General features: G+C 52.2%; 38 protein-coding genes and 6 pseudogenes (1 of these 44 running past the window's edge). 24 read left to right on the top strand and 20 right to left on the bottom strand.

Going from position 1 to position 57,671, the window contains the following annotated elements; genetic code table 11:
- Positions 1-24, bottom strand: the 5' end (the start) of a protein-coding gene (melA, locus tag CUC55_RS04780) for an alpha-glucosidase/alpha-galactosidase (RefSeq protein WP_103087185.1). Its footprint begins 1,443 nt before the window's first position; 24 of the gene's 1,467 nt are visible here — the first part of the coding sequence; the start codon lies at positions 22-24; its stop codon lies beyond the left edge, outside the window.
- A gap of 187 nt (positions 25-211) precedes the next feature.
- On the opposite strand from melA, the gene CUC55_RS04775 reads away from it, so the two are divergent.
- Complete coding sequence (locus tag CUC55_RS04775; protein WP_067652929.1) at positions 212-1,105, top strand: AraC family transcriptional regulator; 894 nt, start codon at positions 212-214, stop codon at positions 1,103-1,105.
- 1,193 nt (positions 1,106-2,298) lie between these two features.
- Here the strand turns inward: CUC55_RS04775 and CUC55_RS23550 are convergent.
- Entirely contained in the window at positions 2,299-3,339 is a 1,041-nt protein-coding gene (locus CUC55_RS23550; RefSeq protein ID WP_425352748.1) for a glycosyltransferase family 2 protein, read from the bottom strand.
- Positions 3,340-4,701: 1,362 nt separating this feature from the next.
- Positions 4,702-5,877 carry a polysaccharide biosynthesis/export family protein gene (locus CUC55_RS04755; RefSeq protein ID WP_425352742.1) on the bottom strand — a complete coding sequence of 392 codons (1,176 nt, stop codon included), beginning with the start codon at positions 5,875-5,877 and terminating at the stop codon, positions 4,702-4,704.
- A gap of 301 nt (positions 5,878-6,178) precedes the next feature.
- Here CUC55_RS04755 and CUC55_RS04750 point away from each other — a divergent pair, with 301 nt between their 5' ends.
- The 8 genes from CUC55_RS04750 to CUC55_RS04695 all read left to right on the top strand — a co-directional run bounded on the left by CUC55_RS04750 (position 6,179) and on the right by CUC55_RS04695 (position 27,167).
- The gene (locus tag CUC55_RS04750) at positions 6,179-13,645 is read left to right on the top strand and encodes a type I polyketide synthase (protein ID WP_103087118.1); all 7,467 of its coding nucleotides are present in this window, start codon (positions 6,179-6,181) and stop codon (positions 13,643-13,645) included.
- A complete protein-coding gene (locus CUC55_RS04745) occupies positions 13,638-15,038 on the top strand; it encodes an aminotransferase class I/II-fold pyridoxal phosphate-dependent enzyme (protein WP_067652916.1) in 1,401 nt (466 codons plus the stop codon). The genes CUC55_RS04750 and CUC55_RS04745 overlap by 8 nt, the downstream gene beginning before the upstream one ends.
- Positions 15,039-15,065: 27 nt before the next feature.
- Positions 15,066-15,854, top strand: coding sequence for an SDR family NAD(P)-dependent oxidoreductase (locus CUC55_RS04740; protein ID WP_067652914.1), 789 nt, complete (start codon positions 15,066-15,068; stop codon positions 15,852-15,854).
- A 14-nt stretch (positions 15,855-15,868) separates the two neighbouring features.
- Positions 15,869-17,461: an LTA synthase family protein gene (locus CUC55_RS04735; RefSeq protein WP_170063825.1), complete on the top strand. Its 1,593-nt coding sequence runs from the start codon at positions 15,869-15,871 to the stop codon at positions 17,459-17,461.
- Positions 17,458-18,741 carry a capsule biosynthesis protein gene (locus CUC55_RS04730; protein WP_103087117.1) on the top strand — a complete coding sequence of 428 codons (1,284 nt, stop codon included), beginning with the start codon at positions 17,458-17,460 and terminating at the stop codon, positions 18,739-18,741. Before CUC55_RS04735 ends, CUC55_RS04730 begins: the two co-directional genes overlap by 4 nt.
- 3,357 nt (positions 18,742-22,098) lie before the next feature.
- Entirely contained in the window at positions 22,099-22,752 is a 654-nt protein-coding gene (locus CUC55_RS04710; protein WP_103087114.1) for an ABC transporter ATP-binding protein, read from the top strand.
- Positions 22,753-24,456: 1,704 nt separating this feature from the next.
- A complete protein-coding gene (locus tag CUC55_RS04700) occupies positions 24,457-24,984 on the top strand; it encodes an ABC transporter permease (protein ID WP_425352741.1) in 528 nt (175 codons plus the stop codon).
- Between the two features lie 5 nt (positions 24,985-24,989).
- Positions 24,990-27,167 (top strand): glycosyltransferase family 2 protein, encoded by a 2,178-nt coding sequence (locus CUC55_RS04695; protein ID WP_103087112.1) that lies wholly within the window; start codon positions 24,990-24,992, stop codon positions 27,165-27,167.
- Between the two features lie 47 nt (positions 27,168-27,214).
- Here CUC55_RS04695 and CUC55_RS04690 read toward each other — a convergent pair.
- The 3 genes and pseudogenes from CUC55_RS04690 to CUC55_RS04680 all read right to left on the bottom strand — a co-directional run.
- Positions 27,215-27,352, bottom strand: a pseudogene (locus CUC55_RS04690) (integrase core domain-containing protein); the annotation flags it as partial.
- A 219-nt stretch (positions 27,353-27,571) separates the two neighbouring features.
- The gene (locus tag CUC55_RS04685; protein ID WP_103087111.1) at positions 27,572-28,279 is read right to left on the bottom strand and encodes a methyltransferase domain-containing protein; all 708 of its coding nucleotides are present in this window, start codon (positions 28,277-28,279) and stop codon (positions 27,572-27,574) included.
- 44 nt (positions 28,280-28,323) lie between these two features.
- Positions 28,324-28,812, bottom strand: coding sequence for a class I SAM-dependent methyltransferase (locus CUC55_RS04680; RefSeq protein ID WP_425352747.1), 489 nt, complete (start codon positions 28,810-28,812; stop codon positions 28,324-28,326).
- A 539-nt stretch (positions 28,813-29,351) separates the two neighbouring features.
- On the opposite strand from CUC55_RS04680, the gene rfbC reads away from it, so the two are divergent.
- The 4 genes from rfbC to rfbA all read left to right on the top strand — a co-directional run bounded on the left by rfbC (position 29,352) and on the right by rfbA (position 32,785).
- Positions 29,352-29,906 carry a dTDP-4-dehydrorhamnose 3,5-epimerase gene (gene rfbC, locus CUC55_RS04675; protein ID WP_103087109.1) on the top strand — a complete coding sequence of 185 codons (555 nt, stop codon included), beginning with the start codon at positions 29,352-29,354 and terminating at the stop codon, positions 29,904-29,906.
- A gap of 31 nt (positions 29,907-29,937) precedes the next feature.
- Positions 29,938-30,999: a dTDP-glucose 4,6-dehydratase gene (gene rfbB, locus CUC55_RS04670; protein ID WP_103087108.1), complete on the top strand. Its 1,062-nt coding sequence runs from the start codon at positions 29,938-29,940 to the stop codon at positions 30,997-30,999.
- Positions 30,996-31,922, top strand: a complete 927-nt coding sequence (gene rfbD, locus CUC55_RS04665) for a dTDP-4-dehydrorhamnose reductase (protein WP_103087107.1) — start codon at positions 30,996-30,998, stop codon at positions 31,920-31,922. The genes rfbB and rfbD overlap by 4 nt, the downstream gene beginning before the upstream one ends.
- Positions 31,919-32,785 (top strand): glucose-1-phosphate thymidylyltransferase RfbA, encoded by an 867-nt coding sequence (gene rfbA / locus CUC55_RS04660; protein ID WP_103087106.1) that lies wholly within the window; start codon positions 31,919-31,921, stop codon positions 32,783-32,785. Before rfbD ends, rfbA begins: the two co-directional genes overlap by 4 nt.
- Before the next feature lie 121 nt (positions 32,786-32,906).
- Here the strand turns inward: rfbA and CUC55_RS04655 are convergent.
- From CUC55_RS04655 to CUC55_RS04630, 7 genes and pseudogenes are all read right to left on the bottom strand, one after another.
- Positions 32,907-33,386 (bottom strand): annotated as a pseudogene (locus CUC55_RS04655) (transposase); the annotation flags it as partial.
- A gap of 30 nt (positions 33,387-33,416) precedes the next feature.
- Positions 33,417-33,617, bottom strand: a pseudogene (locus CUC55_RS23545) (transposase); the annotation flags it as partial.
- 267 nt (positions 33,618-33,884) lie between these two features.
- Positions 33,885-34,922: a GSCFA domain-containing protein gene (locus CUC55_RS04650; protein WP_157940915.1), complete on the bottom strand. Its 1,038-nt coding sequence runs from the start codon at positions 34,920-34,922 to the stop codon at positions 33,885-33,887.
- A 2-nt stretch (positions 34,923-34,924) separates the two neighbouring features.
- The gene (locus CUC55_RS04645) at positions 34,925-36,514 is read right to left on the bottom strand and encodes a glycosyltransferase (protein WP_483415126.1); all 1,590 of its coding nucleotides are present in this window, start codon (positions 36,512-36,514) and stop codon (positions 34,925-34,927) included.
- A 49-nt stretch (positions 36,515-36,563) separates the two neighbouring features.
- Entirely contained in the window at positions 36,564-37,697 is a 1,134-nt protein-coding gene (locus CUC55_RS04640; RefSeq protein ID WP_425352745.1) for a glycosyltransferase family 4 protein, read from the bottom strand.
- Positions 37,698-38,142: 445 nt separating this feature from the next.
- Positions 38,143-39,612, bottom strand: coding sequence for a class I SAM-dependent methyltransferase (locus CUC55_RS04635; protein WP_425352744.1), 1,470 nt, complete (start codon positions 39,610-39,612; stop codon positions 38,143-38,145).
- A 489-nt stretch (positions 39,613-40,101) separates the two neighbouring features.
- Positions 40,102-41,333, bottom strand: a pseudogene (locus tag CUC55_RS04630) (MobA/MobL family protein); the annotation flags it as partial.
- Between the two features lie 40 nt (positions 41,334-41,373).
- On the opposite strand from CUC55_RS04630, the gene CUC55_RS04625 reads away from it, so the two are divergent.
- The 4 genes from CUC55_RS04625 (at position 41,374) to CUC55_RS04610 (ending at position 44,742) form a co-directional block, all read left to right on the top strand.
- Positions 41,374-41,961 (top strand): cytochrome b, encoded by a 588-nt coding sequence (locus CUC55_RS04625; protein WP_157940913.1) that lies wholly within the window; start codon positions 41,374-41,376, stop codon positions 41,959-41,961.
- 73 nt (positions 41,962-42,034) lie between these two features.
- The gene (locus CUC55_RS04620; protein ID WP_067652870.1) at positions 42,035-42,988 is read left to right on the top strand and encodes a nucleotidyltransferase and HEPN domain-containing protein; all 954 of its coding nucleotides are present in this window, start codon (positions 42,035-42,037) and stop codon (positions 42,986-42,988) included.
- A 187-nt stretch (positions 42,989-43,175) separates the two neighbouring features.
- Positions 43,176-43,502, top strand: a complete 327-nt coding sequence (locus CUC55_RS04615) for a hypothetical protein (protein WP_067652868.1) — start codon at positions 43,176-43,178, stop codon at positions 43,500-43,502.
- Between the two features lie 346 nt (positions 43,503-43,848).
- On the top strand, positions 43,849-44,742 hold the full coding sequence (locus CUC55_RS04610; RefSeq protein WP_067652866.1) for a DMT family transporter: 894 nt from the start codon (positions 43,849-43,851) through the stop codon (positions 44,740-44,742).
- Between the two features lie 94 nt (positions 44,743-44,836).
- Here CUC55_RS04610 and CUC55_RS04605 read toward each other — a convergent pair whose 3' ends face one another.
- From CUC55_RS04605 to CUC55_RS04575, 7 genes and pseudogenes are all read right to left on the bottom strand, one after another.
- Positions 44,837-45,046, bottom strand: coding sequence for a hypothetical protein (locus tag CUC55_RS04605; RefSeq protein WP_082760331.1), 210 nt, complete (start codon positions 45,044-45,046; stop codon positions 44,837-44,839).
- 1,050 nt (positions 45,047-46,096) lie between these two features.
- Entirely contained in the window at positions 46,097-46,867 is a 771-nt protein-coding gene (locus CUC55_RS04600; RefSeq protein ID WP_103087101.1) for an SDR family NAD(P)-dependent oxidoreductase, read from the bottom strand.
- On the bottom strand, positions 46,864-47,859 hold the full coding sequence (locus CUC55_RS04595) for an ABC transporter permease (RefSeq protein WP_103087100.1): 996 nt from the start codon (positions 47,857-47,859) through the stop codon (positions 46,864-46,866). The genes CUC55_RS04600 and CUC55_RS04595 overlap by 4 nt, the downstream gene beginning before the upstream one ends.
- A gap of 66 nt (positions 47,860-47,925) precedes the next feature.
- Positions 47,926-48,966 (bottom strand): sugar ABC transporter substrate-binding protein, encoded by a 1,041-nt coding sequence (locus tag CUC55_RS04590; RefSeq protein WP_103087099.1) that lies wholly within the window; start codon positions 48,964-48,966, stop codon positions 47,926-47,928.
- 39 nt (positions 48,967-49,005) lie between these two features.
- Positions 49,006-49,770 carry an ATP-binding cassette domain-containing protein gene (locus tag CUC55_RS04585; protein ID WP_103087180.1) on the bottom strand — a complete coding sequence of 255 codons (765 nt, stop codon included), beginning with the start codon at positions 49,768-49,770 and terminating at the stop codon, positions 49,006-49,008.
- Between the two features lie 27 nt (positions 49,771-49,797).
- Positions 49,798-50,907, bottom strand: a pseudogene (locus CUC55_RS04580) (ROK family transcriptional regulator); the annotation flags it as partial.
- 176 nt (positions 50,908-51,083) lie between these two features.
- The gene (locus CUC55_RS04575) at positions 51,084-52,163 is read right to left on the bottom strand and encodes a D-TA family PLP-dependent enzyme (RefSeq protein ID WP_067652854.1); all 1,080 of its coding nucleotides are present in this window, start codon (positions 52,161-52,163) and stop codon (positions 51,084-51,086) included.
- Between the two features lie 183 nt (positions 52,164-52,346).
- Here CUC55_RS04575 and CUC55_RS04570 point away from each other — a divergent pair, with 183 nt between their 5' ends.
- The 7 genes and pseudogenes from CUC55_RS04570 to CUC55_RS04535 all read left to right on the top strand — a co-directional run.
- Positions 52,347-53,186: a transporter substrate-binding protein gene (locus CUC55_RS04570; protein ID WP_067652852.1), complete on the top strand. Its 840-nt coding sequence runs from the start codon at positions 52,347-52,349 to the stop codon at positions 53,184-53,186.
- A 72-nt stretch (positions 53,187-53,258) separates the two neighbouring features.
- Positions 53,259-53,921: an amino acid ABC transporter permease gene (locus CUC55_RS04565; RefSeq protein WP_067652850.1), complete on the top strand. Its 663-nt coding sequence runs from the start codon at positions 53,259-53,261 to the stop codon at positions 53,919-53,921.
- Positions 53,922-53,925: 4 nt separating this feature from the next.
- A complete protein-coding gene (locus CUC55_RS04560) occupies positions 53,926-54,591 on the top strand; it encodes an amino acid ABC transporter permease (RefSeq protein WP_103087098.1) in 666 nt (221 codons plus the stop codon).
- Between the two features lie 11 nt (positions 54,592-54,602).
- Entirely contained in the window at positions 54,603-55,373 is a 771-nt protein-coding gene (locus CUC55_RS04555) for an amino acid ABC transporter ATP-binding protein (RefSeq protein WP_103087097.1), read from the top strand.
- Positions 55,374-55,391: 18 nt separating this feature from the next.
- Positions 55,392-55,781, top strand: a complete 390-nt coding sequence (locus CUC55_RS04550) for a RidA family protein (protein WP_103087096.1) — start codon at positions 55,392-55,394, stop codon at positions 55,779-55,781.
- Between the two features lie 19 nt (positions 55,782-55,800).
- Positions 55,801-56,607, top strand: a complete 807-nt coding sequence (locus tag CUC55_RS04545) for an IclR family transcriptional regulator (protein ID WP_103087095.1) — start codon at positions 55,801-55,803, stop codon at positions 56,605-56,607.
- A gap of 283 nt (positions 56,608-56,890) precedes the next feature.
- Positions 56,891-57,595: pseudogene (locus CUC55_RS04535) on the top strand (transposase); the annotation flags it as partial.
- Positions 57,596-57,671 lie beyond the last annotated feature (76 nt).

The following is a 57,671-nucleotide window of genomic DNA, read 5'->3' as shown; positions in this document are numbered from 1 at the left end:
AATGATAGCGATTTNGAAACTCATGTTGGCACCTTCGTTTGCGAAAAGAATGCGAAAGTAGGGTAGGGAATTCAATCACGAGAAAATGGAGAAAAANTCGGGAACTCGCCGAATAATATGGATTCTCCTTCGGTATACTCCCCTTGATCCTCTCCTTGAGGCGGGATTATGCTGATAAAAATCGCAAGGGCCAGAGAAGGATTATGCTTTTATGGGTAATTTTGTGCTGCAGGATTTGATCGATCAAGGACCTGTTATGCGGACTGTTTCGTTGCCCCGTGGCAGGCAAACATTGCACACGATGCCCACCAGCAGCGGCTATGAAATCCGCCAGGGTGGCGGCTATGACTGGGATGGTAGAAGGCGCGGGCAGACACCTTTTACTGTCCTGCAATATTGCATAAGTGGTCAAGGAAACCTGCGATATGAGAACAGCACCTACCGCATTGGACCTGGTGAGACCCTGCTTCTGCTCATGCCCCACAACCATCGCTACTGGCTGGAGGAAGATGGGCGATGGGAGTTCTTCTGGATATCCATGAACGGGCAAGAAGCGTTGCGCATCCACCAGGCAGTTCTCTCCGTAACCGGTCCAGTCATCAGGTTGAAGCCAGAAACAATCGATCATCTTGCCTCATGCTGTTCAAGGCTGGTCAACGGCGCTGAAACCCCAGGCAGTGCTTCTGCCGCTGCCTATGAAGCCGCGATGGTGCTTTACGATGACGTCTTCGGCTCCCATCCTTCTTTCGGCGGCGAGTACCGCACGATGCAACAGGTGCTGAGTCACATCGACAGCCATCTGGACAAAAACCTGTCAGTCAATGAGCTCGCAGCCGTGGCGGGTCTTAGCCGTGCACATTTTTCCCGCATTTTTGCTGCAAATGAGGGCGTGCCGCCTGCTGAATGTGTTCTGCAAAAGCGGCTACGACGGGCGGCAAAACTTCTCACCACGGCGGCAAACATGCCCATCAAGGAGGTGTCTGTACTATGTGGATTCGAAGACCCTAATTATTTCTCGAAGGTTTTTCGACGGCTATACGGCATCAACCCGAGTGAATTTAGAAGCACAGGCATGTATTCCAGCGTGCGCGCTTCAAAGTCATAGATTTTGGTTTTGGGCCCGCCTGCGACGAGCACAGGGGACCACGTCCAGGTAACTGAGCTGGGCAACGCCTTACAATCGCAATAGTCGCTCAATTTCATGCTCATCCGCTGCTGATTGCATGGCTGCGACTTTGGCCCGCGTTGCCGCAGCCGCCTTTGCTCTTAGATCTGTGTCATCTATCAATTCGATTATACTCTCCGTCCAGGCCGCGGCTTCGTAAGGCAGGAGTATCTCGGGAGCATTCTCCCGCCCTCCATATGCCCTGGATATGGAGAATACGCCTGCGGCGCCAAACCTGGTTACATCGATCCGCTTCGTTGGTGACCTGCAGTCGTTGACGAGCGACGGTGTAAGCGGAACGAGCATGATGTCGATCGAGCGTTTTGAAGACTCTTCCAGGTACTCGCTCCAACCGACCGGTGATCGAACAACAACACGCTCCATATTCCTCCAAATTTTAGCTGCATGTTTGCCAGCAAAAACTTCAAATCTTGCTTGGGGGCGCTGTGCGAGTATCGCTTTAATAATCGGATGAAGGAAAAGATGCTCTGAATAATGAACACCTGTCGCATGGTACGCGATGCAAATGTTGCCTTCGTCTTCTCTTGGCTCTGTCACCTCCCATAGCCGAGCAGGGGGGNCTGGAGGTACAACGATGGGCGCGACCTGCAGCATTGTGTTGCCGAGCGTCGGTGTTGACACCCAAATCGCGTCAAGAAGGGCGTTTAGCCGTCTGAGAGGGTAGAGGGCCCTATAATACAGAAAAAGACGGTAAGACAGGGCCGCATCATCGCCCGTGATGATCGCGGGTATACTGTCATCCAGAAACAGCACGACGCCTGCAATGCTACCCTGATTAATCTCTATCCATTTCAAANCGCTGGTAGAGGCATAGCGGCATATGATGATGAGTGCGCCGTCCGGATTTAGCGTGGAAAGGTCGCAGTCTCTGATATCCACCAAGATGTAAGGAAGTTGGGGCCTATCTGCAAATCGTCCTTCAAAATAGTAGTCTGCGGTCGGGTTGGGATGGCGGCCAAACAAATAAATCCGGCGAACTGGTTTGCGTGAGGCATTCCCCGCTCCTTTGCGAAGGCTAGGATGGGGGAGCAGCTTTGTAAGATAGTTACGCCAGGATGAAGGTACCATTAGTTCTCGTTCGATCGCCATAAGGCTTAGCAACAGCAGTTGACTTAAAAGGAAGGTGCTTTTTGCCCCGGTTCAAGGGCACTGGCATTGCGCCAGATGTCTGGTGTTCTGACATCAAGACTTCGGGGTAAGACGTCGAGCACATGATCACCAGCTGCAAGGGAGAAATTCGGGTTGTATTGGGGATCGTTTAAAAGGACCTCGCTCCACTCTTCATGCATATACTGTTCCTCCGCAGCAAAGCGCCTTTGTTTTTCAGGCGTATCGTCTGCGAGACGCGAAACCGATTCAAGGTGCGTCAGACGCGCATGAGGTGTCCAGATTATTTTTTNCCCGGAGACACCGAGCTTCAGGCAGTAATCAACATCATTGAAGGCCACGGATAGCTTGCCCTCGTTCATTCCGCCGACGTTCATCCACAGGTATTTTCGGGTCAACAGACATGCGGCGGTAACGGCGCTGATCTCACGCCTTTGAGAAATAAGCCCGCAGTCTTCATCACCATCAGGGTCGCGGAAATGAAAGCTGTGGCGTGCAACCGATCCTGCTCCCAGTGTCACCCCTGCGTGCTGTACGAAACCATCACGAAACAGGAGGAGGGGACCACAGGCGCCGACACGCCCATCATAAAGTTCTACGATCATCCGGTCCAGCCATTCGGGGTGCAATGGGTCGACATCGTTGTTCAGTAATAGAATGTGGTCATGTTCTGCCGCGTTCACACCGATGTTGCAGGCTTTCGCGAAGTTGAACGGGCCCGGAAGTGGAATGCGCCGAATGAGGCCAGCGTTCTCATATCGGGCAAATAGCTGCAACGTATCCGGCTGGCAACTGTCATTGTCGATCACAATAACGTCCAGACCATCGTTTCTTGTTTTTTCAAACAGTCCGGCAAGGCAAACAGAGAGGAGATCTGCCCGATCGCGGGTTGGAATAATGACGCTGACCTTGGACGGTGCAGCAGGAGACGCAGCTGAGAAANTTTTGGCAGGCTGCCTCCGGTCTCGTCGGTGAAGCAAGGGGGCAGGCAAGTGACCAATCTTACCATAGTGTGACGCAGCCAACAGCAAAGTGGCCGCATCCATGCTTTCGAAATCGGGTATATCAGCCAAAGCCTTTACACGGATGGCCGCACCATCTGGTGCAAGCCATCCCGATTGAGCCAAGGGCGGGTTCCATGCGGGTTTAAAAAATGGGTCGACACGTTTTCCGTCCGTATCAATTCTGTCTTCGTCACAATAAACAGCGACTATGCCAGGGTCGTGGACGAGGGGCTTAACAAGCCGCTCGACGGCGTCGGCACTCAGTTCCATTCCAGCAGTCAGGCGGATCCAGAAGCAATTTGGGTTTNGAAGTATGAAATCGCCGTCGCCGGGACCGACGGGAACTTCTTGAATGTCAGGATATGTCTGAGCTGCAAGTGAATCGCGTGTTTTCGCCACCATCCCTGGATCGCCAATGATGGAGACGACGACGTTCGGCCTTTCCAGCCAGTTGCTGAAGTCGGGCATTTTTCCGGAGATATCATTGACCTGGCGCCAATTTTGGTAGGATGGCTCGTTTAAACTGTCGCAAAGACGAACAATCCGAAACTGGAAACCTCTGATATTTCGTCGCTGAAGGAGACGAAGAGCTTGCCACATCGTTTTCGGCGAGTGGCACGCAAGGCGCATTACCATCTCAAGATAGTTCATCGGTCGCGCAGAGAACGTTACACGACTGTCAACGCTGTCGGGCAGATGTAAGGAAATGGCTTCGAGATCGACTGGCATCCAGCCGAAGAACGTCCCACGCCCCTGCTCATCTAGCAGAACAGATCTGGTGACTACCTCAGGAATGCGATTTTTCCTGTGAAGTTTCACAAGACAAGCGCGTTTTTTCCCGGTCCCTGCAGCATCAATTTTGATGGAAACCGGCATGTCGCCAAGGGCATAAGGTGTTTTGGAGTTATTTGCGGTCAACGAAATGTCTGGTTCTTTCATTTCATGCCACATGTTTGTTTGTCGTTTCCCACCTGATTATCAACATCTGGCAACCGCAAAGCTTTAACGCCAAGACTGGGGAACGACAGTCACATCACCACTCGCTCCCGAAATAAANTCTCGATTTNGTCAATTAGGATGTGCTTTTGACTTTGCTAGACAATATGGACGGGTGATGACTTGAGAGCCGTATTGTTGCTGTTGTACGACGCAGGCGCTGAGAGTGTACCTGCGCACGCTATCGCATGGAGAGCCTACATGACGCCAGCAATTAATGTGGGGATGAACATGGGCTACATGCGCTACCGTGAGCGCGATGGTGTGAGACACTTTTACCTCACTGACGCTGGGTACAACAAGATGGGGATCCCGCCGTTTCCGGCATGGGCCTTTCATTCGTATATGGATGAAANCCTGTCCGCCCCGAGACCAGACGCTGAATAGCGGGATGATTCTCTTGGTCAGTCACTTAAAGTTTTTGTAAACGCCAGCGCCTCCTGACACTATGCCAATAGGCTGCCCGACGATTGTAACAAATCGGGTGAAATCGACAGATGGATGACGAGACGCATATATGACGTCTCTCGCCTTGATATCAAANTTCTGACCCGTCAGCATGCTGCCAGCCTTGGTCATGTCGAAACGATAGACGATTGGGTAGCGTCCCAGTTTATCCGGACGCATACCCCTGCCCACCAGTTGGTTGAAACGCTGCGCTCCTAGGAGATCCATGACGATGTCGGGTTCTTCATAACGGAATACGAAATAGCCCTTCATGTCGCTGGTGTCAGCCGATCCCCCGCCTGCCAAAGCGACGGCTTCCAGCAAATTCAGGTCATTGGCGCCGAATTCAATTCGGCTATTGCTTTTTACGGAGCCGAGTACAGTGAAGGTCCGCGGTTCACGTGTCACGAAAATCTGGTCGCCAGGCTGGAGATAGACATTCTCACGCGGATTTTGGAGAAGAGTTTTTAACAAAACCGTCCCGGTCTTGCCCTGTCGGGTCAGCGTCACGTAACTCTCATAGGGTTGAGCGCTCGGGCCTCCTGCCTTTGCAATAACTTCCATGATTGTCTCTGCAACCAGATTCAATGGGACTACAGCAGGGCTATTGACCGCACCCGAGACTGTGACATTGCGGGACGCCGTCGCAGCGCTGTTAATGATGACATCAGGTTCAACGGCCTTGCTTTTCAAGGATGCAAGAATGGTCTGGCGAGCTTGTTCCAATGTTTNGCCAGCGAAAGTAACCAGACCAACATAGGGTATAGCGGCCTTTCCGTCTGGCTGAACGACGATGTCCAATGTCGTCTGCTTGGAGTCGCCGGTAGAAAACAACCCGTCCGACCCTGCTTCGAATATGGTGATTTNCAGCTGATCGCCGATACCAATGACGGGACGCTTAACGGAGCCGCCAATCCCAAATCTGCTTTGCAGTAACTTTCCGTCAAAGGCAGAAATGAGCGTAGCCGAATTCACGTCGATGTCGACAATGTCGAAGACAACGTTCTGCCGCTGCCCAGTTTGATTGATCGACTGCCTGGACTGTTCCACAACATCTGATGCGAGGGGGCCGTCACCAGGCAAATTGTTGCACGAGGTAAGGCCCAGCCCAATCATTAAAAAACCAGCCTTCTTCACAGTCACTCCGTCACGCAAATTCGCACGCACCCATCAAGTAGCAACAAAGTGTTAAAGATGACTGGCACGCATACCGACAGTCCATAAAAAANCTTTTCTGCAACCAGAATATTTGACATGAGACTATCTTGGTCGCAGGAGTATTCGATGTTCGGGTGATTTGCTAACATTTTCTCTGTTCGGACCAACAGCTTTTTGTTGAACCGGAACCTGTGGTGGCGATTAAGATACACATGTGGATCGCGTGATCGTCATTTGAGCAAGATTGGTCACGCTGTTAAAGATTGAATAGTGGTAACGCATGACGGTTGAGATTCTGGGGCGCGCTTGTGTGGCGCCATCCGCAAAAAATGTTGAGGAGCTTTTCGAGCTTCTGCGCCAGGAAGTCTGTGCCGTCAGCGCTATACCGAACGAGCGTTGGGCCAAGGCGCGTTTCTGGCATCCGTCGCGCGGCATCCCGGGCAAGTCATATACGTTCTCTGCGGGCGTTCTGGCAGATGTTTACGATTTTGATCCAGCTGTTTTTGGCATCTCGGCACGTGAAGCATCCTATATGGATCCGCAGCAACGGCTACTTCTTCAGACTGTGTGGCGTGCGCTGGAAGATGCATCCGTTTCACAGTCCGATCTGCAAAGAGAACGTGTCGGTGTCTATATCGGCGCGTCTTCGCTCGACAATGGCAATCTCCAGGTTGAAGATCCAGCGTCTGGCGGCCCGCATTTCATGACGGGCAACACGCTATCCATCATCTCCAACAGAATTTCACATATCCTCGGACTAAATGGTCCGAGTATGACGATCGATACAGCTTGTTCGTCATCGCTAGTTGCGCTGCATCAGGCTGAGCGTGCTTTATGTGACGGTGAAATCGATACGGCGATTGTCGGCGGCGTCAATCTGTTGCTCCACCCCTTCTCATTTATCGGCTTTTCGCAAGCCCGCATGCTGTCCTCGGAAGGACTTTGCCGCGCTTACGGTGAAAACGGCGAAGGTTACGTGCGCGCAGAAGGCGCGGGCGCTGTTGTCCTGCGCCGCACAGACCGCACCTTGAGCGATGCAAGCAGAAGCCGTGCCACACTGGTAGCGTCGGGAATGAATTCTTCTGGTCGCACGAACGGTATTTCCCTGCCATCGCGCGAAGCGCAAGCACAGCTTTTGCGCTCCATATATAATGACAAAGGGATAGATCCGGACGCTCTTGCTTTTATCGAAGGTCATGGAACCGGCACGAAGGTTGGCGATCCCGCCGAGCTTTGGGCTATTGGCTCGGTTCTGGGTAAGGTTCGGTCGCAGCCGCTGCTCATTGGTTCAATCAAGTCCAATATCGGTCATGCAGAACCTGCATCAGGTGTCCTAGGACTGATTAAAGCAGTTTTGTCTCTAGAAAATAACTATTTGCCAGCATCTCTTCATGCCGAAAACCTCAATGAAAATGTTGATTTCGTTGATCTGAACGTTGAAGTCAATCGGTCGGGACAGGCGCTCGCGCGAACCGGCGCTCGACGTCTTGCTGGCGTCAATTCATTCGGGTTTGGTGGCACCAACGTTCACGTCGTCATCTCGGACCCAGCGTCAGTTGAAAAGGCAAATGTCGCAAATGACGGCGGAACGTTCACTCTGTCTGCGCACACGCAGTCCGCTCTTCACAAGTTGCTGGAAGAATATGACGCCCGATTTGCGGTATCGTCCGATGCAGAAAAAGCAGATATTATTTCTGCAACACGCAATCGCTCAATGCTGAAACACAGGTTCGTCGCGGCCGGTAACAGTGCCGATGACATCGCCAACGCCGTGTCGTCCTATCTGTATGATGGGCGCGAGGCCCACTCGCAGATGGGCGAAGTTCCAGGCAAAGCAGTCAAAACGGCATTCGTCTATGCCGGGAATGGCTCGCAGTGGGCTGGAATGGGCGTTGATGCCTATCGCGAGAACAGCGAGTTCAAAAGTAGGTTTGATCATTTTAGCCACTTGTTCGCTGAGCGCGCTGGGATCGACATCGCTACGCTTCTTTTNGCAGATGACCTTGATCAGCATTTGCGGGATACGCGCGTCGCGCAGCCTTTGCTTTTTGCGGTGCAGGCAGCGCTGACCGATTGCTTGGTCAGCTTTGGAGTAAAACCCGATCTCGTCTTCGGTCACTCCGTAGGTGAAGTCGCGGCCGCTTATGCCGCCGGTATCCTAAGTGCCGAAGATGCGACGACTGTTGTATCAATTCGATCCAAGCATCAGCATGCTTTGGCTGGCATGGGCACGATGGCGGCAGTGGTGATGTCGGAGGCGGCAGCCGTGACCTTTGCGCAGCGTCACGGCCTGCATAATATCATGGTCGCAGCCACAAATGCCCATAATTCGGTGACGATTTCCGGTCCGGTCGAGGAGATCAAAGGCTTCAAGGCCGCCGCGCAGGCGACGCGCAATGCCGTGCACATTCTCGATATAAATTACCCGTTCCACCATCCCGTGATCGACGGAGAACGAGATGCCTTTCTTCAGGAAATCCCGTCGCTTACGCCTCAGGGCGGACACACGACATTCATTTCCACAGTCACCGGTGCGGAGATCGGTGGAGAGCAACTGGATGCCAGGTATTGGTGGCGCAACGTTCGAGAACCCATTGCATTCGAGACGGCTGTAAATGTAGCGCTCGAAGCCGGGTGTAATGTCTTCATGGAGATTTCTCCGCGTCCGATTCTGTCGGCCTACGTCACCGAAACCGCCAAACAGCTTTCAGCCTCGGCCGTAGTTTTGCCGACGCTTGCTCGTCCGGGGCTGGCAGATGGTATCGATCCGGTTGAACGGTCGGCGCTTCGCGGTATTTCCCATGGGATAAAGGTTGCGGAAGTCGACGGGCGCTCACGAGGCATCACCGGCATCGATTTGCCGCCATTGCCGTTCGAGAACGCAACCTATCGAGCGAATATGACGTCGGACGCTATCAATGTGTTCGGTCGTGATGGCGCCGATGGCCCATACACCTTGCTGGGATGGCGCACCGATCCAAATGCGTCTGTGTGGAAAANCCATATCGACGCACTACTCTTTCCTGATCTGGCCGGGCATGTCGTGGATGGGAAATCCATCATGCCGGGAAGTGCATTCATCGAAATCGCCGTGCAAGCGGCGAGGGGTTATTATGGCACGCCAGAGGTGGAAATTACCAATCTGGAGATTTTCAGACCGCTCGAACTGCGTGATAACCGGATGGCAGAGCTTCTGACCCGGATATCCCCGGAAACCGGGATGATTGAGATCGCGTCTCGCGAATATATGAGTGAAGACGGGTGGACGATCCATGCGACAGCACGCAGTCGACGTTCCGTGGGCCTTTCCCGTAAGGCTGAACTCAATGTCGTTCCACTTGGCAAGGCAGACGCAATTCTCGCTGCGGAAGCTTATGAAACGGCGCGACGATTTGGTCTGGACTACGCACCGTGCTTCCAGCTTCTGGAGCGAGCCGAGGTTTTTGGTGACCGGCATATCTTGGTCAATCTGCGGCCAGCAGCTTCCCCGGTGCATCCATACCTCACCTACGGCATGGACCCGGTATCGACCGATGCCGCCTTCCACGGACTGGTCGCACTGTTCGGCACCCTGACAGGCGAAATTGATGGCGCGCCTTATATTCCAGTGCGGTTTGGAACGGTCCGAACGGCGTCCTCCGGTCAGCCAATCGTCAGTGCCATCATCCAGATACAGAGGTTCAGCGCAAACAGCTTGAAGGCGCGTATCGAACTCTTGGCTGAAGACGGCACACTTGTTACCGCATTGGACGATTGCCGCTTCCGTCGTACCTGGCTGCGTCAGCACAGCACGCTCGATACGGTCGCTTTCCATTATGAGGCCGTTGCAAGACAGCAGATTTCGTCTGACACGTCGTCCCAAGCGGTTGCTGCCTTGCCTGCGAGCCTTTTCGCCAAAGTGACCCAGGCGCCGGCGGATGAGGCAACGCTGCTTCTGGACGCGGCTGTTCAACGCGCTTGTCACGATATCGCTCTTTTCTTAGCGGGCAAAGACCAGACAGTTTTCTTGTCATCGCTGCCGGGTGATACCGAATTCCAATGTTTCCTTTCCAGCAGCTTGTACACTCTGGAAGATGCTGCAATTGCACAATTCGTCGATACGGGTTGGACCATCCAGGCTGATAGCGGCCTGCCACCACTCAACGATCTGTTGAACGAAATCTACCATCGTTTCCCAGAACGCGTTGCCGAAACCGTGTTGATCAACAACGCTTATCGAGAATCGCTCAAGCGCCTGGCAAAAGGCTCGCATTCCGAGCCGGTCCAGTCGTTGTCCTTCCTCAGTGACGCGACCCTCGACCATGTGCGCCACCACACAGCGCTCGGACGGCGTCGCGAAANGCTGGTGATCGATGCGGTGCATGCTGCTCTGGCGGATGTTCTGCCGGGTGATGGCTTCACGATTGTCGAAGCCGGTGCCGTCTCCACGGCGTTCAGCAACCGCCTCGCGGATATTGCTGCCCTCAAGGCCGCTCGTCTCGTCATCGTCGAACCCTCCGACCATCTGCGGCGCACGCTTGAAATCGGGTTTGAACGCAATCCGTCTGTCGACTGCCTCGCCCCNGATGACGTGTCGCAACTGGATCGGGCGGATGTTGTCGTCAGCGCCAGCGGTTCTCTCTACGGGCACTTCCGTCAGAATAGCGGCTTGAAAGACGTTTTGCGCACCGCCGCATCCAGTGCCGGTCGCGTCGCGATCGCAGAAACCTCATCGTCGGCTCTGTCCGATTTCGTTTTCGGCCTCACGGAAAACTGGTTTTCCGGCAGCACGACCGCAGAATTCCCGACCGGCCTGTTTGCATCCACCACCCAGTGGGAAGACCTTCTCAAAGAGTGTGGGTTTCGTACGCCTACTGTCGCGCAGTCTGACTCTGTCGAGGGTGGATTGCTGCTGGTACAGGCTGCGACATTCACCAAAGCTGCTACAGGCCATGTCGGCGCCTCCTCTTTCGCATCGGTGTTCGAGGTAACACACAGCGAAGGCGATAGCCCTGTCCTGTCCGGTGGTTTCTCAAAACCTCTGCTCTGCCCGCCCGACGAAGCGCGCGCAGCATTCGACCAGCTGTTTGCAGCAAGCCTTTCCTATCCGCTTGCTGTCATATTTGCTCTTCCCACAGGAGACCCTAATGCGGCAGGCCTTCAGGATGCCGTTTTAACACTGAGCGCCTTTGCGGAAGCAGCACGCGCTCATTTGCGTAGACAAGGCAGTGCGCGTGTCCGTTTGGTCGTCGTCGCGGCTGGCGGATCGCCTGCCGCATCCGATCAGTCCGATCCCGATGCAAGTGGCTTGTGGACATTCGTCAGAGTGCTGCAAANCGAATATGAAGAACTCGATATCTTCCTGTTGGATGCGGCGCTTTCTCCGTCGCAGACGTCGGACGCTGTCATGTCTCTGCTGGCCTACGGTGGTCCTGAGCGGGAGTGGGTATGCAGCGCAAGGACCGGTCTGTTGTCGGTGGTCCGCGCTGTGCCAAGCTATGTTTCCGATGCTGCCAGGAAAACGGCAATGTTTGAAGCGGCGACCATTCAGCAACAAACCAGCGGGCGCGTCGATAGCATCGTCTGGACCCAAGACAAGGTTCCTGTTCCCGGCGCAGATGAAATCGTCGTCAAAGTCGCTGCAACCGGGCTGAACTTCCGCGACGTAATGTGGTCGATGGGTCTCCTGCCTGAAGAGGCGCTGGAAGATGGTTTNGCCGGTGCCACTATCGGAATGGAAATGGCTGGCACGGTCGTGGCTATTGGCTCGGCCGTGACCGATCTTTCCATCGGCGATGACGTGATGGGTATTGGTCCCAAGGCCTTCTCTACACATATGGTCGTTGCCCGTGACGGCGTTACTAAGGTGCCGCATGGTATCGATCTTGCCGCAGCGGCCACGGTTCCCGTCGCTTTTCTGACGGCATATTACGCGATGGTGGAACTGGGTCGTGTCCGCCAGGGTGAGACGATCCTGATCCATGGTGCAGCCGGCGGCGTTGGTCTCGCCGCGTTGCAGATTGCCAAGCTCAAAGGCGCCAAAGTCATTGCAACGGCCGGTACCGTGGAGAAGCGCCGGTTCCTTACGTTGCTTGGTGCGGACCATGTGTTCGATTCACGCTCGCTTGCTTTCGTGGGCGACGTCCTGCGTGTGACGGACGGGGAGGGTGTTGAGCTTGTGCTGAATTCTCTCTTTGCCGAGGCGATGGAGCGCAGTTTCGAACTCGTCAAGCCATTCGGTCGTTTTCTGGAACTCGGCAAACGCGACTACTATTCGGACCGTAAGCTCGCGCTGCGGCCATTTCGCCGTAACATCTCCTATTTCGGGATCGATGCCGACCAGTTGCTTGTCAAAGCCCCTGACCTGACACGTCGTATTTTTGCCGAAATCGGGACATTGTTTTCGGAACGAAAACTCACGCCGTTGCCCTATCGCGCCTTCAATTATGATGAGACGGGTGCTGCGTTCCGTCTGATGCAGAATGCAGGTCACATCGGCAAGATCGTTGTGCGCCCGCCTGTTCAGGGCCAGGATCATGTGCAGCTGTTCTCTAATGAGGTGCTCAAGCTGTCGTCCGGTGTTTATCTTGTCGTCGGCGGTATCGGCGGGTTCGGTCTCGAAACAGCAAAATGGCTCGTCAGCCGTGGTGCCAACCATGTCGCGCTCTGCACGCGCGGTGGTGTCGCAGATCGTGAAACGTTGGATGCCATTGCCGCCTGGAAACCATCCGGCATTAAGGCCACCGTTCACGCATGTGATGTGACCGTTGAAGCGTCGTTAAATTCATTACTGACAGAGTTGCGGTCATACGGTCCTCTCAAAGGCGTCGTTCATGCTGCCATGGTGCTGAATGACGGACTGATTTCCAACCTCGACCGCGAGAAAAATCGCGCCGTGATCGAGGTCAAGGCAATTGGCGCCAGCAATCTTGATCGTATGACGCGCTCGGACGAGCTTGACCTCTTTCTTCTCTTCTCGTCAGCGACAACGATGATCGGCAATCCCGGTCAGGGCAACTACGTCGCTGCAAACGGTTATCTCGAAGGTCTGGCGCGCGGACGTCGGCGTGCCGGGCTGCCTGCACTTGCTATTGGATTTGGCGCGATCGGCGATGTCGGCTTTTTGACGCGCAACACCAATGTCAGCGATATCCTGTCTCGCCGTCTCGGAAAAACAGCCCTCAAGGCGCGCGGCGCCCTTGGCTTTGTCGAACGCGTCATTGTGAATGATACGGGCGCGGTCGATCAGGCTGCGGTCATGATCGCGGAATTGGACTGGACCAGCGCCTCGGCACTGCCGATTACATCGCAACCGCTCTTTTCCGCCATTCCACGCAACGCCGCAGGCGGGACCTCCGGCGGCGACGGTGATCAGATCGACCTGGCCGCGCTGGTGGCTGGCAAGTCGGATGAAGAAGCGCATGCCATTTTGCATGGCTTCCTCGCAGGAGAAATTGCGGCGATCCTCAAAGTTGCGGAAGATAGTGTCAAAGCCGAAAAGGTGTTGAAGGACATCGGTCTGGACAGTCTCATGGCGATGGAACTGGGCGTTGGTTTCCAACAGAAAACAGGCATCGATATCCCGCTGTCAGGCATGGGGGACGGTGCGACCGTTGGTGACATCGTACAAAAGCTGTATGAAAAAGTGACCGCCAATGATAATTCCGATGACGCAGACGATGCTGTGACCGGCACATCGCTGATGGAACAGCTCACCGATAAACATACGGCGGCAGTCTCGGACAGGAAGATCGGTCACAATGGTTGACAACAAAGATCAAAACGATCGGCTTGATGAGACGTCTGAGTCTGCCTTTGTCGGTGTGCTACGCGAGCGTCAGAGCGCGACGGGTCAGAACCGCATGGCACGCATCAACCGACGCTCGCCCGAGCGCGTAAAGCTGCCGAAGCGCTTCGATGAACTGCCGGAATACAAGAAAATCATCGCGCAAAAAGCGATCAGCGATCTCGCGGGTGTCGATAACCCGTTTTACCGGTCCCACCAGGGTGCCGCAGGTGCGACCACCCGGATAGATGGTCGGGAGCTTATCAACTTCGCATCCTATGACTATATTAGTGCAAATACACATCCTGAAGTCCTGAAGGCAGCCACGGTCGCCATCAGTGCTTACGGAATTTCCGCATCTGCCAGCCGCCTTGTTGCGGGCGAGCGGCCCTTGCATGCCATTCTCGAGCAGAAGCTCGCGTCCGTCTATGGCACAGAGGCTGCTGTATGTTTTGTGAGCGGATACCTTACCAATTCCACCATTATCAGTTGCGTCGTCGGTCCAAAAGACCTCGTCATCCACGACGAGCTGATCCACAACAGCGTTCTGTCAGGCGTCAAACTCTCAGGTGCGTCACGTCGTTTCTTCCGGCATAACGATCCTGCAGATCTAGAGAAAATCCTGTCCAGTATCGAAGGAGATTTCGACCGCATTCTCGTGATCGTCGAAGGTGTGTATTCGATGGATGGTGATATCGCCAATCTTCCGGAATTGGTCCGCTTGAGGTCAAAATTTGGCTTCTGGCTGATGGTAGATGAAGCTCACGCGCTTGGAGTTCTGGGTGAGACGGGCCGAGGCACGTTCGAGCATTTTGGCATAGACTCTTCCAGCGTCGATATCTGGATGGGTACCTTGTCTAAAACGGCTTCTAGTTGCGGCGGCTATATTGCCGGAAGTCTTCCACTGATCGAGATATTGAAGGCGCAGGCTGGTGGCTTCGTTTACAGTGTTGGACTTGCCCCGGCATTGGCAAGTGCGGCGCATGCAAGCCTTCTAGTTCTGGAAAACGAACCGGAACGCGTGGCGTCACTCCGTCGAAACGGTAAATTTTTTCTCCAGCTTGCCCAGCAGGCGGGCCTCGATACCGGGCCTAGCGAAGGCTACTCTGTGGTACCGGTGATCGTGGGTGATTCCCTGCGCGCCGTACAACTGTCGAACGATCTTCTGAAAGCGGGTATCAACGCGCTGCCCATCATCTATCCTGCTGTGCAGGAAGGCATGGCCCGCCTTCGGTTTTTCTTGACGAGCGACCACACGCCCGAGCAGATTGCGCAGGCTGTAAAACTGACGGATGAAATATTGCAGGATTTGACGCAACGAAATGTCGGTTTAAGTTCTCTCGATATGCAGCAGGTCGCAAAGCTCTTCATGTAGGGACGCGACAGCTTTGGAAACGAATTTATGGCTCACCTCATCATAACAGGCGGATCAAGCGGGATAGGGCTTGAAGTCGCCCGTATATATCTTGCCAAAGGGTATCGAGTTTCCTTGATGGCACGCAGGGCCGATATTCTGCAAGACGCCCGCGAGGAGCTACTCAAGGCCAATACGGCAACTCAGGATGCTATCCTTCTTGTTACCGTCGATGTCTGCAACGAGACTGAAATGCGTGCAGCCGTTATCGCTGCGGAAGCCGCACATGGACCATGTGATGTGTTGGTCACTTCGGCTGGCCGAGTCGAGCCACAGTTTTTCGACGCACAGTCTTCGGACATTTTTGACGCCCAGCTGGCTGTAAATTTCTTTGGCACTGTCTACGCCGTTAGAGCCGTCCTTGCCGGAATGAGACAAAGGCGAGGCGGGCGTATCATGCTGATATCGTCCGGTGCAGCCCTCATTGGGATTCCGGCCTATAGCGCTTACTGCGCGTCGAAGTCGGCGCTCACAGGTTTTGCAGAAGCGTTGAGGCTCGAAGCCCAGAGTTATGGTGTGTCGGTCTCAATCTGCTACCCGCCGGATACATTGACGCCACAATATGAGCGTGAAATCGGCCTTCGTCCGCCAGCGGCCCAGGTCCTGATGGGGGCAGTGCGTCCCTGGAAGCCGCAGGCGGTGGCGCAATTGCTGGTGGATGGTACGGAAAGAGGAAAACGACAGGTCCATTTTGGCCTCACGTTGAAACTTTTATCGTGTTTTTCGGCCTTCATAAAGCCGGTCATGTTCTGGCGGCTTGCGCGCCTGACACCTTAGTTTAACAGGGCTTCATGGATATGTTTATACATGATGATCATCCGATCACGCTGACAGCCGCCTCATTCATCGTCGCTGCGCTTGTCGTTTATTTGACAGATCCATTTGCAATGCCACAGTCGGCAAGACGGCAAAGTCGCCTGCCGCATGGCTGGGGACGGGTGCTGGTCGAGCATGTCATGCGGCTGCCGATCATTCTTTTCGTGTTCTCGATCTTTTTNGCCATCTCCTGGCGGCCACTCTATTGCTGCCTAGGTACGATCAGTTTTTTNGTGATCTTCACGGGCATTTCGCGCGCGAAATACATCTTCATTCGCGAACCGCTGGTGTTTTCAGATATTGCACTGGTGGTGGACGTTTTCAAATACAAGTCGATCTTTTATGCCACCAATCTCAATATCGTGTTTTGGATCATCGCACTCGGTTATGTCTTTGGCGTAACAGCGCTTTTCATGGTTTTTGAACCAGCCATCATTCCGGAGAGCTACACGCCACTTTGGATCATGGTTGGCATCCTTGTTCCAACTTTGTCTGTTCTGCTACTGTTTGTAAAACCTGTCGGACATCTGGCGGCCACGGTTTCGCAGCGGCTCTTGACGACACTCAACGTGAAATCCAATACAACCCGCTTCGGGACGTTCTCCTCCGTCAGCTATCATTTCATGATGTGGCTTGGTATGAAACGCGACGCTATCATCGAGGAGATCGCCCAAGGCTTGCAAAGCGTCATCCACGACATGCTCGGTGAGCCGAACCACGACGCGCCGTTGTTGATTGTCTGGCAATCCGAGTCCTTCATGGATCTCAGAAATTCGGGCGATCAGGATATTGAGTTGCCGACCATCGATTTATTAAAGGAGCGTGCGGCGCAATGGGGGCGTATGACCACGGTGTTTGAGGGTGGTTACACGCTTCGTACCGAATTCGCCGTCCTGAGCGGTCTTCAGCCTGCCGACGTACACGCCGATGCCAGCTACCCCTATCTTAGGGCGTCCCATTATGCCGACGTCGTCTGGCCAAACAAATTACGCAAGGCCGGTTGGCTCACCCATTTCATACACCCCTATGACCGGACATTTTTTCTGCGGCACAAAGCCATGCCGATACTCGGCTTCAGCGAAATGACGATGCTGGATGATTTCGATCATGTCCTGGAGAGAGATGGCGCCTATGTTTCCGATATGCGTCTGACCCAGAAAGTTTNGCATATTGCAGACAAGGTCGACAAAAGGCAATCCGCGTTGCTTTTTGTAGCGTCCATGGCAAATCACGGACCGTGGGAGCCAGGTCGATGCGAGGAGCTGACCGACCCGGTCGATATCTATAAAGAGCTCCTGCGCAAAGCGGACGAGGCCTTGGCTTATCTGATAGATGAACTGGACAAGTACGACCGTCCTGTATGGCTTGCGTTCTATGGTGATCATGCCCCGCTGCTGAAACGCTACGCCGACCCTTTCCCAGATCCAAGAACGGATTATTTTATCGTTCCATTGGCAAAAGCCAAGCAAGAACAGCACAAGTCTACGCCCTCACGCATTGAAGCGCCATGGACCCTGTTCGAAACACTCCTGTGGCATGCCCATCTCTATAAGGAGCGGTTTAAATGAGCAGCGAAAGGGCATTCCTATTTCTACAAGGCCCTTCCTCGCCTCTATTTGCAAAGATTGCACAGCATCTCACCCGCGCAGGCCGGGCGTGCTATCGCATCAATCTCAACGTCGGAGACCAGATTTTTTGGCGGCGTGGCGGGGCATCCAATTACCGCGGCAGCCTCGAAAAGTGGGGCAGCTATATCCGGTCGTTCATGGACGATCGTAACATCGGCACCATCATCCTGCTTGGCGAAGAGCGTCCCTACCATAAGGAGGCAGTGCGCGCGGCCAAGGAACGTGGTCTCGAAGTCGTCGTTATCGAGATGGGCTATCTGAGGCCTGACTGGGTGACCGTTGAACTGGATGGCATGTCATCCAATTCTCGGTTTCCGAACGATCCGGACGTGATCTTCAAAGCAGCCGCAGATTTACCCGAGCCGGACTGGACGCGGAAATATTCGCACACGTTCCTAAGCGAGGCGCTGGCTGATCTGACCTATTATCTGCCGTCTGTCTTTCTGGGATTTCTCTATCCACGATACAGATTTCACGGGATATTTCACCCGCTGGCGGAATATGCTGGATGGATAGTTCGCTTGGCCACTCAAANGAGCAGGGAGAGAGACGCAGGTAGAAAAGTGAGAGACCTGGTAAGCAGTTTGCACCCTCGCTTTGTATATCCGTTACAGCTCGAGACAGATTATCAACTACGCGCCCACTCGCGCTTTAAGAGCCAGCGGGATGCGATTTCTGAAGTTATAACATCTTTCGCAAGACATGCGAACACCTCACACCGCTTGATCATCAAACTGCATCCGTTGGACAATGGGCTTATTTCGTGGAGGAAGCTTATCGAAGAGCTCAGCCTTAAATGTGAGATAANGGATCGAGTAACTTACATCGAGGGTGGTGATCTGGCAGTTTNGATGAAGGATGCGACGGGTATTGTCACTGTGAATTCATCCGCTGCGCTACCTGGGTTGATGTATGGTGTTCCTACTAAAGTTCTCGGGGGAGCGATCTATGATGTTCCTGGCTTGAGTGACCAAAAGACGTTGGATGAGTTCTGGAATGCGCCGGACAAGCCAAATGGCGTGCTCGTTTCAGCTTTTGTTCGTTTGTTGGCAGCTGCGGTGCAGGTGCGGGGCAATTTCTACTCCCGGAAAGGTGCCGACGCTGGTGCAAAAGCAATAGCGGATAGGGTACTAAATCGGAATGTGAATTTNCCTGCTCCATTGAAGCCAAGCCCTAACCGGACAAAATTTCCCAAAGCTGTTGGTGGTTTATTCCCGTAGCGTTTGTCTAGCAAACCAGCTACACGGCAATCCAATTATGGCTGACAAATTACGTCGTTGATCAATAGGACTATGCTGCCTTTAATCAGTTGAACTTCCCACAGATGACATTCGAGGATTAATTTTGAGAGATATCTGGTTACACTCTGAACAACTGGCTCTCCTGAAGAAAAAGGTATGGAAAGTCTCGCTGCGGCTTTTAAATCGGTTCACTGCAAAAGGCCAATCGCTGCGTGTTGCGCAGATGGATGAGTCATTTGCTGAATATGAAGACCGTCTTCCGACCTCGCAAAATGCGGTTGATGCTATTCCGGGTTGGACATCGGCCTTTCCGCCAGAAAGCGGTGTCNGAGGTGGGAGCACTCCGCTATTTGTTGATGGACGGATTAAGGACGCTCTGGCGGCATATGGTTCGATAGAGGGGAAACGGGTACTCGAAGTTGGACCGCTAGAAGGTATGCACACCTACATTTTGAATCAGCAAAGACCTGCAAGGATCGATGCGATTGAGGCGAATAAATCGTGCTATTTCCGTTGCCTCGTGACAAANGAGATACTCAATATCGATAAGGCCGCGTTCCATCTTGGGGATATAAAGGAGTGGCTGACGACCTACGATCAGCGATACGATTTCGGGCTTGCATCAGGTGTTCTATATCATATGCCAGACCCGGGCGAATTCTTACGCCTTTTGGCTTTACGGGTTGATGCAGTATTTATCTGGACGCACTATTTTCACGAGGAAGAAATGCCCAGAGCAGATGTACGCCGCGCACCTTTTAGTGGGCGCGTTGAGGTGCGTGATGTGGCCGGCATGGAGATGCGTTATTTCGAGCGGAGTTACCAAAGTGCGCAAGAGAATGCGTCATTTTGTGGGGGAATGAAGGATCGCCACTACTGGTTGGAAAAGAACGAAATAATTGAGCTAATACGGCACATCGGTTACAATTCTGTCACCATTCAAGCTGAGGATCCGACCNATCCTGGGGGNCCGTGTTTTTCCTTGCTAGCGCGCCGCGTGTAGTTCCGCGTTCTTCATAAAGGACCAGCAGTGCTATTCAATCTCGAGTTTGATCGCGGCGATATTGTTGAAGGGTATATGATCCCAGATGGGTTCTCCGAGACCGCGTCTATTGTGGTAACCAAGGACGACGGAACCGAATTGTTTCTCCCTTGCATCCACGAGCGGTTGGCCGTCAAGCAGTCCGGCCGACATGAAACAGGTTTGGTGGGCTTTGTAATCGATAAANCGATGATCGAGGATATAGAAAGTCAAAGTCGACTGACCATTAGAGACGCGAAAACCGGCTTACTTATCTACAGACGGGTCGCGGACGATGTACGTAACATGAAGCTGTTACGTCTTGATATGAGTATAGTACCGCAACCTAAGCTGGATTCGTACTGTGGAGAGCTCTTCCAATACGCCATATCAGCCGTAGAACGTTTCGGCCATGAGACGACATTGCAGGCTTTCCACCTGAATGCCGTGGAATCTATATTCATTAGTGGTCGACTGTTTCTGAGAAATTACGAAGAATTTCTTGATAANGGATTNGAAGTTGCGGCTAGTTTCTCTGAGCCTTACTATGAAATGGCTTGTAGATTGCTTACCCTGAAAGGCTTGTCTCGCGGGCAGATTACGTTTCTTGGTGATCGAGACAAATTAAATCTTGCTCCCGTCGCCGAGCATTTTTCTGATGTCAACCTTGATGATGACCGAGCGATAATTCAGGCGTTAAAAACGGGGGNTGATAGAGTGCGTGAGGGCTTGTCTTCTCCGGTTACAAAACAGTTGGTATCAACGTCACTTGAGCAACGTGTAACGAGGCGAGATGTTGCGGCTGCGATTAACCTGATGTCCCGATTTACAATTGTTGGATATGGATACCACCGGCATTATCAACGATCTTTAAGCGAGCTCTTGGGTGTTAAAGAGGAAAATATTCCCATATCGGCCATTCACCCTGCTTTGGAGAAATTAGCGGATCGACTGCGCACGTTTCCCGTTGCCGAAACGTTTATTGAGGAAGACCTTATTCTGGACCACTATCTACGAGAAGCGATCAAGAGACACACTTAACGATGTTATAGAGATTCGTATGAAAACACTGACGACTTCAGATGCAGAAACGCTGACGCCGGACGTCAAGCTGGAGACAAACGAGAAACGTAACCGTTGGCTCACATTCTACGGTAACAAAAAAAANTATCTGGCATTTAAAACCAAAGAACGGATTGCGCCAAAGTATGCCGAGAATGAGGTTCCTGGAGCGCCACCATGGAAAATAATTTCATTTNGCATTCTTGTACTTGTACCAAGTTTCATTGGGCTACTTTACTTTACTTTCATTGCTTCTGACCAATTTGTTGCTGAAGCGAGGTTCGCGGTTAGATCAGTGGTGGATGATGGAGCTAGCGCTTCGGTTGATACTGGTTCGGTCAGCATGAATGCTTCAGGTCAAGACGCATATATAGTGACCAGTTTTATACAGTCATCAGAAATATTAAGGCGGTTGGATGGTGAAGTCGACTATAGACGAATTTTNCAGTATGATAATGTCGATTACTATTCACGTTTCGATGCTGAAGGTAGCCAAGAGGAATTTCTCCAATATTGGAGTAAACATGTTTCTGCTTACGTTGACGGGCCGTCTGGAATAGTTACCATTTCAGTTCGAGCGTTTGTTCCTTTAGACGCGGTGACACTGGCCGATGCCCTCTTAAACGAGAGTGAGCAATTGGTTAATGAGCTTTCAGATCGCGCACGCTCTGACATGCTTGCTGGGTTTAGAAAGGAAGTGGATCGCACTAACAGTCTTTACCGCAAATCGCTGACGAACCTCCAGAGTTTTCAGCAGGAGATTGGGNTTTTTAGCCCAACGGCCCAAGCACAGCAGACTGGAGCGCTTTTGTCCGATCTTTTGACACGTAAACTTGGTATTGAGGATAAGTTATTTGTGCTTCAGCAGTCTGCAGGTACTGACTCGCCTAGTTACAGGCAACTTGCTCTTTCAAGAGACAGTTTAAATCAGCAGATTTCGGAATTGCGTGGTGGACTAACGGGAAGCGAAGGTAGTTCTCTATCGAATATTATGGGCAAGTTTACTGGACTAGAAACAGATAGAATGGTCGCAGAGCGACTTTATGAATCCTCTCGTCGAAATTATGATCAGGCATTGGCTGCTAGTGCGCGCAAAGGGGTTTACTTAACCATTTTTGTGAGGCCCTCTCTTCCAGAGGAAGCCCTTTATCCTCGTCGTATAGCTTCTCCTCTCCTGATATTTATTGGTCTGCTGGTCCTCTGGTCAACTCTTCTTCTCGCCTATGCGTCTGTAGAAGATCACAGGCACTGAAATGATCAAATTTGAGAACGTTTCCAAATATTTCAAGACTAAGAGCCACAAGAAAGTAATTCTGCAGGNTGTCAGCCTTGAATTTAAGTCCGGTCATTCTTATGGGATACTTGGTGTTAACGGTGCCGGAAAATCGACCACAATGAAGATGATTGCGGGAACCATTTTGCCGAACTCTGGCGTCATAAAAAANGATCTACGCGTGTCTTGGCCGCTCGGATTTGCTGGTGGTTTTAGTGGTCAGATGACTGGTAAAGAGAACCTTAACTTTGTTGCTAGGGCGTACGGTGAAANTGTAAANCGAGTATCCAGTTTCGTGGAGGATTTTGCGGAACTGGGTGATTACATAAATGCGCCATTTCGAACCTACTCTTCCGGTATGGCTGCTCGGTTAGCTTTTGGCCTTTCTATGGCAATCGAATTCGACTGTTACCTAGTTGATGAAATCACTGCGGTCGGTGACGCTAGATTTCAGCAGAGGTGCAAGGACGAATTTGAAAGTCGACGTAAGAATTCTGACTTGATCATGATTTCGCACGGAATGAGCACTATCCACAGCTACTGCGACAAATGTTACTTACTCGTTGACGGCAGGATGATATTTTATGATGACGTCGAACACGCGATAGAAGCGTACTATAGACTCAATCGATAGAAGTTCCGCCATCGAGCGGTAGATCGGGAAGCAGCAGAATGACCGACACGCCACATCAGGGCGGGAGAATGGAGCAACAGAGACTGAAAGGTCTGGCTGCCAGCAAACAAGTGTCTAAAGAACTCGCATTCTCAGCGAGAAAACTTCGGTTTAGTACTTCTTCACGAAGCGTCTTGTTCAAAGCGGTAGGTCTACGGCCCCGCGTTGCAGACAGATTATTTTACTCACTTTTTATCTGTTTGACGTTTGGACTTCTTTTTTNGCCGATTGCGTCTTCAGCGATATATCTCGGTTATTTNGCGTCAGATCAATTCGAGTCTGAGGCGCGTTTCACCGTTCGTTCTTCGACGTCTGCATTGGGTAAAGACCAACTGGCTAGCGTTACAGGAATACCATCTGCAAAAATTGCTCAGGATACGATGATCGTCGTTAATTACATCCAGAGCTACGAAATGGTCAAGGCTCTTGAAACTAGAGGTGTAAGCGTCAAGGAAATTTTCGGAAACGAGCATATAGATTTGTGGGCACGGTTGCAACGCAACGCCAGTATTGAGGAGATGACCGAATATTGGAGGCGTATGACGAAAGTTTCCGTCAGCCCTGGAAGCGGGATCGTTTCTGTGAAGGTGAGGGCCTTCACGGCTTATGATGCCTCTTTGATTTTGCAACATGTGCTTTCTGCATCGGAAGCCGTTGTGAATGATGTTAATGTTCGAATTTGGAAAGATGTTATTAGTACCGCAGAGGAAAATCTAAAGCACGCCGCTGCACAGCTTGAGGGTGCACGCGCGGGTATAACAAGTGCTCGCAATAGAAATTCATTAATATCGGTGGAAAGCAGCGCCGATTTGGTAAATCAACTTATTGTCAATCTCGAGGGGAGAAGGCTTCAACTTCAGGGGCGAATGGAAGCCCAACTCTCGAATGTGTCAATTTCCGCGCCGCAAATGAAGGTTTTAAAGCGGGAAATAGAAAGCACAGAAAAACAAGTCGAAGACCTGAAGAGGCAGCTTGCTGGGAGGAAGTTGGCTAGCGGTGAGCCGAATCTGGCGGATGTTTCACAGGAGTTAGCTCAACTACAACTAGCGCAGAACCTTTCTGAACTTCAGTTTGCTTCAAGCGCCAAAACGTTGGAACAGGTCAGATTCACAAGCCAACAGCAACTGATGTACCTCGAGAGCTTCCTCGACCCAAGGGTGCCTGATAAGGCAACTTATCCCAAATCGGGATTATGGTTCATTGTCGTCGTCATCGGCAGCGTTTTGTCTTGGGGTGGTGCGATTGGAATTTCCTATTTAGTGAGAAGCCGACTTGCGGATTGATCTTATGAGGAATTTACAATGGAGCAGTCGCACTGGTGGTGCTTCACGATTTACTCGACTTCTAAATCCCAAAAGAGCTGTTGTTTGAATAGGTACGAGTGCGATGGGTAGGACTAAGAATACTCCACGGTCCACAGTTTTAAGTGCGATTTTAGAAAANCGGAACGTGATGAATGCAGTGATCCTCAGAGATATGAGATCAAGGTTTTTCGATCATGGCCTTGGTTTNCTAGTAGTTTCTCTTTGGCCGCTTGCACATATGTTGATTCTATTGCTGATCTACAGCGCTATGGGTCGNCGCGCCCCNTACGGTGAGAGTTTGAATGTTTTTTTNGCCACAGGGCTTATACCTACCTTAGCTTTTATGTACATATCGAGATTTATGTCACTTTCGCTGGTTCTCAATCGACCGATGTTGGCGTTCCCAGTTGTTACTGTATTGGACATTATGCTGGCGCGAAGCGTGCTCGAAGTGATTGCTGCATTCATAACGTTGGGGCTTATGTTTTTAACGCTAGTAGCCCTCGGAGACGATCCTTTTCCTATCGATCCATTTCTGGCTGTTGAGGCATACGGGGCGTCGATTTTGCTTGCGGTCGGCATGGGCTTTCTGGCAGGAGTCATTGTGATGTTTCTCCCGTTGTTCGCAACAATCTATGCTCTCACAATGATTGTAGTTTATATTTCTTCCGGTACCCTTTTTGTTGTGCAGACTATGCCTGAACCGGTCACGTACGTTCTGTCCTGGAATCCTGTGTTTCACTTGGTTGAGTGGATGAGAGAAGCCTATTATTTAGGATATAATAGCCGAGTTCTCGACAAACAATACGTAGTTTGGTTCGGGGTTACAGCGCTTGCTGCGGGACTTGCTCTGGAAAGATCGCTTCGGATGAGAATGTTGGAAAACTAACTTAAATGAAATTGAAANTTATCCAAAACGCTGACCTGGCGATAGCGGGGTCGAACCCTGATCATTGGATTAGTACAGGTGAGGACCCTAGCTTCGAAATTAGTTTTGGATATATAAGATCTCCATTTCTAATCATCTTTCTTTCTTCGTGCAGCGAAGCTTTGGAACCTAGGCTGTACTTGAATAGAGGACACGGATATCGAGAAGAGGATTCGTTACCATATAAATCTACGCGGAAAGTTGCAATTATCGTCGACGTTGGGATCGTTGGCGTCAATAAGTCACTTCGTTTTGACCCGGCGACACAACCGTGTGATTTTTTGTTCTCAGTTGCTGCTTCGAAAACCCGAGAAGAAGCCGAGCACCTTGTTCGGGTTCGAGGGTACAGTGAAGATGGCGAGCTATGGAATGTCAAACCTCTTCCTCGATTTTGGCTCAAANTACCACGTCTCCCAAAATCCGTATCCTATGAGGTGAGCGATTACCTAGATTCTATTTATCAACTTGCGCAGTTAGAGCCCGAGCCCTCCCCCCNTGGAAATGTGTGGCTGAGCGTTGTTGTGCCAGTCTACAATGCCCCTAAGAGGCACTTGGAAGATTTGGTAGGTTCGTTTATGTCGCAGGGTTCCATGGGAGCCGAGTTAATTCTTAGTGACGACGGATCGACTTCGACCGAGACCTTGGCATTTTACCAAAGCTTATCTCACGAGCAGAACATTAAAGTTCTGATTAGCGATATCAACGGCGGAATCGCCGCAGCAACAAATGCTGGCGTAATTCAAGCCTCGGGTCTCTGGGTAACTTTTCTGGATCATGATGACGTAATTGCGCCGCATGCGTTCAAAATTATTCTTAGTGCTCTGCTAGAAAATTCTGACGTAGAGTTTCTCTATACGGACGAGGCCGTTGTCAGCGAGAGGTTAGAGCCGCAGGGCCTGATGTTGAAGCCGGCTTACGATCCAGTTCTACTCTCAGGTATGAACTATATAAACCATTTCTCTATATATCGTCGGCAAAAANTTCTTGATCTCGGGCTCTTCAATCAGTCCTTAGATGGATCTCAAGATTATGACCTGCTTTNGCGATACTTGGAGGATCTCGACCGTAGCAAGGTCTATCATCTACCGTTCCCAGCGTACTGGTGGCGTCGTACAAAGGGCTCGTATTCTCAACGCTTCATCGAAAAAGCGACTAACGCAGCTCGAAAAGCTCTGTGCGATAGTTTTCTAAGAAGCGGGCACGTGATTCAAGTTCAGCCGGCGTTAACGGCTAGCCTACACCGCATAGACCTAACCTACGACAACGTTGGCGACTGGCCGAAAGTCTCTATCATTATTCCTAGCAGGGATAGTTATGAACTTTTAGAATGTGTGTTGCGAGGGATTTTTGAAGAGACCTCCTATCCCAATTTTGAAGTTATAGTTGTCGACAATGGTACCACCGATTCCCGAGTGCTGGAGCTTTATAAAAANTATCAGCAATCTGGGGAAAAATTTCGGGTTTCTCATAGACACGAGGCTTTTAACTTTTCTAGATCCGTGAATTGCGGGTTAGATCTTGCCCAAGGCGAGTGCGTACTATTGCTCAATAATGATATAGAGGTACGTGAGTCTAGCTGGTTAAAAGAGATGGTTTCTTGCCTTCGGTTTGAGGGCGTGGGAATAGTTGGGGCGAAACTTCTGTATCCCAACGGGTCCATACAGCACGCAGGGGTGATCGTTGGGTTCGGAGGGCTCGCAGGTCATTGGTATATTAACAAGCCTGAGAATTTTGGCGGTCCGATGAATCGGCTACATGTACGAAACTCTGTTGTTTGCGTTACTGGAGCGGCAATGCTGATCTCTCGAAATTGTCTTGACTTAGTAGGTCGGTTTGACGAAGAAAACTTCGCGGTTGCTTATAACGATGTCGACTATTGCATACGTGCGTACAGAAAAGGTTTTAAAGCAGTTTGGACTCCGTTCGCGTCGCTGTATCATCATGAATCGGCCTCTCGTGGAGAAGATACGCACGGGCCTAATAGGAAAAGATTTGAAATTGAACAAGCTAGCCTACGTCGGCTTCACAGGACTGAGGTTTTTCAGGACCCCACCATAAATCCGGGTTACCTCAAGGGGAGTTCCGTTCCGTCGCTTTCGATTCCAACTCGTGTTTTTAAGGCCCGAACGAACAGAAGTTCCTGATCCGATATAGTGACCAGCAAAGAGCCCAAAAGTATCCGTTGCGACCGCTATCCCAAAGCTTTGTGAGGGTGAAGCGTGTTGTAATGCTCGAACCACATTGGCAGTTGGGCGATTACCGTTTTNGCGTCCGGAATGGAGTTGACCGTGACGTAATCACGCTTGAACGTTTTGACGAAGGCTTCTGCCCGAGAAAATTCTACTTTTGAAGCACGTTAATTTGCGGGTGGATTACCGAGGTGTCTACGAAACGCAGGGCTATTCATTCAAACACTGTGAGATCATCCAGAAATTCCTTCGTAACGGACGGGTCGGAGAATCGGGATTGGCATTTGTTTACTGCCGGAAATTTAATCCACTCAGAATACGTCAATTTNACATCGCAATTGAAGCCAATAAGTTTACTCCTAGTAACGGGATGATATCTGAGGCGAGGCTATCTTGGAAATTTCTCCCAACCGCTCCAATCGACGTATTGCAATAATCTGATCTTCGGTAAGATCTGATGGGTTGGTAAAGCTATTCGATCCATAAGTACGAGCATTCAAGTAGTCGTCCCGTCGAAGGTGGATCCGTTCTGGATAGTTAGGTACGTAAGCTTCATTTTTAACATAGACAGCTACGAAATCATTCCACTGGTCCTTCTTCCTCAATGTAATGAAAGATTCCAGTAGAGCGGCATTGTAGCCACAACGGCGAGCCCAGTTTTGGAGGGCTATGCCGCTGTCGGGATAAAATCGCCAACAATCCACTGGATATCGGTGAAATCCACCATTNGATGGGACGTTGATATATAATAATCCGTCGGACTTCAATATTCTCAACGCTTCGTTGAACGACAGCCAGAAGAACTCTGAGTGCTCAAANCACGAGGATGACACGACTACGTCGGCGAACTCATCCTCGACAGGAAGAACGTAGGGATCGTCAATAACAACATCTACACCCCTTCCTTCAACGAAATCGAGTCCGATATACTCAGAATCAGCTGGTGCATTAACCCGGATGGTTCCATTAACGTTCTGCGAGCCAATTTCGATAATCTTCAGGTTTGAGCGTCCGGGTGTGTAAGTTTCGAAAAANTATTTTGAGTTTTCAAGCGCAGTGTCGTGCATGTAGATCTCTCTTCTTGTTACCTTTCAGAGATGACCGCTGGAATTCAGCTCTTTTCGAGCAACATCCAGAAATATTGAGAACCTTCTCCTCGCAGTTCTATAACTTTAAGTCCGGCCGAATTGGCGAGGGCTAGACCGTCTTCTTTAGTGAAATGAGGACCCCAAGCCCAGTGTTTTGGATCCGGATTGGCAATCCCGCGAACCTGTACCTTAAACACGCCGCCTGGTTTCAATGAGCGGGCAACTTGGCGAAACGAATGAAGGATCGCTTCTTTCGTTGGGAAGTGCTGGTAGACGATGAACGAGAATGCGAAATCAACGCTAGCAGGAAACAAAGGCACATCTTCACCATTGCTTTCCAAAAATATCACATTTTCTTCGTTTACGAAGTAGCGCGCCTTCTCAAGCATTGTCCTCGAAATATCCAGCGCTGCAACGTTCATAAAATGCTTAGAGAGAGTTCGAGTTATACGACCCGAACCGCAGCCAATTTCTAGAACGTTTTTTTCTGCAAGGCAGCCGAGCTTAGCCATGAGAATCGGATCGTTAAGAATATGCTCCTCGACGTTTTTTTNGCCGCTTGCTTCGTATTCCTCATCTGATTGCTCATGATGTACCGAGCGTACGTAGTAGCGGTCGTTTTCCTTTGCTAACACGTCCCACTTGTTTTTGTGCCGGGCGAGAATGTTTTCTTCTTCAACTCCGCTCATGCTTGGGCCCTCTGTTTGGTTTCTTGACGGCGTTTAACATGCTAGGTGGGCTGATACAACATTGTTATCGTTTCAATAATGTTTGATACTTGCGCCGCCCCGAATTCGCCTGACAGTTCGACTGTTCAGAAGGAGTTTGGTCGACTGCCACAGGAAACATTTGTCCGCACTGATTGAGAACCGTTTTTGTTTTCGGCCTAGAGTCAGCTGTGTCCAGCGCGGGCGTCCTGAATGGTAAAGATGCTTATATAGTCGACCAATATGATTTTCGGTCGAGCTTTAGGCCTGAAGTTGGGTTTTGGCGTTGCACTGAAATAACGCCTATGGTTGAAGAAGGAACTCGTTAAGAAGAAAGGCACGCAATGCAGTACGACCCCTTGAACATTTCGGACGTAGTGCTCTTAAAGCCAACTCGTTTCGGTGATACCCGAGGCTACTTTATGGAAACTTTTCGCTCAGAGTGGTTTCAACTCAATATCGGGAATTTCGTATTTGTTCAGGAAAATCGCTCGTTTTCTGCGGAAGCTGGGACGATCCGAGGGCTGCATTTTCAGCTCGAGCCGCACGCACAAGGAAAGTTGGTTACTTGCGCTGCAGGTGCTCTCTTGGACGTTGCGGTTGATATTAGAAGAAGCTCTCCAACCTACGGTCACTACGTGTGCGCGGAACTAACAGCTGATAATGCTCATCAGCTATGGATCCCCCNTGGATTTGCTCATGGATTTNGCACATTAGAACCAGATACTGTCATCAGTTACAAGGTGACTGCCTACTACGCGCCCGATTGTGATCGCGGCTTGCTTTGGAACGATCCGGCGCTGAACATCAATTGGCCAGTTGCTGGCGGTGACGTAGTTCTTTCTGAAAGAGATAAAAAGCAACCACTGCTGGCTGAGTTGGAGACCAATTTCCTCTAGAGCGACAAAATAAATCGGGAGATTTGAGTAAATGCGCGTACTAGTTACCGGTGGTGCAGGTTTTATAGGGTCTGCGGTAGTAAGGCATCTCGTCAACGATAAGCGCTTTGATGTGTTGAGCATTGACAAGTTGACCTACGCCGGGACCCTTACGTCTATGGTGTCAGTGAATGATAATCCGCTATATCGTTTCGAAAATGCAGATGTCTGCGACAAGACAGCGATAACACAAGCAATGTCGGACTTCAGACCAGATCGCATCATGCACTTGGCAGCCGAAAGCCATGTTGACAGGTCTATCACGGGTGCCAAAGATTTNGTTGAAACAAATGTGCTTGGCACTTTCAACATGCTCGAATGCGCGCGTGCTTATTGGCAATCTTTAGACAGCCGTGCCAAAGAGACATTTCGTTTCCTTCACATTTCAACTGATGAAGTCTACGGTTCATTGGGAAAGGAAGGCCTATTTACCGAATCCACGCCATATGATCCCAGTTCGCCCTACTCTGCCACAAAGGCGGCGTCTGACCATCTCGCGAAAGCGTGGGAGAGGACGTATGGCTTGCCAGTTGTGATATCCAACTGCTCGAATAATTATGGACCATTCCATTTCCCGGAAAAGCTCATTCCGCTCATGATCATCAATGCGATGGAGGGTAAATCTCTGCCTGTTTATGGTAGCGGGAGCAACATACGTGACTGGCTGTTTGTTGAAGATCATGCCAAAGCTTTGGATCTCATCGCAGAGCGCGGACGTGTTGGCGAAACCTACAATGTGGGCGGCAGAAACGAGCAGCGAAACATAGATGTAGTCAACCGCATTTGCACGCTGATGGATGAGTTTCGCCCTGAACATGGCCCACATTCCAGATTGATTAAATGTGTTGAAGATCGGCCCGGACATGATGCACGCTATGCAATCGATGCAACAAAACTCGAGCAAGAATTGTGCTGGAAAGCCGTCGAAAACTTCGACACAGGGATCGAGAAAACAGTTAAATGGTATCTCGAAAACGAATGGTGGTGGTCACCCTTACGGCAGCGATACAAGGGTGAGCGGCTGGGTCTTTTACCCTCAGGAGCCGCGGCATGAATGTCAAACGCTATCTTGTCACCGGGCTGGATGGTCAGGTCGCACAGTCGCTCATTCAACAAGCGGCAAGCGATGCTTCGGTGAAGATCATTGCTGTAGGCAGACCGAAGCTTGATCTCGGAAGACCGGAAACCGTCACCAGTGCGGTGATGGAGGTCAAACCTGATCTCATAATATCCGCCGCTGCTTACACCGCTGTAGACCAGGCGGAGAGCGAGAGTGCGTTTGCGCACGTTGTCAACGGAGACGGACCATCGGCTCTTGCAGAGGCGGCGGCAAAGCTCGACATACCGATCGTGCATATCTCGACAGACTATGTCTTCGATGGCGCTAAAAGAACACCATATAGAGAGTTCGATGCGGTATCGCCGTTGGGCGTTTACGGTGCAAGCAAACTGTTCGGCGAAAAGGCTGTGGCGGCGGCGACGGACAATTATGCAATACTGCGTACCGCCTGGGTTTACAGTCCATTCGGAAAAANTTTCCTGAAGACAATGCTCCGAGTGGGCGAGGGCCGTGACGTCGTCAACGTGGTCGACGACCAGTTCGGAAACCCCACATCCGCGCTCGATATTGCCGGAGCAGTCTTTGCGGTCTCCCGCAGCCTTATTGCCTCAACCGACCCTGGACTACGAGGGATTTNCCATATGACGGCGACCGGCGAGGCCAGTTGGGCCGATTTTGCCGAAGAAATTTTCAGAGCCTCCGCTGAGATGGGCGGTCCGTCTGCTGGGGTGAACAGAATTCCTTCAAGTGATTACCCTACTCCTGCAAAAAGGCCAACCAACTCGCGCCTGAACTGCGGAAAGCTCCTAGATATTTATGGTGTCTCCCTCCCGCAGTGGCGAAGCTCTACGCGAAAAACAGTTGCCCGGATAATCCAAACATCGCGTGCCAATGAAATTTCAGGAGACAATAAATGAAGGGCATCATACTTGCCGGCGGCAGCGGTACACGGCTTCATCCAGCGACACTGGCCGTCAATAAGCAACTCATTCCCGTTTATGACAAGCCGATGATTTATTATCCGTTATCTGTTTTGATGCTAGCTGGCATTCGCGATATATTGATCATATCTTCTCCAGAGTATATCGACAGCTACAAGCGTTTGTTCAGCGATGGTTCTGGTTGGGGACTGAGCTTCTCTTATGTCGTACAACCCAAACCAGACGGACTGGCGCAAGCGTTTACATTGGGTGCTGAATTTATCGGTGACGACAACGTCGCATTGGTTCTTGGCGACAACATCTTTTTCGGGGCCGGCCTTCAGGGGCTGCTCGCACAGGCAAGCCACCGCAAGGCGGGTGCGACGGTCTTTGCATATGAAGTGGATGATCCCGAAAGGTATGGCGTGGTCGAGCTTGATGCGGACGGGCGAGCTTTGTCGTTGGAAGAGAAACCAACGTCACCCAAATCGCGTATGGCTGTCACCGGCCTGTATTTTTACGACAGCAAAGTCGTCGAATATGCGCGCACCATGCAGCCGTCTGCACGTGGCGAGTATGAAATTACCGACCTGAACCGACTTTATATGGAAANGGGCGAGCTATTCGTTGAGCGTATGTCGCGTGGCTTTGCGTGGTTGGATACTGGCACTCACGATAGCCTGTTGGAAGCTTCGGAATTCGTACGAACTATCCAGCATCGGCAGGGGACGAGCGTCGCGTGTATTGAGGAAATAGCGTATATGAACGGCTGGATTACTCGAGAGCAGGTTCGTGAATATGGGAACATGTTTNCGAAGACTGCATATGGCCGATCCCTGCTCAAGTTGATAGATGCGTGAGTATATTTTAGCTATTCGTTTAGTCCCACAGTGTAATGGTGTTTCGGTTCAAGCGAGAAGAGAGCTGGTTCGGTTTGTCTGAACAGTTTCGGGCGTTTCGTTAAGTGGATTTCCGCCTCGATTATGCTGCCACCATCATAGGTGCCAGCGCGTTGAAGTAGGCCTGATCCGGCGTCTGCCGGTCAAGGGATGAATGTGGGCGTCGGCTATTGTAGAAGGTCAGATATCGGCCAATGCCGACGCGGGCTTCGGACACGGTCTTGCAGGCGTGGAGGTAGACCTCCTCGTATTTGATCGAACGCCAAAGGCGTTCCACGAAGACATTGTCCCGCCAAGCGCGCTTGCCATCCATCGAGATGGCGATTTCGGCTTTCTTCAACACTGCCGTGAAGTCCATCGAGGTGAACTGCGATCCCTGGTCAGTATTGAATATGTCGGGTTTGCCATAACGGGCCAGCGCTTCCTCGACTACTGCGATACAGAAAGCTGCTTCCGTCGTGATCGACAGCCGCCACGACAGAACCCTGCGGTTGAACCAGTCCACGCCGGCACAGAGATAGACAAAACCGCGAGCCATCGGAACGTAGGTTATGTCAATTGCCTTGTCCAGTGAGAGATCCGCCACAATCCGCTTCAGCTCGGCATTCTCCTCCTCAAGCTGCCGCAGTCGCTTCATCTCCGAGGGGATCAGGCCCGCGTATTTTTTACGCCAATTGTAGAACGTCGCATCCGAACTGCCTGCCTTGCGGCAAACCTCACCGATCGGTATTCCATCCTCCGCCTGCTTCAACACAAATGCGATCTGCGCTTCCGAAAACTTGGACGCCTTCATTGAATTCTCCTCTTCCCAACCGGGATCATAAGTGGAAANTTCCAGTTCAAAATGGCCTAATTTATTGGGGGCACGTCAATCTCGATGCGCTCATGCCGTGGAATTAGGCGCGCTGAACGGTATCAGCTTGCCGCTTACGCTGAGGCGATGGAGCCTGGTGCAAAGGTTTTATCGGTTGCTCAACGCAGCGGGATTCATCCACCATTGCGATTTGGCTGGTGCCGTGATGCTCGTGCCGGACAATGAGTGAATGGCCCCAAGTTGGATCTATTGCTGGAGGTAAGAGCTAAGCGCCTTCGAAGTTATCGCCTCAATCATCCCCATTTGCACATGTCTCCCGTCAGACTTCCAAGCCATCGATTTATCTGAAAANTGAACCATTTCGAAACTGGGGAAATAATCAACGTCCTCATTGTTCTGAGCTACCTCGACGGCCAAGGCACGCAAGTTCGATTTGGAAGCATGGTTTGCGATCACGATGTCCTCTCCGAGAAAGGTGTTTTGCAGTGGCACTGGAGATACAGTAAGTACCACTTTCTTACCGTCTTTCCTCAATCGGTCAATTGCAGGACCGAGGTAACGTTGTGCCTCCGTGAAACCGATGAACCGTATCTGCAGATCATCGCTGTAGCGGCGGAGCATTTGAGGTGACGAAACAACGTTAAGATATTTNCCAGACTTCGTATCGAACCAAGCTTCGGAAAGCCCTAAGGTCAAAACAACAACATCTGCACGAGCATACCCTTCGGATAGCCTTTTCCAGAGCCACTTGCGCCTCTCTAAAATCGTGACCATATCCCNAGCGACAGCAGCAGGAGTATAATGAAGATCATCATACTGTCCATCAGCTGATTCATATATCAATTTATCTTCAAGGGTACATCCTACTCTAGAGCTAATGTTTNCCACTTCTTCAGCGATTGATGGGACATTATAACGGTTGAAATATTGGTGAATTGAAACCCCGTTTTTATGAAGAAACAAGGGATTGCCTTCAATATCTTCCAGCCGACTCGGAACATCTCTTTTCATTTTCAGCAGTGGTATCTCGAGTTCGCGCGCAAAGCACGAGCCAATCAAAAAGAACACGGCATCGCGCCTTACCTTAAACTTCGGAGTGAAGTTAGGGACAAAATACCCATTGCCTATACGATTTATGGCTAACGTAGGATCGGAATCTCGTTTGATATCACCGTACGACCATCTAGCGCCGATGTTCCTAGCCGCTTCTCTGAATACCTCTTTCGCATTGTTAAGGGATCCAGTTAGGACGGAATTATCTTCAATATTCTGCTGATCATTCATCGTCATCTATCCAGAACAAGAGCACGGAAANGCTTATCATGATTCATCGCCCAACCTTCCCAGTCTAGACCCTGCATTTTGGCGGTTAGAAAACTACGCTGCCGAATATGCTCGGAAGCGAGTTGTAAAAGAGTTTCTCTTAGTGTTTGGACATCACCCGTTGGGTAGGACACGTGCGGAAACTCTGGTACGACACCAACCTCTGGGGCTATCGCCATTGTACCGCAAGCGAGAGCCTCCATAAATGGAACTGGTCCTCCCTCCAGACGACTTGGAACGAGCAAAAANTCTATAGCTCTGTAGAAGTCGGCGATATGGGCAAAAGACCAGACAGGTGCTCCCCAACCCTCTTTCGAGGCTACAACCTGAACCTGCTCCATCAAGTCGGAGTCATCCAACAATTGTTNGATGATATCTTCACCCTTTCTGCGCCCAGGATAAACACGCCCCACAACGCCTACCGTGAGCTTGGGTTGAAAACTCCTATCCGCGCCGACCCGAATAACAGTGATTTTTGATCGCGGAATGCCAAATCCTGTCAAAACCTTCGCTGTCTCCTCTGAAACCGCTATGCAATGGTCTACTTCTTTCGCCACGGAAATGAATTTCTCTCCCAAATGATCAGGATCGTAGTGCGTGAAGTTTGCTACTACTATACCTGAATCGGGCCTACGATTAAAATAACCGTAGTTTACATAGTAATGGATATCTGCTTCTGGGAAATCTTGATTAATCCTCGCGGTGCCCATGTATTTTGCGATTTCCTCCGCTTTTCGATGCATTATCCAACCCGGCGGTTCCGTAACTATACGAATATTTGGACGGCGCACGTCAGTGATAGGCTTACCATTNGCGAGAGTACGTTTTGAGTAAGCTATAATTCTCGCCATATCATCGTCGGGAGTTTTCGTTTCACCAAATTTTTTGCGGGTAACATTTTCGAAATGGAGCGCTGTTGCGGCCGCGAGATATAGGATCTCTCGCTGGAACTTCTGTCTATAACTAAGGCAGAGAGCAATGTCCTCGCCACAAACCTTAAAATTTTCGTCAAATTTAAGTTGATCGAACTCAGCCCGACGCATCATAATGAAAGCGCCTGTGACTGAAGGCACAAACATATCTTGTGCTACGATCGCATTATGCCACTCAATTTTATGCTTAAAGCGATGGTAAGGTTTNCCATCATCATGAAAGAAAACTCCGGCGTGCTGCAGCCGGTGATCTGAGTAGCGGAGATTGATACCTACGATTCCAACAGTCTGCTGCTTAACAGCCAACAAGGCCTTCGCTATGGCCCCTTTGTCCGGAACCAAATCGTCGTTTATAAAGAGAACGTACTCACCACTGGCCTTCGCAGCAACAAAATTATTGTTCTGAGCGAAATTATATGGCCGCTGAATATACAGCGAAAAGTTTTGACCTTCGCATACATCTATCTCTTTGGCTTCTTCATCAGAGCCATTCCACGAGCATATGACTTCATATGGCGCTTGTATTTCATTTTGTTCCAAGGTCGCCATCAGTCTCGACATGTTCTCTGCAGAACGGGAAACCACCAGAATCGAAAGGGTATTGACGACTTTAGTTAGCATGTTACTCCTGTAACGATTTTGCGCGCGAACATGGCTCGCCCGTGTTTTATCAAATGATGGTATCGTAGATTCGCTCATAAGCGTCCAGCATCTCGTCATATGAGTTAAGCATCATTAGCCGACGCCGACCTCCTTCTGAGAGTTTTAACCTAAATTGCTTATTTCTAATCATCTCTTGCAGGTGTCTAGCCAAGACGTCGATCTCACCCTCCTGATAAAACAGCCCGCTAATGCCATCTTCGAGTTGCTCCCTAACACCGAAACATGGTGTAGAGACAATGGGCAATCCGAATTCTAATGCTTCGATAATGACACGTGGNTAGCTTTCAACTCTAGAGCAAAATGCAAGCATATCTCCACAAAGATACAGCTCCGATAGAAATCTCCTTTCACTTTCGTCCTCCGTTTCATCAACTGCAATAAATCTTAATCCACTGACATCTTGGAGATTATTAAAGCCGTCGCGTACCTCGCTAGCATATTCCGATTTATTTAAGCCCACGATAGCAACGACTGTTTTGGACAAAGTATCTGTGCCAAGCTTCCTAAGTGCGTACAACAGATCTTTTTGGCCTTTACGAGGACACACTGTGCCCACACTTAGGATGACTATGTCTGTCTCTCTTATCCCGTAAGAGGTGCGTAAATTGGAGCGACTTGTACCGTACAGAGGACTCATCATACGATCCATGCTTATTCCATTGTGGATTGTAAAAGCCTTCGTGGGCCGTGCCCAGTGCTTCTCCCACATATGCCTAGTTGAATTGGCAACAAAAACAACTGCATCTGCGTGATCGAAGGCTGAATATGCCAACTCTCGAACGTGGCTAGGAAGATAATCATAGTATGATTCTGGTGGTTCGCTCTCCCGGATATTCCATAACACGGCGCAACCCGCCCGTTTAGCAGCAATTACGGAATGGAAGTTCTGTAGCGTGTTGATATGGCAGATAGCAGGGCCTAATAACCTGTAATGGTCTGTTAGACGAGAAAGCCAATTGTCGTAGGTATCAATATCTTTCATACGATTTNGCGATATCGAATGAACAATAGTTTNGATGCCAACGCTAGTATAAGACGTAGAGAGAGGCCCCGGTGTATTAGAGGATAATACAGCTTGATATGTCCCACGACGATGCACACCAGAAGCAATTTCAAATAAACTACTCGGTGCGCCCTGCATCTTAAGGTTGTGACTCTCGTAGAGAACGAGGGGACTATTAGTTGTCGCGCTTAGGTTTTTCTTAAGAGTGGCAACCTCGGCCGCTAACCTTTCCGCTCCCTCTGATGGTTTNGTAGATGTCTTCACGTCAAAAGCGACACGCCCTTCCTGCTTCCCCCATTTAATGTAGTGGACCAATGGGTTTATGGACGCGTTGAAAACATCGTCGTATTCCGATAAATAAGTATTGGTACTGAAGCGCAATGAAGGATTGCGCCCAATTTTTGCCCCGAGCCATATATAGTGCTCGACTGGGTCCATTTTCAAAATTGCAACATCGGTATAGTTTTTNACGTACCAATCTTCATCGAAAAGGTCAGAAGTCTTGATTGTCAAAATATCCTGCGCAAANGAATCGGAATTTCTCGAAATCATTAAACGGGATTCCCACGGTTGACGCTTTGTCTCAGGGGTCACTTGGCATGAAAGACCCGAAAATCTCATCTAGGTTATTAACAGGACTGCGCCCTTCTTTGCTCCCGTGTCGGACGTAATGAATTGCTGGATCGATGCCAGCCTTCGCGACATCTTCATAACACTCTAAATACCACCGTGAATTGAAAAGCCCTAGTTTTGCCAAGCGTCGTGCTAGACGTTTTTCACGCCATCGGTCAACAATTGGCAAAGACGGTTTACCTAACATCGACTGTACGTGCTTCCCGATTAACAAAAGAGCTTCTTTTTNCAATATCTTCGAGCCAGCTAGGACATTATCACGTACCAGCAGCATTTCACTGAGCTTAACTATTTCCGCAATGTGTTCGCGGCAGCGAGATTCTAATTCGTTGAATCGTTTACGCAGTTGAGAAATTTCGGTTTCGACACGTAGTCGTGTCTCATCAGCTTGTTTAGAATCCAAATTTTTGCGCTCGGCGTCAGCTTTGGTCTGACTCAGTTGCTCTTCTAACTGTTTCTGCAATAGAACGAAAGCTTCCAGACGTTTCCCCAGTTTCAACGTGATATCCACTGCATCTGCATGTTCGCTGCATTTTCGTTCTAATTCTAGTTTCTTTTCGATCAAGGACTGGCGGACTATTTCCGAACTCTTTACTAGTTCCGATATGGTCGTGCTGACCCTCTCGCGCTCTTTCCGTTCAAGTTGTAGTTGAGCTTCACCTTCTTCAATCTCTTTCCAAAACCGATCGATTGTATTCTTGTAACCTTCCGATAATTTCTTTTCTTCAGCGAGCTCGATGTCACGCTGTTTTGCCCAATAAGCATCGGCGCAAGAGCGACCCATCCGAGAAAAAAGTTCTTGGAAAGCTAGTCGATCCTCACTTCCATCTATACTGAATAGCTTTTTNATACCTTCGCCGTAATCTGAGCCCGTACCTAAGATGCCTAGTCCATGGCCGTGTAGAAAGGCAAACCCCGGGTATCGGCGCCGGAGTTCCTCGAAAAGCTGATATACACCGAAACCGCGTTCGCGCACATTGGTGTCATGCATTATAACTACTGCTCGGTCAGATAATTTGGGTAGCCAGCTATTGAAGTCATGTAAANCAGAGTCAAACGAGTGGTGGCCATCGATGTGGAGGAGATCTATCTGGCCGTCAGAAAAATGCTCTAGTGCCTGGTCAAACGTACTTCTAACAAGCCGTGAAAAACCGGAGTACTGAGCATTGTTGTGTGCTTCCACTTCTCGGAAAACCGACTCGTCGTAGACACCCGCGTGCTCATCGCCTTTCCATGTATCAACACCGTAGCATCTAGCATCAAGGCCGATTTCTTGGACAGCTTGGCAAAAAGCGAAATATGAGACGCCATAGTGGCAACCTAGCTCAACAATACATTGAGGTCGGTGAACATCGGTCAGCCAGAATGCAAAAGGGACATGCTCATGCCAACCTGATTTGGCGGTGTATTGAGGCCGCATAAATGTAATTGGCCGGGCGGCGTAGTCCCAAATTTTTTTTGAAGAAAGCATCTGCACTGTCGGCTTTCTACCTTCACCATCCATCATCAATACCACACTTGCATCGGGACCATTATGAGTTTTCAGAAGTACTCTCTATTTGAAAACGCTGGTTCGTTCAAGTTAGCTCTGTTCAGCAAACATTACAGTTACGTATTTTTNCAAGTTCTGAATCTTTAGGTCTCCATGACGGGATAGTTACGGATGTTAGGTGCATCGATTGAGATAACGTTGTAACTTTGGGCATCGTCCCTGCTTGAAGTGAAGGCCCGTAGCCGGGGATTGTTTACCTAGGAGCGCGTTGCGGCATCAGCGGATCTTTTCTAGGACGGTTTGTTGGGTGATGAGTGCCGTAAGACAGGTTGGATGCCGCAGAGGCTGCTGGCGATCCTCGTCCGTGGTGATGCAAGCTATCTGGGGTCGTGGGCGCTGAGAGGAAAACGGACTTCGCGGCGAGCCTGCACGGATCTCCTGAAGCTGCTCGTGATCGCCAACCAGAACGAGCTTGGCACCGCGCTTTTCGACCTGCGACACGATCCGTGCGAGCTGGCGACTGCCGACCATACCGGCCTCGTCGATGACGAAGATATCACTATGACCAAGCTCGCCTTTGCCTTTGTTCCAGCCGTATTCCCATGACGCCAATGTGCGTGCCGCAATGCCGGATGATTGCGTCAAACCTTCSGCTGCCTTTCCGRCAAGGGCGCCGCCATGAACGGTAAACCCTTGGTGCTCCCAGGCGTCGCGGGCTGCCGCCAGCATGGTGGATTTGCCAGCACCGGCAAAACCGATCACGGCTGCGATCTGCTGTGAAGATGTGATGTGGCGCACGGCCGCACGCTGCTCGTGGCTGAGACCAGGACCGTTCAGGAGCGCGTCCTGACGATCGAGCGCATGATCAACGGTTTCAGGTCTGRYRCCATGGCTGTGTCTGTCTGCCATCCGCASCGCGCTGGCCGCCATCGTATGTTCGGTTTCGATCATCTCGCGGGTCNAACAGCGCGCCAGTTCATCGTGTTGCTCGGCTTGCAGTTCGACCAGCTGGCGTGACGCCATGACGGGTAAACACGCTCTTTTCGTCGGTGATGAGTTTGAGAACCTCGTCCGGTTTGCGCCGGATGATGTTAGCGTTTCGTTTCGCAGCTTGTTCCTCGATCCGGCTTCGCTCAACATCCAGTCCGCGTCGCATCATCTGGCTGGCATGCACGCCCATATGTTCGGTTGGCTCAATCGACAGGCCACGCTCCAGATGCGAGCGATGATCGACACGCACATCAAGGCCTGCCCGCATCAGATGGCGGTTGGCATGCTGTTCGAACATCTGGCGGATATCGCGCATCTGCAGGTGCGACGTCGGCAGCTCATGGGTGATCAGCCATTTGTTCTCGCGCTCGATCAGGCTTTTTTCGCCAAGGCCTGTTGGTGTCACCACCCGCGTGGTCATCATCACATGGGCATGGATATTGCGAATGTCGCTTTTGCCCTGCGGCATGGATGGCGAAGTCGACGGCGGTACCATAGCGGTTGGCGAGATCCTGGGCAAAGGCACGCGTCAGCGACAGGCGATCGTCGCTGCTCAACTCATGGGGAAGGGCGATTTCGAACTCGCGGGCAACACGGGCATCGCAGCGTGTCTCGGCGGCCTCTGCGGCATTCCACAGTGTTGATCGATCCAGCGCCCACCTTTNGATCTGGCAGTTTGTCGTCATCCTGACGTGGCGATTGTTCGGGGATAGGGAGTGGGTCAGGACGGTCACGTCGCTTGGACCCGGCCATGGCACCGTTGGCCTTTTGGTCATCGTGCTTGTCGTCATTCGCGCCATCTGGTGGACCGTCAATCGCAACCGTCGCCCGGTGCAATCGACAACCATTGCCGGTCATGCGGCCGTTGTTGTTCACGCCAGCCTCTATCTTCTGATGTTTGGCATTCCGGCCCTGGCGCTGTTGCGGGCCTATGGCAGCGGCAAGGGGTGGGAGCCGTGGATCCCGGCAAGCGGGGTGGAGGTGTCATGGATGATGGCACCGGCCGATCGTCTTCACAGTCTGTTGGCATGGGGCCTGTCGGTTCTGATCGCAGGCCACGTCACCATGGCGCTCGTTCACCGGTTTGCGTTGAATGACCAAACGCTGGGACGGATGGCGGGAAGGCTGGGCACAGCCACGACTGATGAGGAAGCAATGACGGGCAGGCCAGCCGGACGAGACCTGAAAGCAGCGTCGCAGACGAAGGCTGGTCAACTCCGCCGAGTGCCTTTGTGCAATGTGTGTCAACGGCCTAGGGGCCTTTCCTGCAGTTGTTGTTTCGGTTGAACTGTGTCAGGTTTTGCGGACCAGCTTTAAGAGAGTCGACGCCGATACCGCCAGCGAACAAGAACGTGCTACCATGATGAAGTCTTCCCTCGATCATATCCCGCCGCGCAAGCAACGTGAACTCGCCCGTGCGCTGGAAATCCTGCACGAGGAATTCGAGGATGCGCTGGGCGAGGGAACAGCCGACTTCAAAAAGCGCGGACGCATTCTGAAAATCATCCTGTTCGGTTCTTACGCCCGCGGTACGTTTGTCGACGAGCCGCACACGATGAAGGGGTATCGCTCTGACTTTGATCTGCTCGTCATCGTCAACAATCGCAAGCTGACCGACTTTGCCGAATATTGGTACAAGGCCGCCGACCGTTTGATCCGGGATAGTTTTATCGAAACGCCGGCACAGTTCATCGTGCACTCGCTGCGCGAGGTGAACACGCAGTTGAAGGAAGGCCATTACTTCTTCTCGGATATCCGCAGAGACGGGATCGTTCTTTACGAACTGGATGATGAACCCCTGGTGGAGCCCAAGCCGCTGACCGCAGAGGCACGGCTGCGGGTGGCGCGGGAGCATTTTGCTCAGCGGTACGCTGAGGCTAACGCGTTCCACATGACTGCGGGCCTTCAATGGGGCATGTGGAAGGATGGTGATGATGTGTGGAAAAACTTAGCGGCGTTCAGCTTGCACCAGTCTTTGGAACAGGCTTACTCCTGCGTTCTGCTCACTCTGACTAATTACGGGCCGCCATCGCACAACATCAAGTTTTTGCGCTCGATGGCTGAGGAGCAGGATCTTCGCTTGGTGGAAGCCTTTCCGCGCGACCAACACCGCGAGCGGGCCTGGTTCAACACGATCAACGAGGCCTATGTGAAGGCAAGGTATTCGAAGCATTTCGAGATCAGCGAAGAGGCGCTTGTCTGGCTCGGGGAACGGACCGCGCATCTGCTTGAACGGGTCAAACAGGTTTGCGAAGAGCACCTGACAAAACTCGCAGAGAATGCGAATGAAAAAGCGTCTCAAACGGGTGGCTAGTCCTGCTCTTGGCGTCTTGCTCTCAAGACAGTGACGGGGTGATGTTTGGGGCCGTTCATGGCCTTGGACGATAGATCGGCGTTGTCCGATGATGCCGTTGGATCACAGACCAATCGAAACCGCGTGCTTTGATGTTTTTNCCGATGTCTGGACTTGAAAAAACGCAGGCGTGCGGCATTTTTTAGGGATGAGCCTGACAACGGATTTTATTGGCAAACTTGTTCGAGATGCCAATCGCATGGAGCGCCTCGATGCGTTCCAGAAGCGCCGGATGCTGGAGCGTGCCGTCGCGACGATCGCGGATTTGCGAGAGGCTGTGGGCCTGCCCGCAGGCCCCGGCCGCGATATCGTTCTTGATATTCACACAACTGCTCTTTCGGTCGAGCGGGGCTGGCGCGATGACAATCAGGTTCGTGATACGTTTCTTCTGGCTGCTGGTATGATCCGGGACCTGCACATTGTTCTCGATAGCGGGACAAGGGTATCCCTGGTCGGAAACCGCGACGTCTCGTAGTAATTGCCTCTGGGGCAGGTGTGCTAGGTATCCGATAGGGTTCCGGTTGGGTGATCTATTTGCGAGATAGACGCCCGCCCTACTGTTTTCAGCACCCTCTTCGATTCGAAACCCGTTTACGTCTCGCCACTGGGAATCAATTCAAATTCAGGGCCATTGCCCTTCGATGTGAGGACACTAGGATCTTGACGTCGATTGTCTGGCAAAGCCGCGACATCAGCTCCTGAACTCTGATTGCCTTGACCAGCTCATCAACCGAACGTTCCGAAATACGCTGCCGTAATTTGATAGATCGTAACAAGGGACTCGGCTAGTACAGATCATCAGCAGTATCATGGTGAAGTGCATGGCAGGATCATTGGAAGCAAGGCCGCTTTTCGGCATCGGGCTGGCGGCCATGGGCTACTCCTGTTTTGCTCTTCAGGATGCGCTCGTCAAATGGCTTGTCGAAAGCTACGAGGTTCCGCAAATCCTCTTTGTGCGAAGCGCCGTCATCGTTCTGATTACCGGCCTACTGGCATATCGCTACCGCCACCCATCCATCCTCAAGAGCAAATATCGCGGCACCGTCGTTATTCGCGCCGCACTCATGCTCACCGCATGGATGCTGTTCTACAGCTCCGCGCGATATCTGGGGTTGGCGGAACTCACCACGCTCTATTTCTCCGCACCCATCATGGTCATGGTGCTCTCCATCTTCGTGCTGAAGGAGAAAGTCGGCGCAGGTCGCTGGATAGCCTGTGCGGTTGGTTTCGTCGGTGTCGTCATAGCTGCCAATCCAGCCAACTCCCCAAACTGGCTCCCCGCAACACTCTGCATCATCGCGGGCTTCTGCTGGGCGTGGAGCACCATTCTCATTCGCCTCGTCAGCAGAAGCGAAACGACATTGACGCAGATGTATGCCACCAGCGCATTGTTCGGCATCGCCTGCGCACTGTCCTTGCCCTGGCTCTGGAAAAACCCGGATGCGCAGGGCTGGCTTCTCATGATCGGGGTCGGGCTCGTCTCAACAATCGGGCAATATCTTCTCTATGAAGGGTTCAGATACGCGCCCGCATCCTCACTCGCGCCGGTGGAATATACCGGCCTGATCTGGGCCTTCATCTATGGTTACGTCATCTGGACGGAAGTACCGGCAATAAACGTCTTCATCGGCGCAATCCTCATCGTCGCGGCGAGCCTTGTGCTTGTGAGTTGGGAACGTCGAAGCATGAAAATTGCGAAGGAGCGGATTGGTTGATCCAGTCTTCAGTCCTGCTGCTTTGCCGCTTCGCTGTCGACAACAGAACACAGCCAGAGCCAGGCAAGCAGGCGGCTACAGCGCTGGCAAGGCCTCATTGACCATCACGCGTCTCGCCGGGAGCCCAACCCCTGGTATAGCCCCGACCCATCGCAACAACAGCGAGGCTCAACTGGTGTTGCAGATGTTCGATCTCGTCTTGCATCGCCTTGATCGCGGCCTTCGCATCGCCGTTGTGGTAATCTAGAATATAGTCGGCAACATCGGCCTCATTGAGCCTGTGACGCATGAGTTTACGTTCCATTTCTGACTGTTCGCGTTGATCGATGGAGCCCGCATTTCTGACGGATGTTCCTATTATGTTCTTACGATGCAGGGAGTCAAGGGATCGCCAAGGATCTGATGCTCGAATTGCCGCGGCGCGTGTTTAATATCGCCTCACTCGTCAAGTCAGTGCTCTTTGCTATGGCTGTAAANGATGTTCAGTCACTGAGACTGTTGACGCCAGCCCAAAGATTGCGGGTTAAATTTGACAGGGCGTGTGGCCGGAACGCATCGCTGATCGATCGCATTTGTATGCGGTAAGGAGAATGCGAAATGAGCCAGAAGAAGAGCAAGCAGTATACGGTAGAGAAGCTTCAGGAAATCTATGCGCTGAGTTTACCAAAAGCCATCGAGGTTCTGGATCGTTTCGGTGGTGACGGTGCATCGATTGAGAAANTGATGAAGCGGTGTCCGCAGCGAGAGAAATGAAGCCGATATTGAACGGCTCAGAAAAGTCGGCTCTTTCGTTGCGTTGAGACCAGCGTGTTTAGGGTCACATGGCGACGGCGTTTACCCGCTGATTGTTTAAAAATGGCCACAACACGTCATCCTTTGCACGTAGTATGCAGGTTCAGTATTTACGATCTTTGCAGTGAGTTAAGGCTTACATCTCGTCTAATGAATGAGCCAAGCCGATATCATCGGCAAGATAGCGTCGAGGGCGCATTGAGTGTTAGAGGTCCGCTGGCTGGGCAATGGGCGCTAACCATCCGCTGTTTCCTTCTCCTTCTTCGCTTGATCGTGTTACCATTNAATGGCGAAGTACATCCCNGTGCCGCTTGATGGAGGGCCTTGGTGTGAACGATCGCCATCCAGGCGCTTGTTTCGTCACCATACTCAGCGGAATATCAAGCATTCATATAGGCTTCATTGAGAGTCTTGAACAATTTCATGGGGCGCTGGTTATTGCTTGGCAGACTTGGTTAAGGCTGCGGTTTCCTTGCGAAGAGTGGACCCGAAAGAATACCCTCGATCGAGCGCTTGAGAGAGTGGCTGGAGGTTGCTCGACGCAGGTCTCCGTCCGAAGATTTCAGGGTGGCAGGACACGAAAATCGGCACCTTCCGGCAGCAACTGGCCGCCATCAACGACGATTGTGGTGCCGGTAATATAGGCCGCTTCGTCCGAGGCCAGGAAANGGAAAGCATTGGCCACATCCCGGGGTGAACCCAGCCGGCCAAGTGGAACGGAGTTTNCCATGTTTTTGATGAATGCTGGACTGCGATGAAGCTGCATGGCTTCAGTCAGGATGTTGCCCGGTTCGACGCCGTTGACGGTGATTCCGTAAGACGAAAACTCCAGCGCCGCGGAACGGATAAAGCCGTTGATGCCCGCCTTCGTTGCGGCATAGTGGCCATGGCCAGGGCTCGTGACATGTGGACCGGTGATGGAAGAGGTGAAGAGAATGCGTCCCGATCCTTGCGCCTTCATCGGTGTCAACGCCGCTCTTGCAGCATTGAAGCAACCCCGCAGGTTGACGGCCATCACCCGGTCCCAGTCGTCGGGACTGGTGTTCTCGATCAGTTGCCAGGGATAAATACCGGCATTCTGTACAATGATATCGAGCCTGCCATAACGTTCCAGCGTGTGAGAGACCGCAGCAATTGCGTCGTCCAACTTGGAAATGTCGGTCTGGATGAAATCCGCACCGAGTTCGTCCGCTGTTGCCCTGCCTTCCTCGGTTTCGAAATCCGAAACGACAACGCTTGCACCTTCTTCACGGAAGCGCAATGCAATCGCCTTGCCGATACCGCGGGACGCACCAATGACCAGCGCCGCTTTGTCTTTCAGTCGGTCTGTCATGCGAGCCTCTGGCGGAGTTTTTGTTTGAAGGTATCGAGAAGAACGGCCGCAAGCACCAGAAAGCCATGGATGACCTGGGTGTAATTTGCGGGGAGGCCCATCAGATTGATGGCCGTATTGATGGAGGAGAGCAGCAGTACGCCTGCATAGACACCCGGAAGTGACCCGACGCCACCTTTAAGACTGACACCGCCGATGACGACGGCGGCAAAAGCATTGAACAGCAGCCCTACGCCCAGATTAGCCGTTGCGCCCGAGGTACGTATTGCAAGCAGCCAGCCCGCAAGACCGGCGATGGCACCAGCCATAACGAAGGCAAGGATAAGGTTGCGGGTGACGCGGATGCCGGCCCGGAACGTCGCCGTTTCATTGCCGCCGATCATCACGAGATGCCGCCCGAACGGCGTCTTCGACATGAGAACCGAAAAGACGACGAAGCAGGCAATCGCGATCCAGGCGGAAAGCGGAATGCCGAGGAAGCGTTCTATGGCGAACACCCGGATGGAGGGTGCGAGATCCTGCGCGGACCTGCCGCCGGAGACGGCCAGCACGATACCGCGCACCCATATGAAAGAGGCGAGGGTGATGATGAAGGCGCTCATCTTCAGCTTGACGATGAGGACACCGTTGAGAAAACCGATCAGCGCCCCAATGGCACACGCAATCAGCAGGGAGACCGGAACCATCAGCCACTCCGGCGACAGCTTGATGCCAAGCCCGATGCCAGCCGAGCAAAAAAGGATACCGACGGCCATGGCAGACAGAGCCGCCACCGACTCCACGGACAGGTCCATATGGCCAGTGATGATGACCAGTGCCAGCCCGATCGACATCACGCCGAGTACGCTCGAAGCTTCNATGATGTTGGTGAAAATGCCGAGCTGAAANTAATTCGGGATCAGCGCCGAAANCAGGGCAAGCACGAGGATGAGCATGAACCAGACAAGATTGTCCAGCACGAATTCAAGAGTTGTGCGGGTACGAGGCGTCATACGGCCAATCCGAGATGGGAGGGGGAGGAGGCCGGGGTCCGCAGACCCCGGACGGAAAATCCATCTTTACTTGACGGATTCGATTTTCGATGTCGGCGGCTTCAGGTTACCCCAGAAGGCTGGGTTGTCGACATTCTCCTTGGTAATCGCGGAGCCAGGGATCTTGATGTTGGGACCCCAGGTTTCGCCTGTAACGACGCCCTTGAGACCAAGCACATCATAGTCTCCAGCCTTAATTTCCTGCTTGCCGACGATCTTGTCCATGAACATGGCAATAGCGGCTGCCTGCGCATAGAGCGGTTGTTCGACTTCGGCATTCAGCCAGCCCTTACGGATAAGGTCGAGCCCGACGGGCGCGCCGTTGGAACTCATCATCATCACGTCGCCCGGCTTTTTACCAGCCGCTTCAAGGGAGGCAACCGCTGCCACCGACAGGTGGGCAGCATGCAGGAAANTCAGGTCGATATCGGGATTGGCCAGCATCTGGTCGGAGACGATTGTACCTGCATTGCTGGCTTCCCACATTAGAGCTGGCACCGAGATTATGGTGACATCCGGGAAGGCCTTCATTTTCTCCTCGAAGCCCTTCTGGATGTCGAGGGTATAGGGATCGCCGGGATCGCCGAGCACCTGAAGGATTTTGCCCTTCACGTCACCGTTTTTGGCTTTCAGCATCGCCTGCGCCTGGTCGCCCGCCACATGGCCGATCTCTATGGTACCGGCGACGGAGGTGAAGTCGGATTTGGTCGATGTGATCTGACGGTCGAATTCGGCAACCGGAATACCGGCAGCCCGTGCTGCTTCGATGGAGGGCTTCAGCGCATTGAAATCGACGGCAGCAAGAATGATGGCCGCAGGTTTCAGTGCAATGACGTCGTTCATCTGTGATTGCTGGGCGTCGGTCTTGTTGTCGGCATTGAGCGTTTTCATCTCGTAACCGGTCTGTTTTAGAAACAGTTCCAGTGCGCTGACGGACCCGGTCTGGAATTCATCGAGCAAGGTGGGGACGAGATAATAGACTGTCCCTTTACTTTGAGCGTTTGCAGTCGTGAGCATGGACAGGCCGAGCACCAATACGCTCAGCAAAANTAATCCTATTCGCTTCATGATCGTTCTCTCCAGTTTGAGCCGGACCCCTTTTCATTATTATCCCACCGGTCCGGCACCGGTGAGTGTTTGCCCTGTGATCATTTCGATCACTGCATCCGGGCTTGTATTGTCGCGCGCGACATCCCCTGCGACAACGCCGTGGCGGATGACAACGATGCGATCTGCGACTTGAAAGGCTTGCTGCATGATATGCGTTATGATGACGACGCCGATGCCCTGGTTGGCCACGTGGCGGATCATATCCAGCCCGCGCCGGGTCTGTTCTACGCCAAGGGCTGCAAAGGGTTCATCCAGCAAAACAAGCTTGCCGCCCCAATGCACAAAGCGATTGAGCTCGATGGCCTGTCTCTGGCCGCCGGACAGATGCTCCACCTTGGTACGCATGGAGGGAATGCGGGTGCCGGCACTCGTCAGCGCCTTGGTGGTAATCTCTTCCATCGCGCGCTCGTCGAGAAAGGGTATTCCCGCGATCTTGCGAGTGATCTCGCGGCCCATGAAGAAGTTGCCGACAACATCGACATTGGTGCAGAGCGACAGGTCCTGGTAGACGGTTTCGATGCCGGCCGCCTTGGCCTGTGCCGGTGTCGTCGCGTTATACTCTTTGCCTTCGAACAGCATCCGACCGGAGGTTGGCTTAAGGCCACCGGAANTGATCTTCACCAGCGTCGATTTCCCCGCACCGTTGTCACCGAGAAGCGCCACGACCTCGCCTTTGCCAATCGAGAAACTGATGCCCTTGAGGGCTTCGATCGCTCCGAAGCTCATGCGAATATTGTCGAGAACAAGCAGCTTCTCAGTCATTCGGCATTCCCCTGTTTTNCAAGTTTCGAACATTTGGCCGTATCGTGGTGACAGCGCGCCAAAGACAGCAAGTGCCGCAGCACCGCGAAGTGCGGAGTGTTGGCAATCACTGGCGATGACGACGCGTGGGTAGGAGCGGTTCGGGCGGACAGACACGGAATTGTTAAGGCCTTCGACCAGCGTTACCAGCTGGTCGATCAGCGGTTGTGGCGCTAAACCACCGAGAACAACGGTCTCGGGGTCGAACAGGTTTNCGATGGTCCGGATCGCATTGCGGAAGATCGGCGCGATCTCGCGAACCCAGTCTGCTTCGGGCAGACCCCGCCTATTGAAGGCATCCAGAGAAAGGTACCGTTCGAGGCACCCGTGGTTGCCGCAGGGACATGGCTCACCGTCCGGCACGGCGGGAATGTGGCCGATTTCACCCGCATTGCCCCAGGCTCCGCGCATGACCAAGCCGTCATGCATCATGGCGCCACCAAGGCCGACACTAAAAAACAGGTAATAATAATCCGAAAGCTGTTGCCCCAGACCGTAAAGCTGCTCACCAAGTGCTGCTGCGGCCATATCATTCTCGATGAAGGATGGCAGACCCGTCGCGTCGGCAAGGCGCTGACGAATATCGACATTCTTCCACCCGGTCATCGTTGTGGGGCCAACGAAGCTCATGGATTCCACGTCGAACGGACCGGGAAGGGCAAGACCCGCACCCAGTAGTCTGCCGCCGCGCATATCTGCTTTGAGCTCCGCCACCATTTCGCCGATCAGCGCAAAGGCCTCGTCCGGCGTCGGTTTTGTCGCATGACGATGGCGACTTTCAACGACGTCGCCCAGAAGATTGACGAGCGCAGCCTCGATGAACAGCGGAGTGAGGTGGATACCAACGGCAAGGCCGCCGTCGGGATTTATGGTGAGCGTCGAGGGTGGAATACCACGTCCTTTTGGCTCCTCTTTCACCGAGAGGATGAGGTCGTGCTCTTCCAGTTCACGAACGATGGTGGAGACGGTCTGTACGGTCAGGCCAACTCTGTCGGCAATGTCGCTCCGTGTCGTTGGCCCACGTAACCGGATCGATTCCAGCACGATCCGTCGATTATACGGCCTTCCCGATTCTTGATTGGTGCCACGCAATGCCATGTCAGAAGCCCCCGAATGACAGGAGAGTGACACTGGGTTTTTATTTAGTCAAATGGTTTTCAAAAAAANTCCAGACCTCTCGTCCGCTCATTGAGTTATCGATTTTCGAGTTCCGGCATGGGCGATCACAATGGCCTCACGTCAGTTGCCGAAAGTGATCGCTTCTCTTCCTATGATTAGATGATCTTTCCGCGCGCTGTGACTGGCAACGTTTCCGGCACGGCTCGGCCATGGCCTTTGACGATAACGGTATCGACTAGGTTCGTGACGACACAGGCGTGGTTCGGCACGATCCTGATTCTGTCGCCAACGACGAGGCCAATCGGCTCGGCGCTGATCAGGCGTCCGTGCTCTTCAGAGAGCTGATCTATTGTGATGTCATCACGTCCAACCACATGGCCGTAGCCTGTAAGGCCAAGAAGATCGGAGGTCAGGGCTTTGGAGCCGGCATCGATAATCGCACGGTTCGGTGTCGGGACAGAGACCACCGTGGCGAGGACATTCAACGCGCAATCATCCCATTCACAGGCGCCCCGTGCGACCAAGGATCGGTCGTTATAGACGTAAGTTCCCGGACGATATTCGGTTGTCACAACAGCTTCTGCCGCGTGCATCATGGAGGGAGTGCCTCCTGACGTGACCACTGGAACTGGAATGCCGCGGGCCTCGATACGGGTTTTGGCTTCTTTCATGAAAGCCTCCACCGAGGCCTCTTGCCCCGCTGGCGGATAGGTCATAAGGCCACCAAAGAGCAGGCCGGGTGCTGCATCGATATACGTTGCCAAATCTTGTGCAGCGTCTGGGCTAAGCACGCCACAGCGTTGTGCCCCAGTATCGGATTCCACAAGCACAGTAAGAGGTTGCGGCTCTTTGTTAAACGTCTGCGATAACCCATCCACTACGGTTTTACTATCGGCCACGACCGAAAGTGTGATGCGTTTCGCAAGCTCTCTCAAGCTTTCGAGTTTGTCCTCACCAACGATGTTGTAGGTGATGAGAACATCATCAATCTTCGAGTTGCCCGAGACCATGGCTTCGGCTTCCGAAACTTTTTGGCAGGTGATGCCAATGGCACCTGCGCTCAGTTGCATCTGCGCAACCTCCGGAAGCTTATGCGTCTTGATGTGTGGGCGCACGTTCAATTCATGGGCATCTGCATACCTCTGAAACCTCTCAACGTTGCGATTGGCAATATCGAGATCGATGAGCACGGCGGGGGTGCTGATGGCGGCCAGTTCTTTAGGCGTAAAAGGCATTTTAACCTCAACAGGAGTGATGCATTGCAAAAGAAATCACCACCTCTGTGGCGCTGCACCAATTTTGAGCGGTGGCTATTGACAAGTCTTCATCTATAAGACTTGATATGTCAATCCGATAAAACGGACGGATGTCCAGTATATTGGATTAAATAATAAGCGCTCAATTCTCAGGGGAACGCAATGACCATTTCCTTCCGTGCTGGCGTCATGTCGCTGATCGCCGCTACCTTTCTTTCCACGCCTGTTCTTGCTGACGGCAGTAAGCTTGATGAGGTCCTTGCTCGTGGCCACCTCGTGCTTGGCACCGGTAGCACCAATGCGCCATGGCACTTCAAAAGCGCCGATGACAAGCTGCAAGGTTTCGATGTCGACATGGGGCGCATCGTCGCAAAAGCTTTGTTTGGCGATGCGGACAAAATCGAATACGTCAATCAATCGTCTGACGCCCGTATTCCGAACATCACCACGAATAAGGTCGATATCACCTGCCAGTTCATGACCGTGACCGGTGAACGCGCGCAGCAGATCGCGTTTACGATTCCTTACTACCGCGAAGGCGTGGGACTTATGCTGAAGGCGGATGGCAAATATGCCGACTATGCCGCACTGAAGGCCGCAGGTTCATCCGTCACAATTTCCGTGCTTCAGAACGTCTATGCTGAAGCTATGGTTCATGCTGCCCTGCCGGATGCAACGGTCGATCAGTACGATTCTGTTGACCTGATTTATCAGGCGCTGGAATCCGGTCGTTCTGATGCGGCTGCAACCGACCAGTCGTCTCTCGCTTGGTACATGACGCAAAATCAGGGCCGCTATAAAGATGCCGGTTACGGCTGGAACCCGCAAACCTATGCCTGCGGCGTCAAGCGTGGAGACCAGGACTGGCTGAACTTTGTCAACACTGCGCTGCATGAAGCCATGACCGGCGTGGAGTTTGATTTCTACGCCAAGTCCTACAAGACTTGGTTTGGCAAGGACCTGCCACCGCCACAAATCGGTTTTCCAGTCGAATACAAGTAAGTCTGTTCGCTTATCATCGGGACAAAGGGGCTTCCCCTTTGTCCTCTTCCTATCCTAGTGCAGGACGTTTCAATGGGCTACTCGCTCAACTTTGCGGCCGTGTGGCGCAGCTTTGATCAGCTTCTGGAAGGATTGCTGATCAGCCTGGGTCTGGCTTTCGGTTCGATCCTGATCGGGGCTCTCATCGGCTTGCTGGTCGCATTTGCTCTTGTTTCAAAAAGTCGATGGATAAAGGCGCCTGCTGCGATCTATGTCACGATCATCCGCAACCTGCCAATTCTAGTGTTGGTGCTTTTTGCTTATTTTGCTCTGCCTCAACTTGGCTTGAGGCTCGGCAAGATTCAGAGTTTCGTGGCGGTACTCGCGATCTATTCGGGGGCTTATCTGGCGGAAGTCTTTCGCGCTGGCCTGCTCTCCATCCCCAAGGGATTGACGGAAGCGGGCCTCGCCATTGGTCTGACACCGATGCAGATCCGGACATCCATCATCGCACCTCTGATGTTTCGAAATGTGCTCCCCTCGCTTTCTTCCACGGTGATCTCGCTATTCAAGGATACGTCTCTGGCCGCCGCAATCGCGGTGCCGGAGCTTACATTCGAGGCGCGCAAGATTAACGTCGAAACGTTCCGGGTCATCGAGACATGGATCGTCGTATCTGGTCTTTACGTCGCCACTTGCTCCGTCCTCGCCGCACTGATGCGTGTGGCCGAGCGACGCCTGATGGTTCCAAGGTAGTGCCATGAACAGTTTTTACGCATTCTTTGACCAGATATGGCTGGCCCGAAACGTCATCCTGAAAGGGCTGGGTGTGACTGTATCGATTTCGTTACTGTCGATCGTCGCTGGCTCAATTCTCGGAGTTTTCGTTGGTCTGTCGCTGGTTTACGGCAACCGCCTGCTACGTTTCATTGTGCGGGTTTACACCGATGTCGTTCGTGGCACGCCGGTTCTCGTCCTGATTCTGGCGAGTTACTACATGCTTTCCGGCATTGGTATAGAGCTCGGGCCTTTCCAGGCAGGTGTTCTGGCGCTTGCCATTTTTNGCTCGTCGCATGTCGGAGAAATTGTTCGCGGCGGCCTTCAAGCGGTGCCGAAAGGCCAAACCGAGGCCGCCAAGGCCATTGGCCTGACATTCGGCCAGACATTTGCCTATGTCCTTTGGCCCCAAGCGTTGCGTCAATTCCTCCCGGCCTGGGTCAACACCGCTGCTGAGATGGTCAAGGCTTCCACGCTCCTTTCCGTTATTGGCGTCGCTGAGCTTCTGCTTCGTACGCAGGAAATCATTTCGCGCAACTTCATGAGCCTGCAGTTCTATTTTTTCGCGGGTCTTCTCTACTTCGTTATCAACTACAGCATCGAGCGCTTCGGCAAATATGTCGAACGCAAGACCACTGTCGCGTCCTAAGGCCGATTGTCATGAGCAATGTACTTCTCGAAATCAGCGATTTACGCAAACGGTACGGCACTCTTGAGGTGCTGAAAGGCATCGACTGCACCATGCACAAGGGAGACGTGATCTCCATCATTGGCTCTTCCGGATCCGGCAAGACGACGATGCTTCGCTGCATCAACATGCTGGAAGAGTTTCAAGGTGGGCAGATCAGGCTCGCTGGTGAAGAGATCGGATATGAACAAAACGGTGCAAAGCGTGTGCGCAAGGGCGAGAAGGAAATTGCTCGCCAGCGGGCAATGACCGGCATGGCTTTCCAGCAGTTCAATTTGTTCCCGCATTTGACGGCACTTCAAAACGTCATGCTTGGCCTCATAAAGGTCAAAANGATGAGCCGCGATGAGGCAGGTATCATCGGCGAAAAGTGGTTGGACCGCGTAGGGCTTGCGACACGTGGCGGTCATTATCCCGGGCAACTATCCGGTGGTCAGCAGCAGCGCGTCGCAATTGCGCGTGCTATTGCCATGGCACCGCAACTGATGCTCTTCGACGAGGTGACATCAGCCCTGGACCCGGAGTTGGTTGGTGAAGTGCTGCAGGTCATAAAAGGTCTTGCCGCCGATGGTATGAGCATGCTGCTCGTTACCCACGAAATGCGGTTTGCCTATGAAGTTTCCAGCCGGGTGATCTTTATGAATCAGGGCGTCATCTGCGAGGAGGGCGACCCGAAAGAGATGTTCGTCAGGCCGAAGACTGAGCGGCTTGCTGAATTTCTTAAAACGTCCAGCTTCAACTAAAAGAAAAGAGAGAATATTATGACGATCAAACGTTACGGTGCTGGTGAAACTGGTGCGGGTGGACAGCCGCTTCCTTTTGCGCGGGCCGTTGAAGCTGGTGGCTGGCTTTATGTGTCTGGTCAGGTGCCGATGGAGAACGGCGAAATCGTTCTCGGTGGCATCGTTTCGGAAACCCGGAAAGCCATCGAAANCCTCATTGCCATCCTTCATGAAGCCGGTTACGGCATCGAAGATGTGGTCCGCGTTGGTGTGTGGCTCGATGATCCCCGGGATTTCTGGAGCTTCAACGGCGTCTATGCGGAATACTTCGGCGAAAACCCGCCAGGACGCGCTTGTGTTCAGTCACGTATGATGGTCGATTGCAAAGTGGAGGTCGATTGCGTCGCCTATCGGGCTGATCGCGGGTGACATCGATTTGGAGAGTGGCATGGCAGAGACTGTAGGCGAAACGGCGTCGCGACGCACTCGGGGACTGGATCGCGCATTTGAAATTCTCGAATTTCTGCGTGTCAAACGACAGTCCATGCGCCCCAATGAGATAGCCTCGGAAATCGGCGCACCGCGCTCTTCGGTCTATGAACTCGTCAATCTTCTGCTCAGCCACGGCATGCTCGATTACCAAGGAGGCGATGGCCGCGTTAATCTCGGTCGCCGCCTCTATTTCCTCGGAACCGCATATGCCGAGCAGTTTGATCTCATGCGTGAGTGTGAACGCATGCTCGTGCATCTTGCCGAAGAAACAAGAGAGACCGCTCAGATGTGCGTCCTCGAAGGAAAGAAGTACACGGTCGCTATGATGCGGGAGGGCAGCCGCCCGTTCCGCATTTCTTCCAATATCGGTGAATTGGTATCGATCGTCTGGACTGCATCCGGCCGTCTTCTGGTATCGCATCTGAGTGACCAGCAAATCCTCGGCCTCATTCCCCAAGAAGACTTCATTCTGCCAAATGGAAGCCGGATGGAGCCTGCCGACTTCATCGCCCAGGTCCGCCAAGCCAGCCGGGACGGTTTCTTTACCTTCAACAGCGAAGTCGAAAACTTCACGCACTGTTTNGCGGTGCCGATCCACCAGGCGGATGGCGCTTGTATCGCAACGCTCTGCCTCGTTACCCCCCGTGAAGATGGCCTGCGAAATCGGAACAGCTATCTGACGAGTTTGCTCACCGCGGCAAATGAGGTGTCGGAAAAGCTGGGATTTCGCATCGAGCCAGCGAAACTTGCGGGGATCAGGTAAATTGACGTCATTATAGAGCGTCACAGCGTAATTTCATAAATCTCTTCATGGGTCGCAACGAACCCCTTGCCCTGTGATGTCACCCAGCCGCAAAACATGCCGGGCGTGTTGTAGGGGGGGCTTGCCGACCCTTGGAAAAANCAAATGCGTCCGGCATTTTTCTCACATGAACCTGACCAACGTTTTCATTGGCGAGCTTGTCCGAGATGCCAATTGTCAATCGGCTTGGAATGTTGACCCCGTGGGGATGCGGACGAAAACTTGGACCACCAGGAGGTAGTTCATGTATTCCTACGCAGACAGACTTCGAGCCGTTGAGCTTTACATCAGGCTTGGCAAGCGGGTTAAGGCAACCATTCGCCAGTTGGGTTATCCGACCAAAAATGCTTTGAAGGGCTGGTACCGTGAGTACGAGCAGCGTTTTGATCTGTGCGTTTGCTATCCGGTTCGAATGCCGAAATATTCCGAGGATCAGAAGCAGGCGGCGCTTGAGCATTACCAGACCCACGATCGCTGTATCTCTGCGACAATGCGAGCACTGGGTTATCCCGGCCGAGGAACCTTGACCGTATGGGGTCGAGAAGCGTTCCCAGAGGCGAGAGCTTCCATGGTCGGTCGATCGTGGCGTCCGGCCTATTCGGAGACTTTGAAGCAGGTTGGTATCATGGAGCTTTGCAGTGGAGAGGAAAGTGCCCAACGAGTAGCCGACCGGCTGGGCGTCTGCAGGCCGACGTTGTACAACTGGAGAAATCAGTTACTCGGTCATGAGGCTCCTTCATCCATGAAACGCCGCAAAACCTCTGCGCCGGCGCCCGAACGCGAGGAACTTGAGCGACAGCTCGAAGTCCTCCAACGCGATGTCCGTCAGTTGCAACTCGAGCATGATCTGTTGAAGAAGGCCAACGAACTGCTAAAAAANGGCCTGGGCGTCGATCTCCAGACCCTGAGTAATCGGGAAANGACACAGCTGATTGACGCCCTTAAAGAGTGGAGTGCACCCCATTTCACCGGACAGGTCGGCTAGGTTGATTTAGCTCTGATGAACTGCCGAGGGGAAGCCATCT

It is taken from the genome of Agrobacterium bohemicum (assembly GCF_002896715.1).
GTDB lineage: Bacteria > Pseudomonadota > Alphaproteobacteria > Rhizobiales > Rhizobiaceae > Agrobacterium > Agrobacterium bohemicum.
The sequence above is the reverse complement of the archived record's forward strand: the minus strand, read 5'-3'. Positions and strand labels throughout refer to the sequence as shown.

Coding starts and splice junctions, on each gene's coding strand:
- CUC55_RS04775 (WP_067652929.1), top strand. CDS start 212: ATGGGTAATTTTGTGCTGCAGGATTTGATCGATCAAGGACCTGTTATG.
- CUC55_RS04745 (WP_067652916.1), top strand. CDS start 13,638: ATGGTTGACAACAAAGATCAAAACGATCGGCTTGATGAGACGTCTGAG.
- CUC55_RS04740 (WP_067652914.1), top strand. CDS start 15,066: ATGGCTCACCTCATCATAACAGGCGGATCAAGCGGGATAGGGCTTGAA.
- CUC55_RS04700 (WP_425352741.1), top strand. CDS start 24,457: ATGTCACTTTCGCTGGTTCTCAATCGACCGATGTTGGCGTTCCCAGTT.
- CUC55_RS04680 (WP_425352747.1), bottom strand. CDS start 28,812: ATGGCTAAGCTCGGCTGCCTTGCAGAAAAAAACGTTCTAGAAATTGGC.
- CUC55_RS04620 (WP_067652870.1), top strand. CDS start 42,035: ATGATGAAGTCTTCCCTCGATCATATCCCGCCGCGCAAGCAACGTGAA.
- CUC55_RS04615 (WP_067652868.1), top strand. CDS start 43,176: ATGAGCCTGACAACGGATTTTATTGGCAAACTTGTTCGAGATGCCAAT.
- CUC55_RS04610 (WP_067652866.1), top strand. CDS start 43,849: ATGGCAGGATCATTGGAAGCAAGGCCGCTTTTCGGCATCGGGCTGGCG.
- CUC55_RS04605 (WP_082760331.1), bottom strand. CDS start 45,046: ATGGAACGTAAACTCATGCGTCACAGGCTCAATGAGGCCGATGTTGCC.
- CUC55_RS04575 (WP_067652854.1), bottom strand. CDS start 52,163: ATGCCTTTTACGCCTAAAGAACTGGCCGCCATCAGCACCCCCGCCGTG.
- CUC55_RS04570 (WP_067652852.1), top strand. CDS start 52,347: ATGACCATTTCCTTCCGTGCTGGCGTCATGTCGCTGATCGCCGCTACC.
- CUC55_RS04565 (WP_067652850.1), top strand. CDS start 53,259: ATGGGCTACTCGCTCAACTTTGCGGCCGTGTGGCGCAGCTTTGATCAG.